Consider the following 53915-nt stretch of genomic DNA (forward strand, 5'->3'; position numbering starts at 1 on the left):
GGTCCGGCAGCAACGGCTCGATCCGTGCCCATTGGGCGTCAGTCAACGACACACATCAACCAACGATCAGATGATCGGTAAGAAACGGCCTAGGCCTACCGCGCCCCGTAGACCGGCAGCGGTGCCTGCGCCGCCGCGAGGAGTTTCCCGGCGGCCTCCCCCGCCTCCGCCGGGGTCCAGCGCGCGCCCCGGTCCGCCGTGGGGCCCGGCCGCCAGCCCTCCATCACCGTGATCCGGCCGCCCTCGGCCTCGAAGACCCGGCCCGTGACCCCCGCCGAGGCCTCCGAGCCCAGCCACACCACCAGCGGGGAGACGTTCTCGGGGGCCATCGCGTCGAAGCCGCCCGCCTCGGGGGCGGCCATGGTCTCGGCGAAGGTCCGCTCCGTCATCCGGGTCCGGGCCGCCGGGGCGATCGCGTTGACCTGGACGCCGTAGGGGCCCATCTCCTGCGCCGCGACCAGGGTGAGGCCGAGGATCCCGGCCTTGGCCGCGCTGTAGTTGCCCTGGCCGACCGAGCCCAGCAGTCCGGCCCCGGAGGAGGTGTTGACCGCCCGGGCCGCCACCGGCCGGCCCGCCTTGGCCTCGGACCGCCACCACGCGGCCGCGGACCGCAGCGGCAGGAAGTGGCCCTTCAGATGGACCCGCATGACCGCGTCCCAGTCGTCCTCGTCCAGGTTGACCAGCATCCGGTCCCGCAGGAACCCCGCGTTGTTGACCAGGGTGTCCAGCCGCCCGAAGGTCTCCACGGCCGCCGCCACCAGCGAGGCCGCGCCCTGCGAGGTGGCGATGTCCCCGCCGTGCGCGCGGGCCTGCCCGCCCAGCGCCTCGATCTCGGCGACCACCCGCGCCGCCGGGCTGTCCGGCCCCGGCAGCCCGTCGAGCCCGACCCCGAGGTCGTTCACGACGACCTTGGCCCCCTCCGCCGCGAAGGCCAGGGCATGGGCGCGCCCCAGCCCCCGTCCCGCGCCCGTCACGATCACGACCCGGCCTTCGCACAGTCCCGCCATCTCAGCTCTCCTTGTTGACAGTTGCCGCATCCAAGAACGCGGGGCGCTCCCCGCCCCCGTGCACGAGCAGGCTCGCCCCGCTCACGTAGGCCGCCCGGTCCGAGGCCAGGAACACCACCGCCTCCCCCACGTCCGAGGGTTCCGCCAGGCGCCCCAGCGGGACGGTGGCGCCGACCGCCGCGACACCGGACTCGTCGCCGTAGTGCAGGTGGGACAGTTCCGTCCGCACCATGCCGAGGACCACCGAGTTGACCCGTACGTCGGGGGCCCATTCGACGGCCATGGACCGGGCCAGGTTCTCCAGCCCCGCCTTGGCGGCGCCGTATGCGGCCGTCCCGGGTGAGGGGCGGGTCCCGCTGACGCTGCCGATCATGACCACCGAGCCCCGGGCCTCGCGCAGCCAGGGGTAGGCCGCGAGGGAGGCGGTGAGCGGGGCGAGCAGGTTGAGTTCGACGACCCGTGCGTGGCGCTGCGCCTCGCCCTCGCCGAGCAGCCGGTACGGGGTGCCGCCCGCGTTGTTGACCAGGCAGTCGAGTCGTCCGTACCGGCCGGCGACCGCGCCGAAGAAGTCCTGGACGGCGGCCGGGTCGCGTAGGTCTACCGGGGTGAAGGTGGCCTTCCGGCCGTCCGCCGACACCGGCTCCTCCGCGGGCCGTCGGGCACAGACGATCACGTCCGCGCCGGCCGCGAGGAACGACCGGGCGATTCCGGCGCCGACGCCCCGGGTTCCTCCGGTGACGACGACAACCCTCCCGTCGAGCTCCATAGGCTGCTACCTTCCTCACCTAACAAATGTTTGGTGGAAAGGTAGCTGATCCGCTCATGGGTGTCTCCACCTCACGCCCCGACAAGGGCATCGCACTCGTCACAGTCGACTTCCCGCCCGTCAACGCGCTCCCGGTGCAGGGCTGGTACGACCTCGCCGACGCCCTGCGGGCGGCCGGCCGCGACCCCGAGATCCGGTGCGTCGTCCTCGCCGCCGAGGGCCGTGGCTTCAACGCCGGCGTCGACATCAAGGAGATGCAGCGCGACACCGGGCACGCCGCCCTCGTCGGCGCCAACCGGGGCTGCTACGAGGCCTTCGCCGCCGTCTACGAGTGCGAGGTGCCGGTGGTGGCGGCCGTGAACGGGTTCTGTCTGGGCGGCGGCATCGGGCTCGTCGGCAACGCGGACGCGATCGTCGCCTCCGAGGACGCCACCTTCGGGCTGCCCGAGCTGGATCGAGGCGCGCTCGGCGCCGCAACCCACCTGGCCCGGCTGGTCCCCCAGCACCTGATGCGCGCGCTGTACTACACCTCGCGCACCGCGACCGCCGCCGAACTGCACACCCACGGCTCGGTCTGGCGGGTGGTGCCGCGGGCGGAGCTGCGCGCGGCCGCCCTGGAGCTGGCCGGCGAGATGGCGAAGAAGGACGGCTACCTGATCCGGCTGGCGAAGGCGGCCATCAACGGGATCGACCCCGTGGACGTGCGCCGCAGCTACCGCTTCGAGCAGGGCTTCACCTTCGAGGCCAACCTCAGCGGGGTGGCCGACCGGGTCCGCGACACCTTCGGGAAGGGAGAGCGCGCATGACCGGCAGGACGGACAAGGTACTGACCCCCGAAGAGGTGGTCGGGCAGTTGCGCAGCGGCATGACCATCGGCATCGGCGGCTGGGGGTCCCGGCGCAAGCCCATGGCCCTGGTGCGAGCGCTGCTCCGCTCCGAGATCACCGATCTGACCGTGATCTCCTACGGTGGCCCCGACGTCGGCCTGTTGGCCGCCGCCGGCCGGATCCGCAGGCTGGTGGCCCCTTTCGCCACCCTCGACTCGATCCCGCTGGAGCCCCACTTCCGGGCCGCCCGCGAGCGCGCCGCCTTCACGCTCACCGAGTTGGACGAGGCCATGTTCATGTGGGGCCTGCACGCCGCCGCGAACCGGCTCCCCTTCCTCCCGGTCCGGGCCGGCCTCGGCTCCGACGTGATGCGCGTCAATCCGGAGCTGCGTACGGTCACCTCCCCCTACGAGGACGGCGAGGAGCTCGTCGCCGTCCCGGCCCTGCGCATGGACGCGGCCCTGGTCCACCTCAACCGCGCCGACCGCTTCGGCAACGCCCAGTACCTGGGCCCGGACCCGTACTTCGACGACCTGTTCTGCGAGGCCGCCGACGCCGCCTACGTCTCCTGCGAGCGGCTCGTCGAGACCGCCGAGCTCGCCAAGGCCGGCCCCCCGCAGTCCCTCCTCGTCAGCCGGCACTCCGTGACCGGGGTCGTGGAGACCCCGAACGGCGCGCACTTCACCTCCTGCGTCCCCGACCACGACCGCGACGAGGCCTTCCAGAAGCTGTACGCGGCCACCCCCTGGGACGAGTTCTCGGCCCGCTTCCTGTCCGGGGCGAGCGAGCACGACTACCAGCTGGCCGTCCGGGCCTGGCACGAGGAGCAGCAGTGACGAGCACCGACACCACCACCGCCCCCCGCACCGCCTCCCGCGCCGAGTACTGCGTGATCGCCTGCGCCGAGGCCTGGCGCGACAACGGTGAGGTGCTGGCCAGTCCGATGGGCCTGATCCCGTCCTTCGGTGCCCGGCTGGCGAAGCGGACCTTCTCCCCCGATCTGCTGCTGACCGACGGCGAGGCGATGCTCGTCGGGCTGGACGGCACGGCCGAGGGCTGGCTCCCGTACCGGCGCCACCTGACGATGGTCACCGGCGGCCGGCGGCACGTGATGATGGGCGCGAGCCAGATCGACCGGTTCGGCAACCAGAACATCTCCTGCATCGGTGACTGGGAGCTGCCGACCCGCCAGCTCCTCGGGGTGCGTGGCGCGCCCGTGAACACGCTGAACAATCCGGTGAGTTACTGGGTGCCCAAGCATTCGAAGCGGGTGTTCGTCGAGCGTGTCGACATGGTCAGCGGGGTCGGCTACGACCGCGCGGAGGCCGCCGGGGTGACCCGCTTCCACCGGCTGCCCCGGGTGGTCAGCGATCTGGGGGTCTTCGACTTCGCCGGACCCGGGCGCTCGATGCGCCTGGCCTCCGTGCATCCGGGCGTCACCGTCGAGGACGTCCTGGCGGCGACGGGCTTCGAGCCGGCGGTCACCGGCGAGGTCCCGTTCACCCGGGAGCCGACCGCCGAGGAGCTGCGGCTGATCCGCGAGGTGATCGACCCCAAGGGGCTGCGCGACCGCGAAGTGCGGGTCTGAGGCGATGGGGAGGGCGATGACGATGCGGACGGCGTTCACCGAGCTGGTGGGGGTCGAGCACCCCCTCGTACAGACGGGCATGGGCTGGGTCGCCGGCCCCCGGCTGGTGTCGGGCGCGGCCAACGCGGGGGCGCTGGGCATCCTTGCCTCGGCCACGATGACCTTGGACCAGTTGCGTTCGGCGGTCCACGAGGTGAAGTCCCGCACGCCGGAAGGGACTCCCTTCGGGGTCAATCTGCGGGCGGACGCGGGGGACGCGGCCGAGCGCGCCCAGTTGATCATCGACGAGGGGGTGCGGGTCGCCTCCTTCGCGCTGGCGCCGTCGAAGGAGCTGATCGGGCGGCTCAAGGACGCGGGTGTGGTCGTCATCCCGTCGATCGGGGCCCGGCGGCACGCGGAGAAGGTGGCCGCCTGGGGGGCCGACGCGGTGATCGTGCAGGGCGGCGAGGGAGGCGGTCACACCGGGGACGTGGCCACGACGGTACTGCTGCCGCAGGTCGTGGACGCCGTGGACATCCCGGTGATCGCGGCGGGCGGCTTCAGCGACGGGCGCGGCCTGGTATCGGCCCTGGCGTACGGCGCCGCGGGCATCGCGATGGGCACCCGATTCCTGCTGACCTCGGACTCGACCGTCCCCGACGCCGTGAAGGCCGAGTACCTGAAGGCCACGGTCAAGGACGTCACCGTGACCACGGCCGTCGACGGACTGCCGCACCGCATGCTCCGTACGGAGCTGGTCGACTCGCTGGAGCGGGCGGGCCGGACGCGGGCGTTGGTGCGGGCGGTGCGGCACGCGGCCGGCTTCCGGAAGCTGTCCGGGCTGAGCTGGTCGCAGATGGTCCGGGACGGCCTCGCCATGAAACACGGCAAGGACCTGTCCTGGAGCCAGGTCCTGCTCGCCGCGAACACTCCGATGCTCCTCAAGGCGTCCATGGTCGAGGGCCGTACGGACCTCGGCGTCATGGCATCGGGCCAGGTCGCGGGGGTGATCGACGATCTTCCGTCCTGTGCGGAGCTCGTCTCCCGCGTGATGGCCGAAGCACAACAGGCACTCGAATCACTCGACGCATTCACCTCGCACGAAGCATTCACACCGCCTGAAGCACCGCACTCGCTCCGCACCCTGCCACCACCAGGGTGATCCCCCTTCTCCGTCACAGGAGTCGCCCCTATGAGCCGTGCCCGCATCCGCCTGGTGATCGCGGCGGCCGCCGCCGCTCTCGCCGTCGGGACCCTGCCCGCCGCCGCGTACGCGGCGGCGGCGCCCGGAGCCGGGGTCAGCGCCCGGCACCACCAGCACCGCTACCAGCCGCAAGCCGAAACGATTCGCCAGATTCCCCTCCAGGGCGCCGTCAACCTCCGGGACATCGGCGGCTACCGCACCTGGACCGGCGGTCAGGTCCGCCAGGGACTGGTCTACCGCTCCGACGCACTGAGCAAGCTGACCGCAGCCGACGTCACCACCGTCGCCGGTCTCGGCCTCAAGAAGGTCGTCGATTTCCGCATTCCGATGGAGCTCCAGTACGACGGCGCCGACCGGCTGCCCGTTGGGCTCTCCCCCACCTCGCGCCCCGTGAGCGACCTCGGCCTCTACGGGACCCTCGTCGGCGCGATCGGCAGCGGCGATCCCGTCGTCCAGGAGCAGATGCTCGGCGGCGGCCGCGCCGAGGCCTACATGCGCGACATCTACCGCACCTTCGTGAGCAACCCCGAGAACCGGGCGCAGTTCGCGGCGACCCTGCGGGAGATCGCCGACGGCCGGCAGGGCCCGGTCCTGTACCACTGCACGTCCGGCAAGGACCGGACGGGCTGGATGAGTTACGTCCTGCTGCGCGCCCTCGCCGTCCCCGAGGACACCGCGGAGCGCGACTACCTGGCGTCGAACACCTTCCGCGCCGGCTACGACGCCCAGGTGCGGGCGGGCCTCAAGCAGTCGGGCCGGATGCAGAACCCGGACCTGCTGATCCCGCTCCAGGAGGTCCGCCAGGACTACCTGGACTCGGCGACGGCGCAGCTGGAGGCCGACTACGGCAGCTTCTACGGCTACCTGACCAAGGGCCTCGGCCTGGACGTGTGGACGCTGGCGAAACTGCAGGACCGGATGGTCCGGTAGGCGCCGGCGGACAGCACGACGCCGGGCGGCGCTTCGCGCGCGGCCCGGCGTCGTCGTGTTCGGGGTGGGTCAGACCGCCCGGCGGCGGCCCTGCCCGCCGGTGCCGACCCGGCTGCGGGCGGACGCCGCGGCGGCGCCGCCACCGCTGCCACCGGTCCCGCGTCGGCCGCGCTCGCCGGAGCCACCGGCCGCCGCGCCGCCGCCCTGGCCGCCGCGCCGGGCCTGGCCCGAACCGGAAGCCGCCGGGGCCTGCCCGGAGGAGGCGCCCCCGCCGGAACGACGGCCCCGACCGCCGGCCGCCGGAGCGCCGCCCGTGGCGGCACCGGTGCGCTGCCCGCCGCCGGAGCGGCGGCGTGCGCCGGAGCCCGTGCCGGAGCCGGAGCGCTGCTTGGGCGCGGTCGGCTGCGGAACCTCCAGCACCACCGGGATGCCCGAGGGCTCCTTGGCGCCGGTGAGGCGGGCCAGTTCCTCGTCGGAGGACTTGATCTGGGCGGTGCGCGGGGAGATCCCGGCGTCCGACATCAGCCGGGTCATGTCCCGCTTCTGGTCGGGCAGGACCAGGGTGACCACGCTGCCGGACTCGCCGGCACGGGCGGTGCGGCCGCCGCGGTGCAGGTAGTCCTTGTGGTCGGTGGGCGGGTCCACGTTGACGACGAGGTCGAGGTCGTCGATGTGGATGCCGCGCGCCGCGACGTTGGTGGCGACCAGCGCGGTGACCTCGCCCGTCTTGAACCAGTCGAGGGTGCGGTTGCGCTGCGGCTGGGAGCGGCCGCCGTGCAGGCCGGAGGCGCGTACGCCGTCGGCGAGGAGCTTCTTGACCATGCGGTCGACCCCGCGCTTGGTGTCGACGAACATGATCACCCGGCCGTCGCGAGCCGCTATACGCGTCGCCACGGCCTTCTTGTCGGTCTCGTCCATGACGTACAGGACGTGGTGCTCCATGGTGGTGACCGCACCGGCCGACGGGTCGACGGAGTGGCCGACCGGGTCGGTCAGGAACATCTTGACGAGCTTGTCGATGTTCTTGTCCAGCGTCGCCGAGAACAGCATCCGCTGGCCGCCGGCCTCGACCTGCTTGAGCAGCGCCGTGACCTGCGGCATGAAGCCCATGTCGGTCATCTGGTCGGCCTCGTCGAGGACGGTGATCGAGACCTGCGAAAGGTCGGCGTCGCCACGGTCGATGAGGTCCTTCAGACGGCCGGGGGTGGCGACGAGCACCTCGGCGCCGCGGCGCAGGGCGCCCGACTGCCGGTTGATCGACATGCCGCCGACGACGGTCGCGATGCGCAGGTTGACGGCGGTGGCGTACGGGGCCAGTGCGTCGGTGACCTGCTGCGCGAGCTCACGGGTCGGTACGAGGACCAGCGCGAGCGGCGCCTTCGGCTGCGCGCGGCGGCCGGCGGTACGGGCCAGCAGCGCCAGGCCGAAGGCCAGCGTCTTGCCGGAGCCGGTACGGCCGCGGCCGAGCAGGTCACGGCCGGCGAGGGAGTTCGGCAGCGTCGCGGCCTGGATCGGGAACGGCTCGGTGACGCCCTGGGCGGCGAGGGTCTTCAGCAGCGCCTCGGGCATGTCCATGTCGCCGAACGACTCGACCGGCGGCAGCGCCGGGGCGATCGGCTCGGGCATGGTGAATTCCTGGGGCCGGGCGACGGGCGCGGACTTCTGCCGTCCCGCGCCAGACTTCGGACGCCCCTGGGCCGCACCTCGACCCCGGGTGGGGCGGCGGCTGGGTCGTGCGGAGCTGGAGCTGGTCATGCGAGAAAGCCCTCCTGAAACCGGCAGGTAAAACAAAGGTCGAGACAGCAGACAAGCCGGGGCCCGCACCTCGCGGTGCGGACCCCGGCATGCTGAAGAACTTAGGCGGGGATGATGTTCTCCGCCTGGGGGCCCTTCTGGCCCTGGGTGACGTCGAAGGACACGCGCTGGCCCTCCTGGAGCTCACGGAAGCCCTGGGTGGCGATGTTCGAGTAGTGGGCGAAGACGTCCGGGCCGCCACCGTCCTGCTCGATGAAGCCGAAGCCCTTTTCCGAGTTGAACCACTTCACGGTGCCAAGTGCCATTTTAAATCTCCTGAATAGGCGGCAAAGGGCCCCATCCGGAGATTCCGGCAAAACAATAAAAGCGCCTGCGGAGCATTCCCGTCAGGCGCACATAAAGTTCATGGGTACCACAACTGCAACGAGCTCTAAGCTAGCACACCTCGCTGCGGGGAGTCTTGGGGCGAAGGGTGTGACCTGCACCCTTCGCCCCGTCGGCGGGTGGCGTCCCGACCTGCCCGGTAGGCCGGTCGGCGGGCCGCAGGCCCGGTCCCCCTTGGGTCGTGGGCGGTCCCGGCCCGGCCGGACACCCGCCCCGCGCGGGGCGAAAAGATTCACCCCTGGGGGTCGGACCCGGCCGGCCGGCAGGGTCCGCCGCGGGCCGCCATGGGCCGCCATGGGCGGCCGCGGGCGACGAAGTCCCTGGCGGCCTCCCGCACCAGCTGGTTGGATCATGGAATGGCAGCGATAAAGGAGCCCTGGGGGCTCAGTGTGCTCGGCGCGGGCAGCGTGTCCGCCGAACCCCGACTCGCCCACGTGGACCTGGCGGTCGATCTTCTCGCCCCGACCCCGAAGGCGGCCTTCGCCGAGGCGGGCGCGGCCGTGACCCGGCTGCGGGCCGTCCTGCGCGAGCACGGCGTACCGGACTCCGACGTGTCCGGCTCCCGGCTGCAGCTCACCTCGCAGTACCGGGGCTACGGCGCCGACCGGACCTTCCACGGCTACGCCTGCGTGGCCACGTACACGGTGCGGACGGAGGCGCTGGCCGGGCTGGAGCTGCTGATCGAGGACGCGGTCACGGCCGGCGCGAACCGGGTCGAGGCCGTGCGGTTCGAGGTGGACGACAAGCCCGCGATGCGCGACGAGGCCCGGCGCCGGGCGGTGGCGGCCGCCCGGCGCAAGGCCGAGGTGTACGCGGAGGCGTGCGGACTACGGCTGGGGCCGGTCATCCACATCGAGGACGTCGACCCGGAGTCGGTGGGCGGCCACAGCCACGGCCGCCGCACGGGCGGGGACCCGGAGGACGACGGCGCCCTCACCCCGGGCTCGGTCCGCGTGGAGGCGGCCGTCCTCCTCGGCTTCTCCCTGCTCCCGCAGTGACCCGTAGGGCGACTACAGCCGCTCGATGATCGTCACGTTCGCCTGGCCGCCGCCCTCGCACATCGTCTGGAGGCCGTAGCGGCCTCCGGTGCGTTCCAGTTCGTGCAGGAGGGTGGTCATCAGCTTCACGCCGGTCGCGCCCAGTGGGTGGCCGAGGGCGATCGCGCCGCCGTTGACGTTGACCCGCTCCGGGTCGGCGCCGGTCTCCTTCAGCCAGGCCAGCACCACCGGGGCGAAGGCCTCGTTGATCTCCACCAGGTCGATGTCGGCCAGGGACATGCCGGTCTTCTTCAGCGCGTACGCCGTGGCGGGGATCGGGGCGGACAGCATGCGGATGGGGTCCTCGCCGCGTACCGAGAGGTGGTGGACGCGGGCGCGCGGCCGCAGGCCGTGTTCCCGTACCGCCCGCTCGGAGGCGATCAGCATGGCCGCCGCGCCGTCGGAGACCTGGGAGGAGACGGCCGCCGTGATGGTGCCGCCCTCGACCACCGGCTTGAGGCCGGCCATCTTCTCCAGGGTCGTGTCCCGGCGGGGACCCTCGTCCACGCCCACCTCCCCGTACGCCACCGTCTCGCGCGCGAAGCGGCCCTCGTCGATGGCCCGGATCGCCCGCCGGTGGGAGCGGAGCGCGAACTCCTCCATGTCCCGCCGGGTGATCCCCCACTTCTTCGCGATCAGCTGCGCGCCGTGGAACTGGTTCACCGGGGCGTCCCCGTACCGGTCCCGCCAGCCCGCCGAGCCCGCGTACGGGCCCTCGGTCAGGCCCAGCGGCTCCGCCGCCTGCCGGGAGGCGAAGGCGATCGGGATCATCGACATGTTCTGCGTGCCGCCCGCGACCACCAGGTCCTGGGTGCCGGACAGGACGCCCTGCGCCGCGAAGTGCACGGCCTGCTGGGAGGAGCCGCACTGCCGGTCGACGGTGACCCCGGGCACCTCCTCGGGCAGGCCGGCCGCCAGCCACGCCGTCCGGGCGATGTCACCGGCCTGCGGCCCGACCGTGTCGAGGCAGCCGAACACCACGTCCTCCACGGCGGCCGGATCCACCCCGGACCGCTCGATCAGTGCCTTCAGGACGTGTGCGCCCAGGTCGGCCGGGTGGACGGCGGCCAGGCCGCCGTTCCGTCGCCCCACGGGGGTGCGTACCGCATCGACTATGTAGGCCTCGGGCATCGGGATCTCCTCGGACGGTCGGTCGGGGATGTCAGGTGGGGCGCAGTGCGATCCCGTCCAGCACCATCGACAGGTACTGGCGGGCGATCTCCTCGGGGCTGTGCTGTCCGCCCGGCCGGTACCAGGAGGCCGCCACCCACACCGTGTCGCGCACGAAGCGGTAGGTGAGGCGGATGTCGAGGTCGGCGCGGAAGACCTTGGCCTCGACCCCTCGCTCCAGCGTCCCCAACCAGGCCTTCTCGAACTTCTGCTGCGAGTCGGACAGGTAGTGGAAGCGGGGCTGGGCGGAGAGGGTGCGGGACTCCTTCTGGTAGATGGCGACGGCGGCGCGGTGCCGGTCGATCTCGCGGAAGGACTCGGTGACGAGGGCCTCGATGGTCTCCCTCGGGCCGAGACCCGCGGCGAGGACGGTGTCGTACCCGTCCCACAGTTCGGTCAGGAAGGCCGAGAGGATCTCGTCGAGCATCGATTCCTTGGAATCGAAGTGGTAGTAGAGGCTGCCGGCGAGCATGCCGGCGGCGTCGGCGATCTTGCGGACGGTGGTGGCGTTGTAGCCCTGCGCGGCGAAGACCTCGGCGGCGGTGTCGAGGAGTTCACGACGCCGTTCGGGGGAGGCCGTCACCTGTGGCTTCTTCGGGGATGTCGGCTTGTTCGTTGGCACGCGTCCATTCTCGGCCTAGGCGTGCTGGCTGCTGACCGACACCGTCTCGCCGGTCATGTACGACGAGTAGGCGCTGGCCAGGAAGACGATGACGTTGGCGACCTCCCAGGGTTCGGCGTAGCGGCCGAAGGCCTCGCGGGCGGTCAGTTCGGCCAACAGTTCCTCGCTGGTGACCTTCACCAGGTGCGGGTGCATGGCCAGGCTCGGGGCGACCGCGTTGACGCGTACGCCGAACTCGGCGGCCTCCAGGGCCGCGCAGCGGGTCAGTGCCATCACTCCGGCCTTGGCGGCGGCGTAGTGGGCCTGGCCGGTCTGGGCGCGCCAGCCGATGACGGAGGCGTTGTTGACGATCACCCCGCCGCTGCCGGAGGCCTGGAACGCGCGGAGGGCGGCGCGGGTGCAGCGGAAGGTGCCGTTCAGGGTGACGTCGAGGACGCGGGACCACTGCTCGTCGGTCATGTCGACGAGGGCGGCGGTGCCGCCGAGGCCGGCGTTGTTGACGACGATGTCGAGGCGGCCGTGGGTGCGTTCGGCGCGGGCGAAGAGGGCCTGGACCTGCTCCTCGTCGGTGACGTCGCAGGGCAGGGAGGTGACGCGGTCCGCGCCGAACTCGGCGGCGAGCGCCTCCTCGGTCTCCTTCAGCCGGCGGGCGTGGGCGTCGCCGATGACGATGCGGGCGCCTTCCTCCAGGAGGCGGCGGGCGGTGGCTCCGCCGATCCCGGCCCCGGCGGCGGCGGTGACGACGGCGGTGCGGTCCTTCAGCAGTCCGTGCCCGGGGACATAGTCGGGGGTGCTCACGCCCGTACCTCCTGGGGAAGGCCGAGGATCCGCTCGGCGATGAGGGTGCGCCGGATCTCGTCCGAGCCCGCGTAGAGGGTGTCGGCGCGGGAGAAGAGGAATTGCCGCTGCCGGTCGTCGAGGTCGTACGGGTCCCCGTGCGCGCCGGTGGCGAGGAGCGAGCGGGCGGCGCGGACGTCCATGGCGAGGGCGCCGTTGGTGCGGGCCGGTGCGGCGAGGGCTTCGAGTTCGCGGCCGGGTCCGCCGGGGCCCTTGAGGGCGGCGAACTCGCCGGTGAGACGGGCCCGTAGCCACCCCCGGACCTCGGTGCGGAACTCCTCGACGCTGCTCATGGCCGTACGTTAACCTACCAAACACTTGTTAGGGAAGCTCCGCTCGTGAAGGATGGACGCCGCATGCCCGACGACCGCCCGCCCGACGACGCCTTCTACCGGGGCGCCGAGGACCCGGAGGTGAAGGTGGTCGGCCGGGTCGTGGCGGAACCGGAGTTGGAGGCCGAGACCGAGCGGTTGGCGCTGCGGATCGCCGGGATGCCCGCCTTCGGACCGGCGCTGACCGAGCGGGCCGTCCACCAGGCCGAGGACCTCCAGGGCCTGCACCCCGGCATGGACGCGGTGTTCGGCCCGCACCACCTGGCGCACCCGCACAACGCGGAGACCGCGGCGGACTCGCTCGGCGGCGTCGACATCGCCGCCCTGAAGGAGGCGAACACCTGATGGAACTCACGCACACGGCCGCTGTGGAGGCCTTCCGGGCCGAGGCCCGGGACTGGCTCCGGGCCCATGTCCCGGCCCGGCCCCTGCCCTCCCTGGAGACGGCCGAGGGCTTCGCGGCGCACCGGGAGTGGGAGGCGCTGCTGCACGCGGACCGCTGGTCGGTGGTGTCGTGGCCCGAGGAGTACGGGGGCCGGGGCGTGGACATCGTCACGTGGCTGGTCTTCGAGGAGGAGTACTGGGCGGCGGGCGCGCCCGGCCGGGTCTCGCAGAACGGCATCAACCTCCTCGCCCCCACCCTCTTCGACCACGCGAGCGCGGAGCAGCGCGCGCGGGTGCTGCCGTCGATGGCGAGCGGCGAGGTGATCTGGGCGCAGGCCTGGTCGGAGCCCGAGGCGGGGTCCGACCTGGCGTCGCTGTCGTCGCGGGCGGTCCGCACGGAGGGCGGCTGGCTGCTGTCGGGGCAGAAGACCTGGTCCTCGCGGGCGGCCTTCGCGGACCGGGCCTTCGGGATCTTCCGTACCGACCCGGACACCCCGAAACCGCACCAGGGGCTGACGTATCTGATGTTCGACCTGCGGGCGCCGGGGGTGACGGTGCGGCCCATCGGCCGGCTCGACGGCAAGCCGGCCTTCGCGGAGCTCTTCCTGGACCAGGTGTTCGTACCGGACGAGGACGTGATCGGGGAGCCGGGGCAGGGCTGGCGGATCGCCATGTCGACGACCGGGAACGAGCGCGGGCTGACCCTGCGCTCCCCCGGCCGTTTCCTGGCGGCGGCGGACCGGCTGGTCGGGCTGTGGCACGCGCACGGGGACCCGTCCGACACCGCGCTGCGCGACCGGGTGGCGGACGCGGTGGTGGGGGCCCGCGCGTACGAGCTGTTCACCTGGGCGAACGCCTCCCGCTTCGCGGCGGGCGGGACGATCGGCGCCGAGTCCAGCCTGAACAAGGTGTTCTGGTCGCAGTACGACATCGCCCTGCACGAGACGGCTCTGGACCTGCTGGGCGCGGACGCGGAGCTGGCGGAGGGTGAGTGGGCCGAGCCGTGGGTGTTCTCCCTGGCCGGGCCGATCTACGCGGGGACGAACGAGATCCAGCGCGACATCATCGCCGAGCGGCTGCTCGGCCTCCCGAAGGGCCGCCGCTGATGCGCTTCCTGCTGACCGACGAGCAGTCGGACTTCGCCCGTACGGTGCGCTCCCTGCTGAGTGCGGCGCAGGTCCCGGCGGCGGTACGGGCCTGGGCGGGCGGCGACGCCGAGCCCGGGCGGGCGCTATGGGCCCGGCTCGCGGAGACGGGTCTGTTCGCGCTGGCCGTGCCGGAGGCCTACGAAGGCGTGGGCCTGCTCCCGCTGGAGCTGTCGCTCGGCTTCGTCGAGCTGGGTCGGGCCGGTGTGCCGGGGCCGCTGGTGGAGAGCGCCGCGGTGTCGGTGCTACTGGCGGAGTCGGCGGACGAGGCGCTCGCCAAGCGGTTCCTGCCGGGGCTGGCGCGGGGCGAGGCCTCGGCCACGCTGACCCTGCCGGGCGGCAGCCCGTACGCACTGGACGCGGACGCGGCGACGTACCGCTTCACGGTGTCCCCGGCCGGCGAACTGCGGCTGGCGGCCGGCCCCGGCGCGCCGATCCGGTCCACGGACCCCGCGCGCCGGCTGTCCCTCCCGCCGGGCGGCGGCGGTGAACTGCTGGCGGCGGGACCGGCGGTGGCCCGGGCGGCCGAGGTGGCCGGACGGTGGGCCCGGCTGCTGACGGCCGCCCAGTGCCTGGGCGTCGGCGAGGCACTGCTGGCCAGGACGGTGGAGTACGCCGAGCAGCGCACGCAGTTCGGGACGGCGATCGGGAGCTTCCAGGCGGTCAAGCACCGGCTGGCGGACACCCTGCTCGACCTGGAGTTCGCGCGCCCGCTGGTGTGGGCGGCGGCCCTGTCGCCGGGCCCGGGCGAGGTGGCGGCGGCGAAGCTGGCGGCCGGCGAGGCGTCGTACCGGGCGGCGATGACGGCGCTCCAGCTCCACGGTGCGGTGGGCTACACCGAGGAGCTGGACCTGTCGCTGTGGCTGCGCAAGGCGCGCCCCCTGCGCGACGCCTGGGGAACCCCGTCGGCCTGTCGGGCCGAGGTGCTGCGCTCCCTCACACCGTCGCGACGTTGAGGCTCACGACGTACTGCTCCTCGACGACGCCGTCCGGGAAGAGCCCGTCCAGGAGTTCCCGCTCCCCCGCGAAGTACGCGCGGGTGCGGGCCTCGCCCAGGACCAGGAAGGCGGAGTGGCTGGCGAGGTTGGCGAGGTGGTCGTCCAGCGTGATGCGCCGGGTCCACGTCACCGAGCGGGTGGTGAACTCGCCGAGCCCCTCGGGCAGGGTGCGGTGGGTCTCCCCCTCGACCTCGAAGAAGACGCGCAGCCGCTCCTCCTGCTCGGCGATCCACGGGACGGTGGGGTCCGAGTCGTTCCACCAGACCGCGAGCGCACCGCCGGGGCGCAGCACCCGCCGGGCCTCGGGCACGGAGCGGACCGGGTCGGTCCAGTGCCAGGCCTGGGCGTAGGTGATCAGGTCGACGGAGTCCGTGGCCAGCGGCAGCCGGTCCCCGTCGCCGCGCACGATCGGGATGTCGGGGTGGGTGCGGCGGAACTCGGCGGCCATCCCGTCCCCGGGCTCGACGGCGACGACCTCGGCCCCGCGCTCGCGCAGGAGCGTGGTGGCGATCCCGGTCCCGGCTCCTACGTCGGCCACCCGGGCTCCGGCGAGCGGCCGACCGATGAGGGTCTCGACGGCGTCGAAGAGGGCCGGAGGGTAGCTGGGGCGGTGGGCGGCGTACGAAGCGGCGGCGGCATCGAAGGAACGGGCACGTGTGGTCATGCGTCCATTGTTTTCGATCAAGCAATCGACAACAAGAACACGGTACTTGCGCCATGCGAAGGGCGATGCGGGCGCGGGCGGGCCCTCTCGGGGAGGGACGCCTTTCAGGTCCGGGGGCGCAGGGAGATCCGGCCGACGAGGGCGGTCTGGAGCAGGATCAGGGCCCCGGTGCCGACCGGCGGCAGGAGCGGGCGGTCCGGGCGCCCGCCCACGGCCCAGGCCGGGCCGTCGGGGTCCACCGTCACGGTCAGCCGGGCGCCGACCGGAAGGTCCGCGGCCACCGGGCCGGGCAGGTTCCGGCCGGCCTCCGTGCGCAGCCGCAGCGACGGGGAGGGGGTCGAGCCGTCCCGCCCCACGGTCCGCTCGGCGACGACCGCCTGTTCCTCTCGGCCGCGGTCATGGAGGGTGTGCCGGTCCCAGGCGATCCCGCCGGCCACCGCGATGCCGACCGCGAGGAGTGCGACGCAGGTGCGGGCGACGAACTCCGCGGCGGTGCCGTGCGGTACGGCCGCGCCGAGGACGAAGACGGCCAGCAGGACCGGGATCCAGGCACCCTCGGGGCCCCGTAGCAGCCAGATCGCACCGAACTCCGCTGCCAGGAGGAGGCAGTTGCGCAAGACCGCGCCCGGCAGCCTCCGTATCACTTCAGCCATGGACACATCATGCCCGGGGAGTCGATAGGATCCGTCACCTGGGCGGGGTCGTAGCACAGAGGCAGTGCGCCTGCTCCACTGCAGGAGGACGCCGGTTCGAGTCCGGCCGCCCCGCCCTTCCCACCCCCGCCACCCAGGCCCCGGCCGCCCGGAGCGCGGCGGCGCCCGCCGGGAGCGGCAGGCCCAGGAAGCCGTGGAAGACCCCCGGGTGGAGCTGGAGCGTGCAGTCGACGCCGGCCGCCGCCAGCCGGCGGGCGTAGTCGAGGCCCTCGTCGCGCAGCACGTCGCAGTCGGCGAGGACGATCAGGGCGGGCGGCAGGCCCGACAGGTCGGGGGCGCGCAGCGGCGAGACGTGCGGGTGCTCCGGGTCGCCGCCGTACCGGTCCCAGTACCAGGCCATGTGGGCGGCGGTGTGGAAGTAGCCCTCCGCGTACCTCTCCACGGAGGCGGATTCCATCCGGGCGTCCAGCGGCGGATAGAACAGCACCTGGCCCGCGACGAGTTCGGGGGCGCGCAGGGCGGTCACGGCCGCGAGGTTGCCGCCGCTGGAGTCCCCCGCCACCACCACCCGGCCGGGGTCGCAGCCGAGCGCGCCGGCCCGCTCCCGCGCCCAGAGCAGGACGGTGAGCGCGTCGTCCGGAGCCGCCGGCCAGGAGTGTTCGGGGGCGAGCCGGTAGTCCGCCGAGACGACCACCGCGCCCGCGGTCCGGGCCAGGGAGCGGCAGGTCGTGTCGTGGGAGTCCAGGCCGCACATGACCCAGCCGCCGCCGTGCAGGTACACGATCAGGGGCCGGTCGGCCGGGCCCGGCGCGGGATCGTAGATCCGGACCGGCACCCCGCCCGCGTCGGTGTCGGTCACCGAGGCCATGGCCGGGCCGGCGCGGCCGGCTCCGGAGGCCGCGGCCGCCCGCAGGGCGTGGACGTCGCCCGGGCCGGGGAAGCCGGCGCTCATCGCGTCGCACAGCGCTCTGGCCTCGGGCGAGAGCGGGTCGGGGGTGCGGGGGCAGGGGGTGTGGGGGTCGGGGGTGCGGGGGTCGGGGGTGCGGGGGTCGGGTGCGTGGAGGTCGCTCATGCCGTCGTCATCCCCCCGTCCACGGTGAACTCGCCGCCCGTCACGTACGAGGACGCGTCCGAGCAGAGGAAGAGGACCAGCTCCCCGACCTCCTCCGGGCGGCCCATCCGCCCCAGCGGTACGTGCGACCAGTCCCGGCCGGCCACCGCCTCGGCCACCATCGGGGTGTCGATGGCCCCCGGGTGCACCGAGTTGACCCGGATCCGGTCCCGGGCGAGGTCGAGCGCCGCCGACCGGGTCAGTCCGCGCAGCCCGAACTTGGTGGATCCGTAGGCGGCATGGCCGGGGATCCCGACGAGTCCGGCGGTGGAGGAGATGTTGACGATCGAGCCGCCGCCGCCCGCGCGCAGCACCGGCGCGACCGCCTGGATGCCGAGGAACGGTCCGAGCAGGTTGACCCGTAGGAGCGCCTCGAAGTCCTCCAGCCGTTGCTGTTCCACGTGGGCGGTGCGCCACAGGGCCGCGTTGTTGACCAGGGCCGAGATCGTGCCGAAGGCGCGGACCGCTTCCTTCACCACCGTCGCCCAGCTCGCCGGGTCGGCCACGTCGTGGCGGACGTACAGCCCTTGGTCGCCGAGGTCGGCGGCCACCGCCCTCCCCTCGTCCTCCCGTACGTCGGTGACGAGGACCCGGGCCCCGGCCGCCGCGCACAGCCGGGCCTCGGCGGCGCCCTGGCCTCGCCCGGCGCCGGTGATCACGACGACCTTGTCGTCGAGCTGCTTCCCCATGGCTCAGCCCTCCAGGGCGCGGAAGTGCGGGATGACCTTCTGGCCCCACTGGCGGATGGTCTCCATGCACGCCTCCTGGGGGACGGTGCCCATCTGGATCAGGCACATCACCTCGTCGACGCCGATCTCGCGGAGCCGCTCGACGTAGGCGATGGCGGTGTCGGCGTCGCCGTACGCGTGCTCGGCGTTGTAGGTGCCGGTGTCGACCGGGCGGGCGGGGATGTTCGCCTCGTGGAGCTTGGCGACGAGTTCCTCCCGACCCCTGGTCAGGGCCGCCACATGGGAGTCGGCGCTCTCGTCGTCCGCGTACCCGGTCGGCTCGGGTCCGTTGCCGTACCAGTGGGCGATGGATTCGGCGAAGAAGCGCTGCCCACGCGTGCCCAGTCGCAGGGCCCGTTCGGCGTCGTCGAGGACGATGGTCGGGCAGAGGGCGGAGAGGTGGTCGTTGACCTCGGTCGAGACGAGGCGCTCGCCGTCGCGCGTGGCGATGGCCTCGTCGTAGACCTTGCGCATGGTGCGTACGTCGTCGGCGCCGGCGAAGCCCATCACCAGGGCCCCGATGCCGAGCTCGGCGGCCAGTTTCAGGGTGTCGTGCTGGGAGCAGGCCATGAACAGCGGCGGGTGCGGGTCCTGGACCGGGCGGGGCAGGATCGCGCCGGGCCCGATGTCGAGGGAGCCGTGCCACTCGAAGGTCTCCTCCTTCCAGGCGGAGGAGAAGATCCGCAGCGCCTCCTCCATCTGCGGGTAGGTGTCCTCGGGCCTGACCCCGTACATGGCCATTTCTTGGCGAGTGGCGCCGCGCCCGGCGCCGATGTCGACGCGGCCGTCGGAGAGCACGTCGAGCATGGCGGCGCGCTCGGCGACCCGCACCGGGTGCTGGTAGCCGAAGGGCATGGTGACGACGCCGTGGCCGATGCGGATCCGGCTCGTGCGGGCGGCCACCCAGGTCAGGAAGATCTCGGAGGCGCTCATGTGCGCGTACCGGGTCAGGGAGTGGTGCTCGACGGCCCAGATCCGATCGAAGCCCATCTCCTCGGCGTACACGGCCTGTTCGACGCATTCGTGGATGACCTGACGCTCGCGTTCGGGGGTGGGGTCGACGAGCTGTGCCTCGAAGATCATCGAGAACTTCACGGTGGGGTCCCTCCATCCGACTCCAGGAGCATTATTTCTAATAGAAATACTTCTAGCAGTCATACGTCACACAGGGAAGGGTGCCGTCGGGACCGGTCGTAGACTGCGCTGCGTGGCAGACGAGACGAACAGGCGCACGCTCCCCGCGACCAGCTGGGCGGTGCTCGGGCTGCTCTCCTTCGGCGAGGAGCTCTCCGGTTACGACCTGAAGAAGTGGTCGGACCGGTCGCTGCGCTTCTTCTACTGGAGCCCGTCGTTCAGCCAGATCTACAGCGAGCTCAAGCGCCTGGAGAAGGCGGGCTACGCCTCCTCGCGACTGGTGTCCCAGGACACCGGGACACGCGACAAGCGGGTCTACCGGATCACGGACGAGGGCATGACGGCCGTCCGGGAGTGGGCCCGCGAGGCCCCCGTCGACCCGCCGGTCCTCAAGCACGGGCCGATGCTGCGACTGTGGCTGGGCCACCTGCTGGAGCCGGAGCAGATGCGCGAAGTCCTGGGCCGGCACCAGGAGTTCGCGGAGGAGATGCGCCGTCGCGCGGTGGCCGACGGGGAGGGCGCGAAGGACGAGAGCGCCTGGGCGTACCCGACGCTCACCCTCAAGTGGGCGGAGCGGTACTACGCCTCCGAGCGCGACCTCGCGGCCGCCATGCTCGACGACATCGACGCGCTGAACGGACCCGACGGGCTCGGCAAGCTGCCGTAGGAGCGCCGGAAGTACAGCAGCGGCGGCCCGTCGCGGTGCACGGTCAGGCGCGGCAGGCGGCCGACCTCGGTTTCACCCTGGCGGGCTGACGGGGCGGCGCGCTGCCGTACCCTCGCCCCATGACGGGCAGTGCGATCAACCTCCGCAAGGTCGAGGAGACGGCTCCGGCGCTCGTGAGCCTCTACAAGAGCGCCGGGGTCTCCCTGCGCAAGTACGGGATGGAGGGCGGACGAGCAGCGGTCTACCTGGTCCTGGACTACTCCGGGTCGATGAAGCCGTACTACGCGGACGGCAGCGTGCAGGCCCTCGCGGACCGGGTGCTCGGGCTGTCCGCGCACCTGGACGACGACGCCCGCGTACCGGTGGTCTTCTTCTCCACCGAGGTCGACGCGGTGGAGGAGATCTCCCTGGCCGGGCACGAGGGCCGGGTCACCGAGATCGCCTCCCGGCTGGGCCACATGGGCAAGACGGCCTACCACGCCGCGATGGACGCGGTCATCGACCACTACCTGGACTCGGGCGCGACGGCTCCGGCCCTGGTCGTCTTCCAGACCGACGGCGGACCGATCAACAAGCTCGCGGCGGAACGGTACCTGTGCAAGGCGGCCCGGCTGCCGCTCTTCTGGCAGTTCGTCGGCTTCGGCAACACGCGCAGCACGCAGTTCGACTTCCTGCGCCGGCTGGACGAGCTGCCGGTACCGGCGCAGCGGGCCGTGGACAACGCCGGCTACTTCCACGCGGGAGCGGACCCCCGCAGGGTGCCGGACGGGGAACTGTACGACCGCCTGGTCGGGGACTTCCCGGCCTGGCTGGCGGCGGCGCGGAGTGCGGGCATCGTGCGCGCCTGACCGGTGACCAGCGGTGCCCGCGCTTTGATGGACGTATGACGCATACCAGCTGGGCAGTCTTCGAGAAGGCGGAACCGGAGTTCGCTGCGGCCGTCCAGGCCCGTTTCGCACAGTACCCGCACCACGTCCTGGCCACCCTGCGCAAGGACGGCTCCCCTCGTGCGACCGGGCTGAATGTCGACATCCGGGGCGGGGAGCTGTGGCTCGGCATGATGTTCGGCTCGATGAAGGCCAGGGACCTCCAGCACGACCCGCGCTTCGCCCTGCACACCAACCCGGGCGCGGGCGAGGAGATGCCGCACGGGGACGTACGGATCTCAGGACGCGCGGTGGAGCTCGTGGACCCGCCGGAACTGCACCGGTACGCGGAGGAGACCGAGATCCCGCACCCGTTCCACCTCTTCCACGCCGATCTGACCGAGGTCGTCCACGTCTGGGTGCAGGGCGAAGACCTGGTGGTGCGCTCGTGGACCCCGGAGCACGGCCTGCGCACCCTGCGCCGGGGCGACGACGACGAACCACCCCGCGAGGACCCGGCCGCATAGTCCCGCTCGCTCCCTCAGGCCGTCGGCTTCTTGTCCTTCCGGGCGAGGACGGTCGGGTCGATGTCCAGCCAACTGCGGTCGATGGTGAGGGTGAGCCCGCCGTAGGTGGCCTTGTGGTCGCCGCGGAACTGGTGGGCCCGGCGCGGGCCGGCCCACTTGGCCGTGCCCTTCCGTAGGCCCATGTCGGCATCTCCGACGGTGGCCGAAAGGTTCCAGCGGGCGGCCCAGAGCACGTCCGGCATGGCCTGGGGGGCCTGGTGGTAGTGGGCGCTCAGCGCCTTGACCCCGGAGCTCACCGAGACGTAGGCGGCGGAGCGGAAGCCCAGTTGGTGCAACCGGTCCGTCCAGGCGGTCAGATAGGCCACGACCGGGGCGTCCCAGGTGGCGCGGTCCGTGTAGCTCTCCACATCGTTGTAGAGCACCGTGCCCTCGGCCAGGCCCAGCGACCGGGCCGCGGCCGCCGCGCCCTCGGCGGCCTCCCGGCCCTGCCCGTCGGCCTCGGAGGGGTCGGTGGACAGGCCGGTGCCGGCGTTGTACCAGGGCTGCGGGCCCACCCAGATCGGCATCAGGTGCCAGCCCTTGGCGGCCTGCCGCTCCACCCAGCGGGCCGTGAGGCGCGGCTGGGCGCAGGCCCGGGCCCGGCCGCCGATGTAGACGCCGATCGCGCCGAAGGGGGAGGCGGCCCGCCAGGTGTCCATGGTCTTCTGGGCGGGAGCGGTGCAGGCGTCGAAGCCCTCCCCCTTGAAGGGTTTCTGGGCGTTGACGGGCCCACCGCCGCCGGCCGGCACCGCCACGACGGGGCTCCCGACGGGCGGCGGCGCCACTCTGCGGGCCCGCTCCAGTACCGTGCGTACGCCGTCGGGCGTCGCACCGTAGGAGACGGTGGCCATGACCCCGGGCCGGTGCAGGGCGTACCGCAGCTCGTTGCTGCCGGACCGTGCCGGGAGCTCACGCAGCGCGCGCCAGGAGTCCACGGCGACGGTGGGGACGTCGGCGCGTTCCGGGGCCCCGTCGAGGGGTTCCAGGTGCAGGGTGTCGGCGCGGCCGGCGACGGCCCGGCCGGTGCACTCGGCCTGGGTGCCGGCGTGGCCGAGGTACAGGGTGGGCAGGTCCAGGCGCACGCAGGCGTCGGGATTCCGGTCGAGGTCGACGACCCGCCAGCCGGCCGGGAGGCCGAGGCGCAGTCCTCGGTAGTCGACGGTCCGACCGTCGTCGGCGGCGGGAGCGACCGGAGCGGCGCCGACGGACGTGCCGGGGATCAGCAGGGCGGCGCCGAGCAGGCCGCTCAGCAGCGTTCGGATGGGGGCCATGATCCAGAGGGGTACCAGACGCCGACCCGGATGAACCGTGCCCACCCGGAGTGCAGTTGGCCCGTCCGGCCCATTCCCGCCCAGCCCGGCCCGCCGACGCGCGTCACCTGCACGAGTGACACGGGCCCGGGCCCGTCACCGCGGGCGGAGTAGGGTCGAGGGGGCGGCCGAAGCCAGTTGCGTTGGCTTCGGCCGCCCTTTCCCCCGTCCCCGGTCAGGCGGCCCGGCGGCGTAGCCACCAGGAGCAGAACCCGGCCAGCAGTCCGGAGAGTGCGAGGAAGATCGCGGTCTCGATCCACTGGAAGGTCCAGTAGCGGTCGGCGGGCTGGTAGTCGACCTCGATGTGCAGGTCCGACGTGGCGAAGCAGTCGAACGGCTCCGTCATGCGCTCCGCGCAGCCGCGGGCACCGCGGACCTCCTGGCCGGACGGGTCGAGCAGTGCGGCCGGGGCCGACACGACCCAGACCCCGGGCCGCAGGACCCCGACCCGGAGGTAGGCGTCATCGCCGGAACCCTTCAGCTGGATGTGGTTCCCGTTCCAGCCTTCCTTCGGCGCACCGGACTCCTCGCCTCCGCCGACCGGCGCCATGACGAGGGACTTGAGCGTCACATCGGTGTGTTCGGGCGTCACGAAGTGCGGGCGGATCGCGAAGGGTACGAAGATCTGGACGGCGACGAAGACGACGAGGGTCGCGGCCATCGCGGGCACGGTACGTCGGATCAGGAGTCCGGCCGTGGCGCCGAGGGTGAAGGCGAACGCCGCGTAGCCGAGGGGGACGATCGCGCGGCCGCTGAACATGAGGGCGGTGAACCGGTCCAGGTTGACCCGGTCGATGGGGGCGGCCCACCAGGTCACCAGGAGGCTGAGCACCCCGGTGACGGCGACGGCGATCAGGCCGACGCCCCCGAGCTTGGCCAGGAGCCAACGACCGCGACCGATGCTCTGGTTCCAGATGAGCCGGTGGGTGCCGGTCTCCAGTTCACGGGCGATCAGCGGGGCGCCCCAGAAGATCCCGATGATGCCGGGCGCGGCGAGCAGCAGGCTCGTGACGTAGTAGGTCAGGGTCTGGTACTCGACGACCAGTGCGTTCTTGGCCGATGCGCAGTCGCCGGCGCAGTTGGCGACGGTGCTGTCGTAGACCTCGCGCATCTGGAGGCCGGTGACCACGAGGAATGTCGCGACCGCGGCCAGGACGGCGAGCGCGGCGAGGGTCTGGACGCGGTATTGGCGCCAGGTCAGCCAGATCATCGCTGGTTCTCCCGGGTGGATCGGGGGCCGGACCCGGCCGTGGCCCGGCTCATGTAGGTGAGGACGAGGTCCTCCAGGTCGAGCGGCTCCAGGACCCAGGAGGGATCCTGGACCGGCTTCTCGGCCCGGACGATGAAGGTGCTCTGCCGCTCGGTGTGGGTCTCCTGGATGACGCGCATGCCCTCGGGCAGCGTGGCGGCGTCGCGGCGCGCGGTGGTGAGCCGGAAGTGGCTCGCGAGCAGGTCGTCGACGTCCCCCGCCACCTGGACCCGCGAGGCGACGAGCGAGACCAGGTGGTCGCAGACCCGCTCCAGGTCGGAGACCAGGTGCGAGGAGAGCACGACGGTGGTGCCGTGTTCGGCCACGACCTCCATCAGGCTCTGCAGGAACTCCCGCCGGGCCAGCGGGTCCAGGGCGGCGACGGGCTCGTCGAGGATGATCAGCTCGGGCCGTTTGGCGACGGCGAGGGTCAGCGCGACCTGGGCGCGCTGGCCGCCGGAGAGCTTCCCGGTCTTCTGCGCGGGTTCCAGTCCGAGCTGTCGGATCCGGTCCTGCGCGAGCTGCGCGTCCCACCCCGGGTTGAGCCGTGCGCCCAGCTTCAGGTGGTCGGCGATGGACAGCCCCGCGTACGTGGGCGTGTCCTGGGCGACGAAACCGACCTTGGCCAGTTGCTCGGGCCCGGACGCGGGCCGGCCGCCGAGCACCTCGATGCTGCCGGAGGTCGGGCCGATCAGTCCGCAGGCCAGCTGCAACAGGGTCGACTTCCCGGCCCCGTTGGGCCCGACCAGCCCGACGACCCGCCCGGACGGCAGGCTCAGGGTGCAGTCACTGAGCGCCTCTTTGCGGCCGTACCGCTTGCCCAACGCGCGGGCTTCCAATATGGCGGTCATTTCTCCTCTTCGTTGTGCGTGCGGATGTGCGGGTGCGGGTGCGGGTCCGTGCCGGTGCGGGCGGCGCGGAAGGTGCTCAGGAACAGGGCCTCGATGCTTTCCTCGTCCAACCCGGCGGCCCGCGCCTTGTCGAGCCACAGCCGCAACTCCCGGCGCAGCGGCTCGTGCTCGGCGATCGAGTCGTCGCCGAGCGTCCCGGAAATGAACGTCCCGACCCCCGGCTTCTTGGCGACCAGCCCCTCGTACTCCAGCTCCCGGTACGCCTTGAGCACGGTGTTCGGGTTGATCGCCACCGAAGCGGCGACGTCCTTGACCGTCGGCAACCGGTCCCCCTCGGCCAGCAGCCCCAACCGCAGGGCCTGCCTCACCTGGTGGATGAGCTGCATGTACGGAGCCACGCCGGACCGGGCATCGAGGTGAAACTCGATCACCGTCCACCTCTATTCATCTAGCTTCCTAGCACTATAGGACTACGCATATCCGATCACTGTCAAGCCAGTGGACGTCAACACGGCCGCGAGCAGCCCGGATTGACGACGGAGCGGACTGAGTACGCGTACTCAGGCAGATGTCGGTACCGCTGGGTAGCGTCGCGACGTGTCCGACGAACGGACGACACGACCACATGGGGGACGACATGAAGAAGCGCACCACCGCCCTGGCGGCCCTGGCCCCGGCTCTCGCACTGGTCCTGGCGGCGAGCCCGGCCCAGGCCGCGTCGACGGGCGAGATCATCGGCTACCCGGGCCCCGACGGCCTGATCTGGATCGCCGACCAGGCCGGCTCCAGCGGCTTCGTCTCGGGCGGTCTCTCCGAGCGACTGGACACGTTCATCACGTTCGGCTGCGCCGACGGCGGGAGCATCGAGGTGTCGTTCCGGCTCGAGGAGCACCCGGACCGCGACCCGGCCCCCTTCACCGTCGACTGCCCCGGCACGGACCCGACGGTCGTCACGGTCCCCCTCGGCACGGGCATCCACGGCGGATTCGTCGCATGGGTGACGGCCTCGACCCCGACCACCCGCTGGGGCGCCACGGTCACCCAGCCCGAGTAGCCCCGAAACACGTCACAGCGCCCGCCACCCCTGGTCGGGGACGTGGCGGGCGCTGCACCGCCCTCCTTCTGACGCACACCGACCAGCCGATCGGCACCCGGGCTCCGTCGCATGGCGGAGGGGGCCAGCAGGTCGATGCCGTATCTGACCGCCCGGCCGCCGGGCGCAGCGGACGCGTGGACGGAGGAGGCCGCGGCAGCAGGGCTGCGGGGCGGTCAGCGCATCCTGCGTGTGGCGTACGGTCGTGACGCGACACAGGCTCATCCAACTCGACGACGAGCGGACGGAGTTGACCGACAGCACTGCCCCCGGGACATCGCCGTCGGCACGGCTCTCGCCGGCGCGGCGAAGATCCGCGGCGGCGCCGTGACGCTGCCGACCGCCCTGGGGCACATCGGCGCGCGGATCCCGCGCGAAGAGGAACGTGAGCGACTGCGTCTCGGGGCGGGTGAACCGGTCCTCCGCCTGACCCGCACCACCTACGACGCCACGGACAGCCCCATCCAGGCAGACGTGATGCTCATGCCGGCCGGACGCCAACAGGTGCGCTACGAGATCAGGCTCGGCCCTTCACAGCCCGGATGAACGGAGCCCATACGGCGGCCGGGAAGACCAGGACCGGGCCGACGCCGGCCAGCTTGCTGTCGCGGACGGGGACGACGCCGGGGAGGTCGTCGGAGACCTCGACGCAACTGCCGCCGTCTCCATTGCTGTACGAGGACTTGCGCCAGGTCAGCCCGTTCACGTCCGCACGCATGTCGCGTACTCCTCCGCCACCGACTCGACCGAGGCCAGGGACGCCTCCGGCGGCAACGCAGCAGCCCTGGCAAGATCGTACGACTTCCAGTGTCGCTGGACCAGGGCCGGATAGTCGAGCAACTGCCCCGCGTAGGGACCCTCGGTGTACGCCACGTCGGGCGCTTCAGCGAACTGCATGATGGTCATCATCGAGCCCACTGCACCGTGGGCCCCGGCAGCGAACGGCACGACCTGCACCATGATCCGGTGGGCACGCGCGTACGAAGCAATGCGCCGCAGCTGAGCCGCCATCACGGCAGGCCCGCCGACCACCGTCCGCAGGACCGCCTCATGCAGGACGACCCACACCTCGGGGGCTTCTGGGTCGCCGAGGAGTCGCGCCCGTTCGGCACGTGCCCCGACCAGGGCATCAACGCGCTCCGCGAGAGCGGTGGGACTCGTCGCGCGGATGACCGCTCGGGCGTAGTCCTCCGTCTGGAGCAACCCCGGGACCAGCGTGGGGGCGTATTCGTAGATGGCGGTCGCCAGCGCCTCCAGCTCGGCCGCATCGGCGAAGTATTCACTGTGCTTGGACTTGAACGCCCTGGCCAGGCGGAAGAAGTAGTCCCCCGTGTTCAGCTCCCTGTCGATGAGCTTGGCGATCTCCGGACGCAGGCGACGCCGCCCGCTCTCCATCATCCCGACGTACGCCCCCGTGGCGAAGATGCGCTCGCCCAGACCTTCCTGGGTCAGCCCCGCCGCCTCGCGCTTCCCCCGCAGTTCCTCTCGGGCGAACTCCTCCGGCGTCTGCGCCCCACCTTCGCCATTCGGCTTGGCCATGAGCCAACTCCCCGCTTCCGCAGTGCCCTCGCTCCGCGAAAAGCGTAGTCCGGGCAACACCCGCGGTTCAGCGGAACGCATTGATACGACTACCCGACGCCACAGCGCCCGCCACCCCTGGTCGGGGACGTGGCGGGCGCTGTGCCGGGTGTTCCGTACGCCGTTGTACGGGCCGTATGAGGGGTCCCGCCCTTCGCGAGGCGGGGGTGCTGCGGGGGCTACACCATCAGCGAGCGGTCCGTCGGCTTGACCGGGTACGGGAGGGCGCTGCTGCCGGTCAGGAAGCGGTCCACGCCGCGGGCGGCCGAGCGGCCTTCCGCGATGGCCCAGACGATCAGCGACTGGCCGCGGCCCGCGTCGCCGGCGACGAAGACGCCGTCCACGTTGGTCGCGTAGGAGGCGTCGCGGTCGATGTTGCCGCGGGCGTCCATCTCCAGGCCGAACTGCTGGGTCAGGCCGTTGGCCTGATCCGTGCCCGTGAAGCCCATCGCCAGGGTGACCAGCTGCGCGGGGAGGACGCGCTCGGTACCGGGCTTCTGGACGAGCTTGCCGTCCTCGAAGGCGACCTCGACCAGGTGGAGGGCCTGGACGTTGCCGTCCTCGTCACCCTCGAAGTGGGTGGTGGAGACGGAGTAGACCCGCTCACCGCCCTCCTCGTGGGCCGAGGTGACCTTGTAGAGCATCGGGAAGGTCGGCCACGGCTGGTTGGCGTTGCGGTCCTCGCCCGGCTTGGGCATGATCTCCAGCTGCGTGACCGAGGCCGCGCCCTGGCGGTGGGCGGTGCCCACGCAGTCCGCGCCGGTGTCGCCACCGCCGATGACGACCACGTGCTTGCCCTCGGCCGTGATGGGGGGCGCCATGAAGTCGCCCTCCTGGACCTTGTTGGCGAGCGGCAGGTACTCCATGGCGAAGTGGATGCCGTTCAGCTCGCGGCCGGGGACCGGCAGGTCGCGGGAGACCGTCGCGCCCGCCGCGATGACCACCGCGTCGAACCGCTTGCGCAGGTCGGTGGCGGTGATGTCGCGGCCGACCTCGATGCCGGTACGGAACTTGGTGCCCTCCGCGCGCATCTGCTCGATGCGGCGGTTGATGTGCACCTTCTCCATCTTGAACTCGGGGATGCCGTAGCGCAGCAGGCCGCCGATGCGGTCCGCGCGCTCGTACACGACCACGGTGTGGCCGGCCCGGGTCAGCTGCTGGGCGGCGGCTAGGCCCGCCGGGCCCGAGCCGATGACGGCCGCGGTCTTGCCGGACAGCCGCTCCGGCGCCTGCGGGGTGACGTCGCCGTTGTCCCACGCCTTGTCGATGATCGAGACTTCGACGTTCTTGATGGTGACGGCGGGCTGGTTGATGCCGAGCACGCACGCCGACTCGCACGGGGCCGGGCACAGCCGACCGGTGAACTCCGGGAAGTTGTTCGTCGCGTGGAGGCGCTCCGACGCGGCGGTCCAGTCCTCGCGGTACGAGAAGTCGTTCCACTCCGGAATCAGGTTCCCGAGCGGGCACCCGTTGTGGCAGAACGGGATGCCGCAGTCCATGCAGCGCCCGGCCTGCTTGCTGATGATCGGGAGCAGCGAGCCCGGAACGTAGACCTCGTTCCAGTCCTTCAGCCGATCGGCGACGGGACGGGTGCAGGCGGTCTCGCGCGGGGTGGTGAGGAAGCCCTTCGGGTCAGCCATGGGTCGCCGCCTCCATCATCTTCTCCGTGGTCTCGGATTCCGAGAGTCCGGCGAGCTCAGCGGCGTCCTTGGCGGCGAGCACTGCCTTGTACGTGGTGGGGATGATCTTGCTGAAGCGGTCCACCGCGACGGACCAGTCAGCCAGGAGCTTCGCGGCCACGGTCGAGCCGGTCTCCTCCTCGTGGCGGCGCACCACATCGTGCAGCCACTGCTTGTCGGTGTCGGACAGGGCCTCGACGGCGCCCGCGTTGCCGACGTTGACGTTGTGCGGGTCGAGGTCGATGACGTACGCGACGCCGCCCGACATACCGGCCGCGAAGTTGCGGCCCGTCTCGCCCAGGACGACGGCCTGGCCGCCGGTCATGTACTCGCAGCCGTGGTCGCCCACGCCCTCCGAGACGACCAGCGCGCCCGAGTTGCGGACGCAGAAGCGCTCGCCGGTGCGGCCGCGCAGGAACATCTCGCCGCCGGTGGCTCCGTAGCCGATCGTGTTGCCGGCGATGGTGGAGTACTCGGCGAGGTGGTCGGCGCCGCGGTCCGGGCGGACCACGATGCGGCCACCGGAGAGGCCCTTGCCGACGTAGTCGTTGGCGTCGCCCTCCAGGCGGAGGGTGATGCCCTTCGGCACGAAGGCGCCGAAGGACTGGCCGGCCGAGCCCGTGAAGGTCAGGTCGATGGTGTTGTCGGGCAGGCCCGCACCGCCGAACTTCTTCGTGACGTGGTGGCCGAGCATCGTGCCGACGGTCCGGTTGATGTTCCGGATGGCGACCTGGGCGCGGACCGGCTGGGCGCTCTCGGCGGACTCCGCGTTCAGGGCGTCGGCGGCGAGCTCGACGAGCTCGTTGTCGAGGGCCTTCTCCAGACCGTGGTCCTGCTCGATCAGGGCGTGGCGGACCGCGCCCTCGGGCAGCTCCGGCACGTAGAAGAGCGGCTCCAGGTCGAGACCCTGCGCCTTCCAGTGCGTGACGGCCGCGGTGGTGTCGAGGAGCTCGGCGTGGCCGACGGCCTCCTCGATCGTGCGGAAGCCCAGCTCGGCGAGGAGCTCGCGCACCTCCTCCGCGATGTACTCGAAGAAGTTGACGACGAACTCGGGCTTGCCGGAGAAGCGGTCGCGCAGGACCGGGTTCTGGGTGGCGATGCCGACCGGGCAGGTGTCCAGGTGGCAGACGCGCATCATGACGCAGCCGGAGACGACGAGCGGCGCGGTCGCGAAACCGAACTCCTCGGCACCGAGCAGCGCGGCGATGACCACGTCGCGGCCGGTCTTGAGCTGGCCGTCCGTCTGGACGACGATCCGGTCGCGCAGCCCGTTGAGCAGCAGGGTCTGCTGGGTCTCCGCGAGGCCGAGCTCCCAGGGGCCGCCCGCGTGCTTGAGCGAGGTGAGCGGGGAGGCGCCCGTTCCGCCGTCGTGGCCGGAGATGAGGACGACGTCCGCGTGTGCCTTGGAGACACCGGCCGCGACCGTACCCACGCCGACCTCGGAGACCAGCTTCACGTGGATGCGGGCGACCGGGTTGGCGTTCTTGAGGTCGTGGATCAGCTGAGCCAGGTCCTCGATGGAGTAGATGTCGTGGTGCGGCGGCGGGGAGATCAGGCCGACACCCGGGGTGGAGTGCCGGGTCTTGGCGACCCACGGGTAGACCTTGTGGCCGGGCAGCTGGCCGCCCTCGCCGGGCTTGGCACCCTGCGCCATCTTGATCTGGATGTCGTCCGCGTTGACCAGGTACTCGCTCGTGACACCGAAGCGGCCGGAGGCGACCTGCTTGATGGAGGAGCGGCGCGCCGGGTCGTACAGGCGGTCCGGGTCCTCGCCGCCCTCACCGGTGTTGGACTTGGCGCCCAACTGGTTCATGGCGATGGCGAGGGTCTCGTGCGCCTCCTTGGAGATGGAGCCGTACGACATGGCGCCGGTGGAGAAGCGCTTGACGATGTCGGCGACCGACTCGACCTCGTCGATGGAGATCGCTTCGCGGTCCGACTTGAAACCGAACAGGCCGCGGAGCGTCATCAGGCGCTCGGACTGCTCGTTCACCCGGGCCGTGTACTGCTTGAAGATGTCGTACCGGCGGTTGCGGGTGGCGTGCTGGAGGCGGAAGACCGTCTCCGGGTCGAACAGGTGCGGCTCGCCCTCGCGACGCCACTGGTACTCGCCGCCGATCTCCAGCGCGCGGTGCGTGGCCGCGATGCCGGAGGCGGGGTACGCCTTGGCGTGGCGCGCGGCCACCTCCTTGGCGACGACGTCCAGGCCGGCGCCGCCGATCTTGGTGGCGGTGCCGTTGAAGTAGGTCCCGACGAACTCGTCGTCGAGGCCGACGGCCTCGAAGACCTGGGCGCCGCGGTAGGAGGCGACGGTGGAGATGCCCATCTTGGACATGACCTTCAGGACGCCCTTGCCGAGCGCGTAGATCAGGTTCTTGATGGCCTGCTCCGGCTCCAGGCCGGACAGGAAGGTACCGGCGCGCAGCAGGTCCTCGACGGACTCCATGGCGAGGTACGGGTTGACCGCGGCCGCGCCGTAGCCGATGAGCAGGGCGACGTGGTGGACCTCGCGGACGTCACCGGCCTCGACCAGCAGACCCACCTGGGTGCGCTGCTTGGTGGCGATGAGGTGGTGGTGCACGGCGGAGGTGAGCAGCAGCGACGGGATCGGCGCGTGCTCGGCGTCCGAGTGACGGTCCGAGAGGACGATCAGGCGGGCGCCGTTGGCGATGGCCGCGTCGGCCTCGGCGCGGATCTGCTCGATGCGGGCGGCCAGGGCCTCGCCGCCGCCGGAGACCCGGTAGAGGCCGGAGAGCGTGGCGGCCTTCATGCCGGGCATGTCGCCGTCGGCGTTGATGTGGATGAGCTTGGCCAGCTCGTCGTTGTCGATCACCGGGAACGGCAGGGTGACGCTGCGGCAGGACGCGGCGGTCGACTCCAGCAGGTTGCCCTGCGGGCCGAGCGAGGACAGCAGCGAGGTGACGAGCTCCTCGCGGATGGCGTCCAGCGGCGGGTTGGTGACCTGCGCGAAGAGCTGGGTGAAGTAGTCGAAGAGCAGCCGGGGGCGCTCGGAGAGGGCCGCGATCGGGGAGTCCGTACCCATGGAGCCGAGCGGCTCGCCGGCGGTACGGGCCATCGGCGCGAGGATGACGCGCAGCTCTTCCTCGGTGTAGCCGAAGGTCTGCTGGCGGCGGGTGACCGAGGCGTGGGTGTGCACGATGTGCTCACGCTCGGGCAGGTCCGACAGCTCGATCTCGCCGGTCTCCAGCCACTCCGCGTAGGGCGCGGCGGCGGCCAGCTCGTTCTTGATCTCGTCGTCCTCGATGATCCGCTTCTGGGCGGTGTCGACGAGGAACATCTTGCCGGGCTGCAGGCGGCCCTTGCGGACGACCTTGGCCGGGTCGATGTCGAGCACGCCGACCTCGGAGCCCAGGACGACGAGGCCGTCGTCGGTGACCCAGTAGCGGCCGGGGCGCAGGCCGTTGCGGTCGAGGACCGCGCCGACCTGGGTGCCGTCGGTGAAGGTGACGCAGGCCGGGCCGTCCCAGGGTTCCATCTGCGTGGAGTGGTACTTGTAGAACGCGCGGCGGGCCGGGTCCATGGAGGTGTGGTTCTCCCACGCCTCCGGGATCATCATCAGCACGCTGTGCGGGAGCGAGCGGCCGCCGAGGTGGAGCAGCTCCAGGACCTCGTCGAAGGAGGCCGAGTCGGAGGCGTCCGGGGTGCAGATCGGGAAGATCCGGTCCAGTGCGCCCTCGCCGAAGGCGGCGGAGGCCAGCTGGGACTCGCGGGCCTTCATCCAGTTCCGGTTGCCCTTGACCGTGTTGATCTCGCCGTTGTGCGCGACGAAGCGGTACGGGTGGGCGAGCGGCCACGACGGGAAGGTGTTCGTGGAGAAGCGCGAGTGGACCAGGGCGACGGCCGAGGCGAAGCGGCGGTCGGAGAGGTCCGGGAAGAAGGGCTCCAGCTGGCCGGTGGTCAGCATGCCCTTGTAGACGATGGTGCGGGCGGAGAGCGACGGGAAGTACACGCCGGCCTCGCGCTCGGCGCGCTTGCGCAGCACGAAGGCCTTGCGGTCCAGCTCGATGCCCGTGCTGCCGTTGCTGACGAACAGCTGCGAGAAGGCCGGCATCGTGGCGCGGGCGCCGTTGCCGAGCAGGTCGGGGGTGACCGGGACCTCGCGCCAGCCGAGGACCGTGAGGTTCTCCTCGGCGGCGATGGCCTCGATCCGCTCCACGGCGACGGCCTGTGCGGTGCCGTCGGCGGGGAGGAAGGCGATACCGACGGCGTAGCCGCCGGCCTCGGGGAGCTCGAAGCCGGCCACCTCGCGCAGGAACGCGTCGGGGACCTGGCTGAGGATTCCGGCGCCGTCGCCCGAGTCCGGCTCGGAGCCGGTCGCGCCGCGGTGCTCGAGGTTCCGCAATACGGTCAGGGCCTGCTCAACGAGTGTGTGGGTGGCCTCGCCGGTGAGGTTCGCCACGAATCCGACGCCACAGGCGTCCTTCTCGTTGCGCGGGTCGTACATGCCCTGCTGGGCGGGGCGACCGTCCATGGGCGACCAGGCGGTGGTGCTGGGGCCGGTCGCGGAGTGCGTGGATGCGGAACGCATCGGCTCTCCCGTCGTCGTCGTGGCATATGTGCATAGCCGAGGGACGACGTTGGCCCTCTGCGAAATTTCGTGCAGATTACATGATGACGACAATCCCGAGAAGCGGATACGTCATTCCAGCATGCGGACTGCACGAGGCAGAAAGAGGGGACTTTCGCGGCGCTCTACGGAGGTATCGCGCGAGGCGGAGGTCCCGGTGCAGGGCGGGCATCGTTGCCCGGAGCCCTGGTGTGATTCCCGGCGGACACGGAATCGAAACCGCCGGGTAACGGACTACTTATGTTGCGTCCTGCATAGTGTCTCACTCCAGCCGCGGTCAGCCTATGGCTCCACCGATCCAGGTTCCCAGGATGTACGTCACACCGGCGGCCGCGCCACCCAGGGCCAGCTGGCGTACGCCGCTGTACCACCAGGACCGGGCGGTGACCCGGGAGACGACCGCGCCGCAGGCGAAGAGCCCGACCAGCGCGAGCAGCACCGCGGGCCACAGAGCCGTGGCACCCAGCAGGTACGGCAGTACGGGGAGCAGCGCGCCCAGCGCGAAGGAGCCGAAGGACGAGACGGCGGCGACCAGCGGCGAGGGCAGGTCGTCGGGGTCGATCCCGAGCTCCTCGCGGGCGTGGATCTCCAGCGCCTGCTCGGGGTCGCGCGACAGCTGCATGGCGACCTCGCGGGCGAGCGGCGGCTCGACCCCGCGTGAGACGTAGAGCTCGGCGAGCTCCTCCATCTCGTCGATCGGGTGCTTGCGCAACTGCTGACGCTCCACGTCCAGTTCGGCGAGGACCAGTTCGCGCTGCGAGGCGACGGAGGTGTACTCGCCGGCCGCCATCGAGAAGGCACCGGCCGCGAGACCCGCCAGCCCCGTGATGACGACGGTCTGCGGGGCGACGGCGCCGCCCGCCACGCCGGTCATCAGGGCGAGGTTGGAGACGAGCCCGTCCATGGCACCGAAGACGGCCGGCCGCAGCCATCCACCGTTGACGTCACGGTGGGTGTGGTTGTCGCGGTGGGCGGTGTGCAGCGGTGCTTCGATGTCGATGATGGACATGCGTGAAATCTCCCCAAATGTGCGAACGGACGCCAAGACGCGCCCCGCTCCCCCTGAACACCTCGAAACTACGCACGATTTCTGTCGCCCGCCAGCAAGGAAGGCCGTACTTACCTGGGCTTTTGCGGGTCGGCGACCGGGTGACGGGGGTGTTCGCGGGGTGTTTCGCGACAGGCGACAAACCACATGCCATGGCACAAATCCCCCAAGGGCTCATGATGAGCCCCATCGAAGGTGGGAGAGGCGCGCCATGGAGCCGATGAAGCTGATTGCATGCAATCCGCAGGTCCTCCTCGAACGGGCCAGGGGCGCTCTTCTCGGACTCGCGGTGGGCGACGCGCTGGGCGCTCCCGCGGAGAACATGAAGCCGTCGGAGATCCGGGCGAAGTGGGGCCGCATCGAGGGGTTCGTGTCGGAGGACCCGGCGGGCACGGACGACACCGAGTACGCGATCTTCTCCGGGCTGCTGTTGGCCCGCCACGGCTCGGCGCTCACCGTCTCCCACGTGGAGCGGGCCTGGCACCACTGGATCGCCGACCTCGACGAAGGCCCGTTCCGGGGCGCCGGGTTCTCCGAGCGCGGCACCCTGGAGAACCTCCGCCGGGGCCTGGCGGCGCCGATCTCGGCCCAGCACCGGCACGCCTGGTCGGACGGCCTGGCCATGCGGGCCGCGCCGTTCGGCGTCTTCGCCGCGGGCCGGCCCGCGGAAGCGGCCCGGCTCGTCGCCATCGACGGCTCGGTCAGCCACGACGGCGAGGGCATCTACGGCGGCCAGGCGGTCGCGGCGGGCGTCGCCGCGGCCATGGCCGGCGGCTCCCCCGCCTCGGTGGTCTCGGCGGCCCTGTCCGTCATCCCGTCCGACTCGTGGACGGCCCGCTCCCTGCGCCGGGCGGTCACCGCCGCCCCGCGCGGCGAACGGGCGGTGCGCTCGGCGGTGGTCATCGGCGGCTACCCGTGGACCGACCTGGCTCCCGAGGCGGTGGGCCTGGCCTTCGGCGCCTTCGCCGCCTGCCGGGGCGACTTCCCGTCCTCCGTCCTCACCGCCGTGAACATGGGCCGCGACGCGGACACCACGGCGGCGGTGGCGGGGTCCCTGGCCGGCGCGCTGTCCGGCGCCGCCGCGATCCCCGCCGCCTGGTCCTCGGCCATCGGGCCGGTCCGCGGCAGCTGCCTCCCCTCGATGCGGGGCTACCACGTCCTGGACATCGCGGACCTCCTCACCCCGGAATGCGAGGCCGCCCGATGACCCTCTCCCCGGACGACGTGACCACCACGCCCCCGGCGCCCCCGACCGAGCCGAGCCCACCCCCGACCGGCCCGGCACGGGCCACCCGAGGCCTCCCGGACCTCCGCCCCGGCACGGATCCGGCTCCCGCCGAAGGGGGCCCGGAGGACCTCCTCCGCCCTGTGACTGATCCGGCTCCCGCCGAACGGGGCCCGGGGGGCTTCCGGCCCGGTACGGGTCCGACTCCCCCCGAACGGGGCCCCGGGGCCCCCCGCCCCGGCACGGATCCGGCTCCCGCCGAACGGGGCCCCGGCGGCTCGCCCCTGGGCCGGCTCGCACCGGCCGAGGCATCGCCGCGCATGCTGCCGGCACGGTCCGTGGCCCCGGCGGAGCCGGAGCCCTGGGGTGCGCCCCCGGCCGAGCGGGGGCCCGTAGGCCTGACCCCGGCCGGTCAGGCCCCGGCCGCGGCGCCGCCGGGCACCCCGCCGACGCGCCCGGCGAACCCGATCCCGGGTGCGGGGCCGGCTCCGACCCCGGCGGGTGGCGTCCTCGCTCCCGTCCCCGGGACGGGGTCCCGGATCGTGGTCCGGGCCGGGGCCGGGATCCTGACCCGGGACCACTCCGCCGAGCTCCCCGCAGGCGGCCCGGCAGGCGGCCCGGCAAGGGGCCCGGCCCGCCCGATCGAGGGCCTCCTCCTCGGGCTCGCCGCAGGCGACGCGGCCGGGTGGCCCGCCGCCCGCCACCGCGCCAGCCGGATGCCCGAGTGGACCCGCCGCCTGACCCGCGAGCTCGACACCTTCGCCGAGCAGAACGCCACCACCACCCTCCCCGTCCCCATCGCCCTCAACCAGCCCCCCGAACCGCTGCGCCTCGGCCCCTCCGACGACGCCGAATGGGCCGCCTTCGTCGCCGAGTCCGTGCTCACCGCCGCCGGCGTCCTCCTCAGCGACCTCAGCAGGTCGCGAAGGATGCGCGCGGCCATCGACCTCGCGTGGAACGCCCTCGCCTCCGAGGTCGCCGCGGCGGCCGAACGCGCCCCCGAGGTCGAGTCCGCCGTCCTCCCCCTGCGCGCCCGGATCTCCGTACGCGCCGGCCTCGGCAACCTCGCCACCGGCCTGCGCCCGCCGGCCACCGGCCACGACAACCCGCACTACTTCGACGACGCCGCCTGCGTCCGCGCCTGCGTCCTCGCCGTCGTCCATCCCGGCGACGCCCGCGCGGCGGCCGACCTCGCCGAGTTCGACGCCCGCTACACCCAGGACGGAGACGGGGTGCACGGCGCCCGCGCCATGGCCGCCGCCATCGCCACCGCCTTGAGCGCCACCGGCGCCGACAACGCCGACGACGCCGTCGACGCCGCCGTGGACGCCGCCCTCGAACAGCTCCCCGAGGCCACCGAGATCGGCCGCAACGCCCGGCACGCCGTCCGCCTCGCCCGTACCCACAAGGACGGCGGCGCCTTCGCCATCGTCCCCACCCTCGAACACGAGATCGTCGACCACGTCTACAGCTACGGGATCGCCGCCGCCGAGACCGTCCCCGTGGCCCTCGCCCTCGCCACCGCCGCCCGCGGCAGGATGACCGAGGCCGTCCCGGCCGCCGCCTGCCTGTCCCGCGTCGCGGACTCCGCCCCCGCCCTGGCCGGCGCACTGACCGGCGCCCTCGGCGGCGGCGACTCGATCCCCACCGCCTGGCGCGAGGCCTGCCGCACCCTCTCCGGCTGCGCGCTCCCCCGCCTCGCCGGCACCGACCTCGTGGAACTCGCCGCGCTCCTCGCGGCCACGGAACTCACCTCACCCAAGGGATGATTCGGACATGACGCTCACGTTGGAGGACCGGGCCCGCGGCGCTCTCGTCGGAGCCGCCGTCGGCGACGCGCTCGGCGGCCCGGTGGAGGGCTGGACCCCGGACCGGATCGTGGAACGACACGGCGGCCGCGTGCACGGCATCGTCGGCCCCTGGCACGAGGACTGGCGTACGGCCCGCCCCATCGCGCCGTACCACAAGGGTGACGGGCACGTCACGGACGACACCCTGATGACGCACGCGCTGGTACGGGTCTACGAGGCGGTACGGGACCACCTCGACGCCTACGCCGTCGCCGAGCACCTGGTCCCGGACCTGATGTCCAACCCGCGCTGGATCCCCGAACTCGAAGCCGAGGCCCTCCCGCTCCAGCGCATCTTCCTCGCCGAGAAGTGGATCGTGGCCCGGCTGCACTACGCGCACGTCGACCCCCGTGAGGCCGGCAGCGGCAACATCGTCAACTGCGGCGCGGCGATGTACATGGCCCCGGTGGGCATCGCCAACGCGGGCAACCCGGCGGGTGCGTACGCGGAGGCGCTGGACATCGCCGGCGCGCACCAGTCCTCGTACGGGCGGGAGGCCGCGGGCGTGTTCGCTGCGGCGGTGGCGGCCGCGTGCGTGCCGGGGGCGACCGCCACCTCGGTGGTGGACACGGCCCTGTCCCTGGCCAAGGACGGTACGCACGCCGCGATCGCCGCCGTGCGCGAAGTGGCTTTGCTTCACCGGGACTTCGAGTCGGCGCTGGCGCCGCTGCGGGCGGCGGTCGCCCCGTACGACTCGGTCGGCCCGGACTACCGGGCGCCCTCCCTGGACGCCCGCCGGCCATCGCGCCTGCACGCGATCGAGGAGCTCCCGATCGCGCTGGGCATGCTGCTCGTCGCGGACGGACGGTACGAGAGCGCCGTGCTCGGGGCGGTCAACTACGGCCGGGACTGCGACTCCATCGCCACCATGGCGGGGGCGATCGCCGGAGCCCTGGGCGGCGAGGCCGTGGTCCCGGCCACCTGGGCCAAGCAGGTCGCCGAGGCCAGCCGCCTCGACCTGCACGCCCCGGCCGAGGCGCTGGCCGCGGTGGCCCGGGAGATCTTCGCGCTCGACCGGTCCCGCCGCCGGTGCCACGAGTCGGCCTTCACCGCGATCGCGGACCTCCGGTGACCACCGTCCGGCTGACCTGGGCCCAGCCCGAGGACCTCGTCGGGCACGAACTGCGCCAAGCCGCGGAGGACGGGCGGGACCCTGCCGCCGCCCTCCGCGCCTGGCTCGCGGCGGGCGGCCACCCGGCCCCGGACCGCGCCGGCGCCTCCCCCACCCCGGCCCCACCGGAACTCCGCGCCCTGGCCGGCCGACTGCTCGACGACCTGGCGGCGTTGCCGCTCCACTCGCCGGCCGACGAACCCCGGTCCTGGCCGGACATCACCGCGTCCTGCCGAACCGGCCCGGACCCGGGAGCCGGCAGGCCGGAACGGACGTCGGGTCCGGCCGACCACCGGGCCGCGCACCCGGGCGACGGCCGGGAACCCGGCGCCGACGGCCACGAGGAACGCCTACGGACCAGGCTGGAGGCCGCCTGGGTGGGGCGGGCCGTCGGGTGTCTGCTCGGGAAGCCCGTCGAGAAGCTGCCGCTCGCCGGGATCCGCGCCCTCGCCCGCGCCGCGGGCAACTGGCCGCTGGACGACTGGTTCACCGCCCGCGGCGTCCCCCCGGACGTGCTGGCCGCCCACCCCTGGAACCGCCGCTCCGCCCCGACCTCCCTCGCCGAGAACATCGACGGCATGCCCGAGGACGACGACCTCAACTACCCCCTCCTCGGGCTGCTCCTGCTCCAGCGGCACGGCAAGGGCTTCACCACCGCCGACGTGGCCCGTCTCTGGCTCGACGAGCTGCCGGCCGGGCGGACCTTCACCGCCGAACGCATCGCCTACCGCAATCTCCTCCTCGGCCTGGAGCCCCCCGCCACCGCCACCCACCACAACCCCTTCCGCGAGTGGATCGGCGCCCTCATCCGCGCCGACGTCCACGGCTGGACCAACCCGGGCGACCCGGCCGCCGCCGCGGCCCAGGCCTATCGGGACGCCGCCCTGACCCACACCGGCAACGGCGTGTACGCCGCCCTCTTCGTCGCGGCCGCCACCGCCACCGCCGCCACCGGCCGCTCCGACGTCCACACCGCGCTCCGGACCGGGCTGGCCTTCGTACCGCCCCGCTCGCGCCTCGCCGAAGCCGTCCGGTTCGGGATCCGGGCGGCCGGCCGGGAGGCGGACTTCGACCTCGTCGTCGACCGGCTGCACGCGCGCTACGGGCACTACCACTGGGTCCACGCCGTCCCCAACACCGCGCTGATCGCCGCCGCCCTCACCCACGCCGACGGGGACTTCACCCGCTCCGTCTGCCGCGCCGTGTCCGGCGGCTGGGACACCGACTCCAACGGGGCCACCGCCGGCGCCCTCGCCGGACTGCTCACCGGCTCCCCGGACGGCATCCCGCACCGCTGGACCGCTCCCCTCAAGAACCGCCTCGCCACCACCGTCCCCGGCTTCGACGGCATCGGCTTCGACGCCCTCGCCCACCTCACCGCACAGGAGGCAACACGCTCATGACGGCCATCGCCGTGCTCGGCAGTACGAACATGGACCTCGTCGCCTACGTCCCCAAGGCCCCCCGGCTCGGGGAGACCGTCACCGGCCGGGCCTTCCGCACCGTCCCCGGCGGCAAGGGCGCCAACCAGGCGGTCGCCGCCGCCCGCTCCGGCGGGGAGGTGGTGATGATCGGCGCGGTCGGCGCCGACGAGTTCGGCGTACGGCTGCGCTCCGCGCTCACCGCGGCCCGCGTCGACACGGCGGCCCTGCGCACCGTCGAGGGCGCCAGCGGCACCGCCCACATCACCGTCGACGACGAGGGCGGCAACAGCATCATCGTCATCCCCGGCGCGAACGCCGCCGTCACCGGCCTGGAGGCGGGGGACGAGGCCCGGATCGCCGCCGCCGGCTCCCTCCTCCTCCAACTCGAACTGCCCCTGACCGCCGTCCTCGCCGGAGCCCGCGCGGCCCGCGCGCACGGCGTCCGTACGGTGCTCACCCCGGCCCCCGCCCAGGCCCTGCCCGCCGATCTCCTCGCCGCGACCGACCTCCTCGTCCCGAACGAACACGAGGCGGCCGCCCTGACCGGGCTCACCGATCCCCTCCAGGCCGCCGAGGCCCTGCTGTCCCAGGTGCCGGAGGTGGTGATCACCCTCGGCGCGGCCGGGGCGCTGTACGCCGCCCGGGGCGCGGAACCGCTGACCGTGCCCGCGCCCCGGGTGCGGGCCATGGACACGACCGCCGCCGGGGACACCTTCGTCGGCGCCCTCGCGGTGGCCCTGGGCGAGGCCCGGCCGATGCCCGCGGCCCTGCGCTGGGCCTCCGCGGCGGCCGCGCTCTCCGTCCAGCGCCCGGGAGCCCAGGACTCGATGCCGACCCGAGCCGAAACGGACGCCTTCGCCCTGGCCGGGCGGGCCGCGGAAGCCCGGCCGAACCGTACCGGCGGCAACCAGGCCGGAGCCGCGTCGTGACCCCCACCGGGCTCCGGCCCCCGGACACCGGCGCCGCGCCGACCGGCACCGCCGGGGCCGGGAGCGTGTCGGGGCGATCCCCGCAGGGCGCCGAACGCACCGCCGCCGCACCGTCCGACCCCGAGCCCCGTTCGGCGCCCGAGGAGACGCCCCGGCGCGCGCCCGGCCCCACCGAAGCGGACGCCACCGGCAAAACCCCCCGCGGCCCCCTGGAAGGGCTCCGCGTGCTCGACCTGGCCACCCTCTTCGCCGGGCCGCTGACCGCCACCCTCCTGGGCGACTTCGGCGCCGAGGTCATCAAGGTCGAGCACCCCGGCCGCCCCGACCCCTCGCGCGGCCACGGCCCCGCCAAGGACGGCATCGGCCTGTGGTGGAAGCTCCTCGGCCGGAACAAGCGGACGATGACCCTCGACCTGTCCACCCCGGGCGGCCGGGACACCCTGCTGCGCCTCGCCGGCACCGCCGACGTGATCGTCGAGAACTTCCGCCCCGGCACCCTGGAGAAGTGGGGGCTGGGCTGGCCCGAGCTGTCCGCCGCCAACCCGCGCCTGGTCCTGGCCCGCGTCACGGCCTTCGGCCAGCACGGCCCGTACGCCCACCGCCCGGGCTTCGGCACGCTCGCCGAGGCGATGAGCGGTTTCGCCGCGATCACCGGGGAGCCGGACGGGCCGCCGACCCTGCCGCCCTTCGGGCTCGCCGACTCGATCGCCGCGTTGACCTGCGCCTACGCCGTGATGACCGCCCTCGCCGGCCGCGACCGTACCGGGCACGGGCAGGTGGTGGACCTGGCGATCGTCGAGCCGATGCTCACCGTCCTCGGCCCGCACCCGCTCTGGTACGACCAACTCGGCTACGTCCAGCCGCGCACCGGAAACCGTTCCACGAACAACGCCCCGCGCAACACCTACCGCAGTGCCGACGGGCGCTGGCTGGCGGTCTCCGCCTCGGCCCAGTCCATCGCCGAGCGGGTCGTGCGGCTGGTCGGTCGGCCCGAGCTGATCGCCGAGCCCTGGTTCGCGACGGGCACCGGGCGGGCCCGGCACGCGGACGTGCTGGACGAGGCGGTCGGCGGCTGGATCGCCTCGCGCAAGGCCGAGGAGGTGGTCGCCGCGTTCGAGGACGCCGAGGCGGCCGTGGCCCAGGTCTACGACGTCCGGGACGTGATGGCCGACCCGCAGTTCGCGGCCCTCGAGACGGTCACCGAGGTCCAGGACCCGGAGCTGGGTCCCCTCCGGATGCAGAACGTCCTCTTCCGGCTCTCCGAGACCCCAGGCGGGATCCGCTGGGCGGGCCGCCCCCACGGCGCGGACACCGAGGAGGTGCTGGCCGAGCTCGGGCTGACCGAGGCCGAGATCACCACACTGCGGACCGAAGGAGCCCTGTGATCCTGACCTGGCTGTACGCGCCCGGCGACCGCCCGGAGGTGGTCGCCAAGGCCCTCGGCTGCGGGGCGGACGCCGTCATCGTCGACCTGGAGGACGCGGTACCGGCCTCGCGGAAGGAGTACGCGCGGGCGGCGACCGCCGAACTGCTCACCGAGCGGCCCGCGATGCCCGTCCACGTCCGCGTCAACGCCCTGGGCTCCCCCTGGGGCGGCGCCGACCTCACCGCGCTCGGCGGATTGCACGGCCTCGCGGGGCTGCGGCTGCCCAAGATCAATGCCCCGGCGCAGATCGCCGCCGTCGCCGACCGCACCGGCGGGGTGAGCCTGCACGCCCTGCTCGAATCGGCGGTGGGCGTGGAGCGCGCCTACGAGATCGCCCGCGCGCACCCCGCCCTGCGCGGGCTCTCCCTCGGTGAGGCGGACCTGCGGGCCGATCTGGCCGTCAGTGCGGAGACGGGCCTGGACTGGTGCCGCTCCCGGGTGGTGGTCGCGGCCCGGGCCGCGGGGCTGGCTCCGCCGGCGCAGTCGGTGTTCCCCGACATCCGGGACCTGGAGTCGCTGGCCGTCTCGTGCGCCCGGGGCCGCTCCCTGGGGTTCCTCGGCCGGGCGGCGATCCACCCGCGCCAGCTCCCGGTGATCGAGCGGGCCTACCTGCCGGCGCCCGAGGAGGTCGACGCCGCCGTGGAGGTGCTGAGCGCGGCCCGGGCCACCCCGGGCGCGCTGGCCCTGCCCGACGGTCGGTTCGTGGATCCGGCGGTGGTCGCGGCGGCGCACCGCACCCTCGCACTCGCCGCTCGCACGGCCGCCCACTGACCGGGCCGTCCGCCGCTCGAGCCCCCGGCCCGGGGCTCCGCCCGAAACCCATCCGGCTGCGCGACGGGGCCGCGCGCGGCGCCGTGTCCCGGGGCTCCGCCCCGGACCCCGCGCCTCAAACGCCGGCGGGGCTGGATCGGCTCGCGCGAAGGGGGCGCCGCGAGCTCGCGGCGCCCCCTCATGGACCGTCGCGGTCAGCGCTTGCCGGCCTCCGGAGCCTCGGCCTCGGCGGGCGCGTCCTTCGTGAGGACCGGCGTCTTGGCCTCGGCCGGCTCGGGCTTCGCCTCGGCGGTGGCGTCGGCCGGAGCCGCGTCGTCGCCCTCCTTGCCGTCGGAGGCGTCACGGTCGGGTTCGACGACCGACTCGCGGCCCGGCCGCAGCTTCGCCGACAGCACCAGGTACACGACGGCCAGGACGAAGACGACGATCGAGGTCCAGACGTTCAGCCGGACGCCCAGGATGTGGTGCGCCTCGTCGACGCGCATGTACTCGATCCAGCCGCGGCCGACGCAGTACGCGGCGACGTACAGGGCGAAGGCCCGTCCGTGACCGAGCTTGAAGCGGCGGTCGGCCCAGATGACGAGCAGTGCGACGCCGACGCACCAGAGCGACTCGTACAGGAAGGTCGGGTGGTAGGTCCCGGCGTCCCGGTTCGGGCCCGCGGTGATCTGCACCGCCCACGGCAGGTCGGTGGCCCGGCCGTACAGCTCCTGGTTGAACCAGTTGCCCCAGCGGCCGCAGGCCTGGGCCAGCGCGATGCCGGGGGCGAGGGCGTCCGCCCAGGCAGGCAGCGGGATCCCGCGCAGGCGACAGCCGATCCAGGCACCCACCGCGCCGAGCGCGATGGCGCCCCAGATGCCGAGTCCGCCCTCCCAGATCTTGAAGGCGTCGACCCAGTTGCGGCCCTCGCCGAAGTAGAGCTGGTAGTCGGTGATCACGTGGTAGAGGCGACCACCGACCAGGCCGAAGGGCACGGCCCACACGGCGATGTCCGCGACCGTGCCCGGCTTTCCGCCGCGCGCGATCCATCGCCTGTTGCCGAGCCAGACGGCGACGAAGACGCCGATGATGATGCAGAACGCGTAGCCGCGGAGCGGGATCGGTCCGAGATGGATCACGCCGGTCGACGGACTGGGGATGTAAGCAATGTCCATGGCAGACATGACGCTACCCTGCCGGGCGGTGCGTACGGCAACCCGCCCGGCAGACGAAACCAAATCCAGACCTGGAACGGGGCTTCGGTCAGTTCCCCGAAGACTCGCCGGAGGAGCCGCCGGACGAGCTGCCGGAGGTCCCACCGGTGGATCGGTTCGAGGACCCGGCGGACGACCCGACGGACGACCCGCCCGACGCGGACGACCCGGTGCGCGAGGCCGACGGCGAGGCCTTCGCCCCGCCCTTGGTCCCGGATCCGGGGGTGGAGCTCGTCGACGGTGAGGCCTTCCCGCCCTCGGCTCCGGCGTCCGCGCCTCCCGAACTCTTCGCGGCGGCCTCCACCTGTTCCTTCAACTTCTGCGGTGTCACCTGGTTCGCCTCGTCGGAGAGGATGTCCTTGCCGTTGAGCAGCACGGTGGGGGTGCCCCGGAACTGTCCGGTGGTGAAGGCGCCGTCCGACTTGGCCACCCAGCTGTTGTACGTGCCGTCCTCGACACACTGACGGAACTCGGGGGTGTCCAGCCCGTCGACCTTGCCCGCCAGTTCCAGCAGCTTGGCGTTCTTGCCGAAGGCGTCGTCGATCTCCTGCGGCTGGTTCTGGAAGAGGAGGTCGTGATACGCGGTGAACTTGCCGGCGTCCTGCGCGCAGGCGGCCGCGTTGGCCGCCTTCAGTGAGCCGGTGCCGCCCATCCTCCGGTCGATCAGCGTGACCAGGTGGTAGTCGACCTTGAGCAGCCCCTTGGCCTCCAGGTCGTGGATGACGTCGCGGTACTTGCCTTCGAAAAACTGGCAGGAGGGACAGCGGAAGTCCTCCCACACGGTGAGGGTGGACTTCGCCTCGGGCTTACCGGCTTGGATGGCGAGGGCGTCCTTGCCGGTGGCCCCGGAGGGCGCGACCACCGGGCCCGCCTTGGTGGAGCCGCTCTTGCCGGTGTTGGCCGCGATCACGCCCACGACGGTCGCCAGGCCGAGGACGCCGACCACCGCCGACGCCACGATCAGGGTCCGCCGGCGCTTGTCCCGGGTCTTCTGCCGCTCGCGCTCCACGAGGAGTCGTTCCCGGGCAGATCGTTTCGTCGCATCGCGGTTCGCACCGTCGTTCTTCTCGCTCACGTTCCGCCAAACGAAGCAGGGAGGCACTCGCGTGCCTCCCTGCCCGCACTTCCACCCGATCGGGCTACAGAACCCGATCAGACATCCGTGCCCGTGCTCGAACGCGCGTCAGCTCCGGCGTACGCCTTCCGCGAGCTCGCCGGCGAGCGCCCGTACGGCGTCCAGGCCGGCCGGCAGGTCCGGCGCGTCCAGGAGCAGCTTCACGAAGGCCGAGCCGACGATGACTCCGTCGGCGAAGCCCGCGACCTCCTTGGCCTGGACGGCGTTGGAGACGCCGAGCCCGACGCAGACCGGCAGGTCGCTGGTGGCGCGGGTGCGGCGCACCAGATCGGCGGCCTGGTTGCCGACGGACTCGCGGGTGCCGGTGACTCCCATGAGGGAGGCGGCGTAGACGAAGCCGGAGCCGGCCGCCGTGATGGTGGCCAGGCGCGCGTCCTTGCTGCTGGGAGCCACGACGAAGACGGTCGCCAGACCGTGCTTCTCCGCGTGCTCGCGCCACAGCGCGGACTCCTGCACCGGCAGGTCGGGCAGGATGCAGCCGGCGCCGCCGGCCGCCGCCAGCTCGGTCGTGAACCGCTCGACGCCGTAGCGGTCGATGGGGTTCCAGTAGGTCATCACCAGGATCGGGGCGCCGGTCGCCTCGTGGGCCTCGCGGACCGTGCGGAGCACGTCGGCGATCTTGACGCCGCCGCGCAGGGCGATGTCGTCGGCGGTCTGGATGACCGGCCCGTCGAGGACCGGGTCGCTGTGGGGCAGGCCGATCTCGACGACATCCGCGCCTCCGGCGAGGACGGCCTTGACCGCCTCGATGCCGCCGTCGACGGTCGGGAAGCCGGCGGGGAGGTAGGCGACGAGGGCCGCGCGGTCCTCGGACTTCGCCTTGGCGAGAGTGGCGCTCAGCAGCTCGATGTTGCCGCGCCCGTGCGTGGAGCTCACTTGTCGTCCCCCTCGGAGAACTCGTCGGCGGCGACTTCACCGTCGGTGTCGTACAGGCCGAAGTACCGGGCGGCCGTGTCCATGTCCTTGTCGCCGCGACCGGACAGGTTGACGACGATCAGGCCGTCCTTGCCCAGCTCACGGCCCAGGTCGAGGGCGCCCGCGAGGGCGTGCGCCGACTCGATCGCCGGGATGATCCCCTCGGTGCGCGAGAGCAGGCGCAGGGCCTGCATCGCCGCGTCGTCGGTGACCGCGCGGTACTCGCCCCGGCCGGAGTCCTTGAGGTAGGAGTGCTCCGGGCCGATGCCGGGGTAGTCCAGGCCCGCCGAGATGGAGTACGGCTCGGTGATCTGGCCCTCCTCGTCCTGGAGGACGTAGGAGCGGGAGCCGTGCAGGATCCCGGGCTCGCCGGCGGTCAGCGTGGCCGCGTGCTCGCCCGTCTCGACGCCGTGCCCGGCGGGCTCGAAGCCGACCAGGCGGACGTCGGTGTCCGGGATGAAGGCGTGGAAGAGGCCGATGGCGTTGGAGCCGCCGCCGACGCAGGCCGCGACGGCGTCGGGCAGCCGGCCGGCGCGCTCCAGGATCTGGCGGCGGGCCTCGACGCCGATGACCCGGTGGAAGTCCCGGACCATGGCCGGGAAGGGGTGGGGGCCGGCGACCGTACCGAAGAGGTAGTGGGTCCGGTCCACGTTGGCGACCCAGTCGCGGAACGCCTCGTTGATGGCGTCCTTGAGCGTCCGGGAGCCGGACTTCACGGCGATGACCTCGGCGCCCAGCATGCGCATGCGGGCCACGTTGAGGGCCTGGCGCTGGGTGTCGATCTCGCCCATGTAGATGGTGCATTCGAGGCCGAAGAGCGCGCAGGCGGTGGCGGTGGCCACGCCGTGCTGGCCGGCGCCGGTCTCGGCGATGACGCGGGTCTTGCCCATGCGCTTGGTGAGCAGCGCCTGACCCAGCACGTTGTTGATCTTGTGCGAGCCGGTGTGGTTCAGGTCCTCGCGCTTGAGGAAGATCCGCGCGCCGCCGGCGTGCTCGGCGAAGCGGGGCACCTCGGTGAGGGAGCTCGGCCGGCCGGTGTAGTTGACCATGAGGTCGTTGAGCTCGGCCGCGAAGGCCGGGTCGCCCTTGGCCTTCTCGTACTCGACGGCGACCTCGTCCACGGCGGCGACGAGCGCCTCCGGGATGAACTTGCCGCCGAAGTCGCCGAAGTAGCCCTCGGCGTTGGGAACGTGACCCTCCGGGTCCGGGATGAAGAACTCGCTGGACATGTCCAGTGCTCCTACGGGTGCGAGATGCGGCGGGGTGGATTCACCGTATTGCGCCGCCCGCCCGTGCCGCGTACACCCCGCTGGGGGATGCCGTGGGTACGGTGCGGAGCGGCCCGCGTCCGGAGCCGGCGGCTCGGGACGTCAGGCCGTACGGGAGCCGCGCACGGCCGGTACGTCTCGCGTACCGGGCCGTGGTCGCCCTCGTTACAGCGCGCCTCCGCGGCGCCATCGCATGCCGTTGACCTGACCGGGCTCGGAGCCGATCACGTACCGGACCCGCCGCCCGTGCACACGCCGGGCCGGGGCGCGGCAGCCGCGGGGGCGGCAGCCGCGCGCCAGGGGCGCGTGCGCCGTCGGCACGCCGACCGGGCGCGAGCCCGGACGGTTGCGGACGGAGGAGCGGTCGTGGGTCATGGGTAGGGGTCAGCTCCGCCCGTGGCGCAGGGCGGGGTGGGCGCCGGCGGCGACGAGGTCGGCCACGGCCGCCTTCGGGTCGCGTCCGGTCACCAGGGACTCCCCGACGAGGACGGCGTCCGCGCCCTCGTTGGCGTAGGCGATCAGGTCGTGCGGGCCACGGATGCCGGATTCGGCGATCTTGACGATGTGGTCCGGGATCTCGCCGACGACGCGCTCGAAAGTGGAGCGGTCGACCTTGAGGTCCTTGAGGTTGCGGGCGTTGACGCCGATGATCTTGGCGCCCGCGGCGACCGCGCGCTCCACCTCCTCCTCGTCGTGGACCTCGACGAGCGGGGTGAGACCGATGGACTCGGCCCGCTCGATGAGGGAGACGAGGGCCTCCTGCTCCAGGGCCGCGACGATCAGCAGGACGAGGTCGGCGCCGTAGGCGCGGGCCTCCCAGAGCTGGTACGCCGTGACGATGAAGTCCTTGCGCAGGATCGGGATGTCCACGCGGGCGCGGACGGCCTCCAGGTCGGCCAGCGAGCCGCCGAATCGGCGCTGCTCGGTGAGGACGGAGATGACCGCCGCCCCGCCGGCCTCGTAATCAGCGGCGAGCCCGGCCGGATCGGCGATGGCGGCCAGCGCGCCCTTGGAGGGGCTGGATCGCTTGACCTCGCAGATCACCTTGACGCTGTCGCCGCGCAGGGCAGCGACGCCGTCCTTGGCCTGGGGCGCCTTGGCGGCACGCTCCTTGAGCTCGTCGAGGCTCACGCGGGCCTGCCGTTCGGCAAGGTCTTCGCGGACCCCTTCGATGATCTCGTCGAGCACACTCACGCGAGCGGCCCCCTTCCGGGTCGATGACGGTCGGTCGCCTTGCGGACACGTACAACAGCAAGGTCGACCCTCAAATGGTATCCGCAGGAGGCGTTGCCCTCCGCACGCGGTTGACGACGTCCCAGTAACTGGACATTCGGAATCCGTGCTTCATAGGGCCTGCCCAGGGGGCTCAGGGTGCCAGTGCGGAGCCGAAAGAGAGATTTCGGACAATGACGAAAACCAGTGTCAGGGCGCCGAGCGCCCACCAGTACGCGGGACGCAGCACGATCCTCGGGGTCGGCCCGCCGCGGAAGGCGCGGACCAGCCACAGGGCCATGAACCCCGCGAAGACGAAGTAGCCCACGACCGCGAACGCGTTCGCCCCGAGGGCGGCGACCAGGTCGCCGTGCGCGAAGGCGTGCGCGCTGCGCAGGCCGCCGCAGCCCGGGCACAGCACACCCGTCAGCCGGAACAACGGGCACACCGGGTAGTGGCCGGGCTCGTTGGGATCCACGGCCCCCACGTACGCGAAGGCGGCGGTGACCCCGGCCACGTAGAACGCCGGGACGGCGAGGCGCCGGGCCCGGGACTGCCGCTCGGCGGACCGCGCCGGCTCCACGGGTACGGGCGCCGGCGACGGCGGGGCATCGGGGGTGCGAGAGGCGTCCACCTGCTGATTCTCTCCGCTCATGACAAAAGGCGCAGCCCGGCGGGGCCGCGCCTTTCGGCCGCGTCGCTACGGACGGCTTCGCGACGGACCGCGTCGCTACGGACCCGTCGCTCGCGCGCTCAGACCTTGGCGGGAACCTTGGACGCGGCGATGACCTCGGCGAGGTCCTTGTGCGCGGCCTTCGGCGCGCCCATGCCCGCGGCCTTCATCCCCAGGCCGACGACACCGCCGAGCACGACGACGACGAGACCGGCCCAGAAGCCGAGCGGGTTCGCGAGCACCATGAAGGCGCCGGAGATGCAGAAACCGATGAAGGCGATGATGACACCGGTCCAGGCGGCCGGGGTGTGTCCGTGGCTAGTGCCCGCCATGAGTTGCTCCTCGTTGCTCTGTCGCGCTGCTGTGTCGAACGTGCGGTCCGTGCCGGACGCCCGGCGACCATTGTCCCGTACCGGGCGGCTTCGCCGGCCAGGGGGGTCGGGTCAGTGGGCCCGGCCGGCGCCCGGGTCCTCGGTCGGGTCCTCGCCGCGGTCCAGAGCCTTCCACAGATCTTCCGGCCGGTCCGGATCAACCGCCGCGACAGTCCGGGCGCGGGGGCTGCCGTCACGCTCGTAGCGGCCTCCCATCGCGGGCCAGGTCCGGCCGAAGCGCAGGGCCAGCAGACCGGCCGCCAGGATCAGGACCGCGCCGGCGGCCGTGACGTAGGGCCAGGTCGTCTGGGTCAGCCCGGCCACGTGCGCGGCACTGTCGGCGGTCGTCCGGGCGGCCTTCGCGTCCAGGACCTGGCGGCCGTCGCTGCCGAGGACCGCGGCCAGCGCGGCCCCCAGGCCGCTGAGCGCGAGCAGCCCCGACACCAGCAGCCGGCTCCTGCCGCGTACGGCGAAGACGGCGACCAGCGCGGCGAGTCCCACGATGGCCAGCGCCGCGGGCAGGCCGGTGACGGCCCGCCCGTCGGCGGCCAGCTGGAGCGAGTCGCTGCCGATGGCGGCGGTGCCCCGGGCCCAGGTCCGACCGGAGGCGAGCAGGACGACGGTGGCACCGAGGGCGCCGAGCAGCAGGGCGACGGCCACACTGCGGCGGCCGCCGCGGCTGTCGGGAGCCTCGGGCTCGGACTGGGCGTCGGCGTCGTTTCGGGGCGGGGGTACGGCACTCACGTACCCCACTATCCCCTACGCCCTCAGGAGCCGTGGAGGCGGTTCGCCGCTCCGACCGCGCGCAGCACGGCGGCCGCCTTGTTGCGGCACTCGTTGTCCTCCAGTTCGGGTACCGAGTCCGCGACGACACCCGCCCCGGCCTGCACGTACGCCGTGCCGTCGCGCAGCAGCGCGGTGCGGATGGCGATGGCGGTGTCGGAGTCCCCGGCGAAGTCCAGGTAACCGACGCAGCCGCCGTAGAGGCCGCGGCGGGAGGGCTCCAGCTCCTCGATGATCTGCATGGCGCGCGGCTTGGGCGCGCCGGAGAGGGTGCCGGCCGGGAAGCAGGCCGTGAGCACGTCGAAGGCGGTCTTCCCCTCGGCGACGCGCCCCGTCACGGTGGAGACGATGTGCATCACGTGGGAGTAGCGCTCGATCGACATGAAGTCGACGACCTCCACCGAGCCCGGCTCGCAGACCCGGCCGAGGTCGTTGCGGCCCAGGTCGACGAGCATCAGGTGCTCGGCGCGCTCCTTGGGGTCGGCCATCAGCTCGTCGGCGAGGTCGTTGTCCTCCTGCGGGGTCGTGCCGCGGTGGCGGGTGCCCGCGATGGGGTGGACCATGGCCCGCCCGTCCTCGACCTTGACCAGCGCCTCGGGGCTGGAGCCGACCACGTCGAAGCCGTTCTCGAAGCGGAAGAGGTACATGTACGGGGACGGGTTCGTGGCCCGCAGCACCCGGTAGACGTCCAGCGCGGACGCCTGGCAGGCGGTCTCGAACCGCTGCGAGGGCACCACCTGGAAGGCCTCGCCGGCCCGGATCCGCTCCTTGATGTCCTCGACGGCCTCCTGGTACTTCTCGCCGCCCCACAGGGCCGAGAACTCGGGCAGCTCGGAGGCGGGCAGCGGCGTGGGGGTGTACGGGGCGGGCCGCGCGAGGTCGGCCTCCATCGCGTCGAGCCGGGCCACCGCGTCCGCGTACGCCTCGTCCACGCCGGTGTCGAGGTCGTTGTGGTTGATGGCGTTGGCGATGAGCTGGACGGTGCCGTCCCAGTGGTCCATGACCGCCAGGTCGGACGTGAGCAGCATCGTCAGCTCGGGCAGCTCCAGGTCGTCGGCGGTGTGCTCGCCGATGCGCTCCAGGCGGCGCACGATGTCGTAGCCGAGGTAGCCGACCATGCCGCCGGTGAAGGGGGGCATCCCGGCGGCGAGGTCGCGGGGGGTGTGCAGGGCCTCGACGGTGGCGCGCAGGGCGTCGAGGGGGTCGCCGTCGGTGGGTACGCCGACGGGCGGGGTGCCGATCCAGTGCGCGCGGCCGTCCCGCGCGGTCAGGGTGGCGTCGCTGCGGACCCCGATGAAGGAGTACCGGGACCAGGAGCGGCCGTTCTCGGCGGACTCCAGGAGGAAGGTGCCGGGGCGTTCGGCTGCGAGCTTGCGGTAGAGCCCGACGGGGGTGTCCCCGTCGGCCAGCAGCTTGCGGCTCACGGGGATGACGCGGCGGTCGGCCGCGAGCTTGCGGAACGTCTCAAGATCCATTTCGGGGACCCTACCTAGTCGGCTTCGCGGAGGAGGACATCTTCGTCGAAACAGGTGCGTGCCCCGGTGTGGCAGGCCGCTCCGACCTGGTCGACCCTGACGAGCACGGTGTCGGCGTCGCAGTCGAGCGCGACGGATTTCACGTGCTGGAAGTGACCGGAGGTGTCCCCCTTCACCCAGTACTCCTGGCGGCTGCGGGACCAGTAGGTGCAGCGGCCGGTGGTCAGGGTGCGGTGCAGGGCCTCGTCGTCCATCCAACCGAGCATGAGCACCTCACCGGTGTCGTACTGCTGGGCGATGGCCGGGACCAGCCCGTCCGCGGAACGCTTGAGGCGCTCGGCGATGGCGGGGTCGAGATTGCCGGGGCGGGGGGACGTACTCATGGGGCCATTGTGCCGGGCCGGGGCGGGGGTGATGATCCCCGTCCGCCTGATGAGCGGGTGTTCGGCGGGTTCCCGCCGTAGGCTGGCCCGCATGTCTACCCATGCGAAGCGTGAACGCCTGCTCCTGGCGGACCTGTTGGAGGCGGCCGGTCCGGAGGCCCCCACGCTGTGCGCCGGCTGGACCTGCCGCGACCTGGCCGCGCACGTGGTGGTGCGCGAACGGCGGCCCGACGCGGCGGGCGGTCTGCTGCTGAACGTACTGAAGGCCCGGCTGGACAAGGCGATGGAGGAGTACACGGCCAAGCCGTACGAGGAACTGATCCAGTTGATCAGGACCGGTCCGCCGAGGCTGTCGGTGTACGCGCTCAAGCAGATCGACGAGGCGGCGAACGCGGTCGAGTTCTACGTCCACGCGGAGGACGTCCGCCGGGCGCAGCCGGACTGGTCCCCGCGGGAACTGGACCCGGTCTTCTCCGACGCGTTGTGGTCCCGGCTGGAGAGGCTGGCACGTCTGACGGGCCGGCGCTCGCCGGTGGGCCTGGTACTGAGGCGTCCCGACGGGCGGACGGTGGTGGCGCACAAGGGCGCGCCGGTGGTGACCGTGACCGGCGAGCCGGGGGAGCTGACGCTGTTCTGCTTCGGCCGGCAGGCGGCGGCGTCGGTGTCGCTCGACGGCGAGAGCACGGCCGTGGCGAAGCTGACGGTGGCGGAGCTCGGCCTCTGACCTGGCCGGGCCCTTGTTTTCCGGGTGCGGTCCCGTGGCCGCGCCCTTGCCCTGGCCGGGCGGTGCGGGTTCGTTTCCGGGTGCGGCCCGGTGGTCGCGCCCTTGCCCTGGCCGGGCCCTTGTTTTCCGGGTGCGGCCCGGTGGCCGCGCCCTTGCCCTGGCCGGGCGGTGCGGGTTCGTTTCCCGGGTGCGGTCCGGTGGCCGCGCCCTTGCCCTGGCCGGGCCCTTGTTTTCCGGGTGCGGCCCGGTGGCCGCGCCCTTGCCCTGGCCGGGCGGTGCGGGTTCGTTTCCCGGGTG

Annotated in this window: 53 protein-coding genes, 1 tRNA gene and 2 pseudogenes; 23 read left to right on the forward strand and 33 right to left on the reverse strand. The window is 72.7% G+C overall.

What is annotated here, in order from left to right; genetic code table 11:
- Nucleotides 1-95: 95 nt before the first annotated feature.
- Nucleotides 96-1007: an SDR family oxidoreductase gene (locus ACGFYY_RS36935; protein ID WP_393716334.1), complete on the reverse strand. Its 912-nt coding sequence runs from the start codon at nucleotides 1005-1007 to the stop codon at nucleotides 96-98.
- A 1-nt stretch (nucleotide 1008) separates the two neighbouring features.
- Nucleotides 1009-1773 carry an SDR family oxidoreductase gene (locus tag ACGFYY_RS36940; protein WP_393716336.1) on the reverse strand — a complete coding sequence of 255 codons (765 nt, stop codon included), beginning with the start codon at nucleotides 1771-1773 and terminating at the stop codon, nucleotides 1009-1011.
- Between the two features lie 56 nt (nucleotides 1774-1829).
- On the opposite strand from ACGFYY_RS36940, the gene ACGFYY_RS36945 reads away from it, so the two are divergent.
- The 5 genes from ACGFYY_RS36945 to ACGFYY_RS36965 are packed head-to-tail and all read left to right on the forward strand — an operon-like array spanning nucleotide 1830 to nucleotide 6301.
- The gene (locus ACGFYY_RS36945; protein ID WP_393716338.1) at nucleotides 1830-2579 is read left to right on the forward strand and encodes an enoyl-CoA hydratase family protein; all 750 of its coding nucleotides are present in this window, start codon (nucleotides 1830-1832) and stop codon (nucleotides 2577-2579) included.
- Nucleotides 2576-3436 (forward strand): CoA transferase subunit A, encoded by an 861-nt coding sequence (locus tag ACGFYY_RS36950; RefSeq protein ID WP_393716340.1) that lies wholly within the window; start codon nucleotides 2576-2578, stop codon nucleotides 3434-3436. The genes ACGFYY_RS36945 and ACGFYY_RS36950 overlap by 4 nt, the downstream gene beginning before the upstream one ends.
- Entirely contained in the window at nucleotides 3433-4188 is a 756-nt protein-coding gene (locus ACGFYY_RS36955; protein WP_393716342.1) for a CoA-transferase subunit beta, read from the forward strand. Before ACGFYY_RS36950 ends, ACGFYY_RS36955 begins: the two co-directional genes overlap by 4 nt.
- Before the next feature lie 22 nt (nucleotides 4189-4210).
- Complete coding sequence (locus ACGFYY_RS36960) at nucleotides 4211-5329, forward strand: NAD(P)H-dependent flavin oxidoreductase (protein WP_393716407.1); 1119 nt, start codon at nucleotides 4211-4213, stop codon at nucleotides 5327-5329.
- Nucleotides 5330-5359: 30 nt separating this feature from the next.
- Nucleotides 5360-6301 carry a tyrosine-protein phosphatase gene (locus ACGFYY_RS36965; RefSeq protein WP_393716344.1) on the forward strand — a complete coding sequence of 314 codons (942 nt, stop codon included), beginning with the start codon at nucleotides 5360-5362 and terminating at the stop codon, nucleotides 6299-6301.
- A 69-nt stretch (nucleotides 6302-6370) separates the two neighbouring features.
- On the opposite strand, the gene ACGFYY_RS36970 is transcribed toward ACGFYY_RS36965, so the two are convergent.
- On the reverse strand, nucleotides 6371-8056 hold the full coding sequence (locus ACGFYY_RS36970; RefSeq protein ID WP_393716346.1) for a DEAD/DEAH box helicase: 1686 nt from the start codon (nucleotides 8054-8056) through the stop codon (nucleotides 6371-6373).
- A gap of 101 nt (nucleotides 8057-8157) precedes the next feature.
- Nucleotides 8158-8361, reverse strand: coding sequence for a cold-shock protein (locus tag ACGFYY_RS36975; RefSeq protein WP_030010141.1), 204 nt, complete (start codon nucleotides 8359-8361; stop codon nucleotides 8158-8160).
- Nucleotides 8362-8796: 435 nt separating this feature from the next.
- On the opposite strand from ACGFYY_RS36975, the gene ACGFYY_RS36980 reads away from it, so the two are divergent.
- A complete protein-coding gene (locus tag ACGFYY_RS36980) occupies nucleotides 8797-9438 on the forward strand; it encodes an SIMPL domain-containing protein (RefSeq protein WP_365275146.1) in 642 nt (213 codons plus the stop codon).
- Between the two features lie 12 nt (nucleotides 9439-9450).
- Here the strand turns inward: ACGFYY_RS36980 and ACGFYY_RS36985 are convergent, their stop codons facing one another.
- From ACGFYY_RS36985 to ACGFYY_RS37000, 4 genes are read right to left on the reverse strand one after another with little or no spacing between them, the layout of a single operon-like run.
- Complete coding sequence (locus tag ACGFYY_RS36985) at nucleotides 9451-10608, reverse strand: acetyl-CoA C-acetyltransferase (RefSeq protein ID WP_393716349.1); 1158 nt, start codon at nucleotides 10606-10608, stop codon at nucleotides 9451-9453.
- Nucleotides 10609-10639: 31 nt separating this feature from the next.
- Nucleotides 10640-11269 (reverse strand): TetR/AcrR family transcriptional regulator, encoded by a 630-nt coding sequence (locus ACGFYY_RS36990; RefSeq protein ID WP_030731529.1) that lies wholly within the window; start codon nucleotides 11267-11269, stop codon nucleotides 10640-10642.
- A gap of 15 nt (nucleotides 11270-11284) precedes the next feature.
- Nucleotides 11285-12067 (reverse strand): SDR family oxidoreductase, encoded by a 783-nt coding sequence (locus tag ACGFYY_RS36995; protein WP_393716352.1) that lies wholly within the window; start codon nucleotides 12065-12067, stop codon nucleotides 11285-11287.
- The gene (locus ACGFYY_RS37000; protein WP_393716354.1) at nucleotides 12064-12399 is read right to left on the reverse strand and encodes a hypothetical protein; all 336 of its coding nucleotides are present in this window, start codon (nucleotides 12397-12399) and stop codon (nucleotides 12064-12066) included. Before ACGFYY_RS37000 ends, ACGFYY_RS36995 begins: the two co-directional genes overlap by 4 nt.
- 63 nt (nucleotides 12400-12462) lie before the next feature.
- Here ACGFYY_RS37000 and ACGFYY_RS37005 point away from each other — a divergent pair, with 63 nt between their 5' ends.
- The 3 genes from ACGFYY_RS37005 to ACGFYY_RS37015 are packed head-to-tail and all read left to right on the forward strand — an operon-like array spanning nucleotide 12463 to nucleotide 14923.
- Nucleotides 12463-12783 carry a hypothetical protein gene (locus tag ACGFYY_RS37005; protein ID WP_393716356.1) on the forward strand — a complete coding sequence of 107 codons (321 nt, stop codon included), beginning with the start codon at nucleotides 12463-12465 and terminating at the stop codon, nucleotides 12781-12783.
- Nucleotides 12783-13928 (forward strand): acyl-CoA dehydrogenase family protein, encoded by a 1146-nt coding sequence (locus ACGFYY_RS37010; protein WP_365275132.1) that lies wholly within the window; start codon nucleotides 12783-12785, stop codon nucleotides 13926-13928. The genes ACGFYY_RS37005 and ACGFYY_RS37010 overlap by 1 nt, the downstream gene beginning before the upstream one ends.
- The gene (locus ACGFYY_RS37015; protein WP_393716358.1) at nucleotides 13928-14923 is read left to right on the forward strand and encodes an acyl-CoA dehydrogenase family protein; all 996 of its coding nucleotides are present in this window, start codon (nucleotides 13928-13930) and stop codon (nucleotides 14921-14923) included. The genes ACGFYY_RS37010 and ACGFYY_RS37015 overlap by 1 nt, the downstream gene beginning before the upstream one ends.
- On the opposite strand, the gene ACGFYY_RS37020 is transcribed toward ACGFYY_RS37015, so the two are convergent.
- Both ACGFYY_RS37020 and ACGFYY_RS37025 read right to left on the reverse strand, forming a co-directional pair.
- Nucleotides 14904-15629 (reverse strand): class I SAM-dependent methyltransferase, encoded by a 726-nt coding sequence (locus ACGFYY_RS37020; protein WP_393716360.1) that lies wholly within the window; start codon nucleotides 15627-15629, stop codon nucleotides 14904-14906. The genes ACGFYY_RS37015 and ACGFYY_RS37020 overlap by 20 nt on opposite strands.
- Before the next feature lie 104 nt (nucleotides 15630-15733).
- On the reverse strand, nucleotides 15734-16282 hold the full coding sequence (locus ACGFYY_RS37025; RefSeq protein ID WP_393716362.1) for a hypothetical protein: 549 nt from the start codon (nucleotides 16280-16282) through the stop codon (nucleotides 15734-15736).
- 42 nt (nucleotides 16283-16324) lie between these two features.
- Here ACGFYY_RS37025 and ACGFYY_RS37030 point away from each other — a divergent pair.
- Nucleotides 16325-16398 (forward strand) — tRNA-Trp (locus ACGFYY_RS37030).
- 80 nt (nucleotides 16399-16478) lie between these two features.
- Here ACGFYY_RS37030 and ACGFYY_RS37035 read toward each other — a convergent pair.
- The 3 genes and pseudogenes from ACGFYY_RS37035 to ACGFYY_RS37045 form a co-directional block, all read right to left on the reverse strand.
- Nucleotides 16479-17354 (reverse strand): annotated as a pseudogene (locus tag ACGFYY_RS37035) (alpha/beta hydrolase); the annotation flags it as partial.
- Nucleotides 17351-18082, reverse strand: a complete 732-nt coding sequence (locus tag ACGFYY_RS37040; RefSeq protein ID WP_365275120.1) for a glucose 1-dehydrogenase — start codon at nucleotides 18080-18082, stop codon at nucleotides 17351-17353. The gene ACGFYY_RS37040 and the pseudogene ACGFYY_RS37035, both read right to left, overlap by 4 nt.
- Nucleotides 18083-18085: 3 nt before the next feature.
- Complete coding sequence (locus ACGFYY_RS37045; RefSeq protein WP_393716364.1) at nucleotides 18086-19216, reverse strand: LLM class flavin-dependent oxidoreductase; 1131 nt, start codon at nucleotides 19214-19216, stop codon at nucleotides 18086-18088.
- 112 nt (nucleotides 19217-19328) lie between these two features.
- Here ACGFYY_RS37045 and ACGFYY_RS37050 point away from each other — a divergent pair, with 112 nt between their 5' ends.
- The 3 genes from ACGFYY_RS37050 to ACGFYY_RS37060 all read left to right on the forward strand — a co-directional run bounded on the left by ACGFYY_RS37050 (nucleotide 19329) and on the right by ACGFYY_RS37060 (nucleotide 21315).
- On the forward strand, nucleotides 19329-19922 hold the full coding sequence (locus ACGFYY_RS37050) for a helix-turn-helix transcriptional regulator (RefSeq protein WP_393716366.1): 594 nt from the start codon (nucleotides 19329-19331) through the stop codon (nucleotides 19920-19922).
- A gap of 119 nt (nucleotides 19923-20041) precedes the next feature.
- Nucleotides 20042-20770 carry a VWA domain-containing protein gene (locus tag ACGFYY_RS37055; protein ID WP_365275111.1) on the forward strand — a complete coding sequence of 243 codons (729 nt, stop codon included), beginning with the start codon at nucleotides 20042-20044 and terminating at the stop codon, nucleotides 20768-20770.
- 35 nt (nucleotides 20771-20805) lie between these two features.
- Nucleotides 20806-21315, forward strand: a complete 510-nt coding sequence (locus tag ACGFYY_RS37060; protein ID WP_393716369.1) for a pyridoxamine 5'-phosphate oxidase family protein — start codon at nucleotides 20806-20808, stop codon at nucleotides 21313-21315.
- Between the two features lie 14 nt (nucleotides 21316-21329).
- Here the strand turns inward: ACGFYY_RS37060 and ACGFYY_RS37065 are convergent, their stop codons facing one another.
- The 4 genes from ACGFYY_RS37065 to ACGFYY_RS37080 all read right to left on the reverse strand — a co-directional run bounded on the left by ACGFYY_RS37065 (nucleotide 21330) and on the right by ACGFYY_RS37080 (nucleotide 25195).
- The gene (locus tag ACGFYY_RS37065) at nucleotides 21330-22625 is read right to left on the reverse strand and encodes a DUF1906 domain-containing protein (RefSeq protein WP_393716371.1); all 1296 of its coding nucleotides are present in this window, start codon (nucleotides 22623-22625) and stop codon (nucleotides 21330-21332) included.
- Between the two features lie 214 nt (nucleotides 22626-22839).
- On the reverse strand, nucleotides 22840-23874 hold the full coding sequence (locus ACGFYY_RS37070) for an ABC transporter permease (protein ID WP_393716373.1): 1035 nt from the start codon (nucleotides 23872-23874) through the stop codon (nucleotides 22840-22842).
- Nucleotides 23871-24764 carry an ABC transporter ATP-binding protein gene (locus ACGFYY_RS37075; protein ID WP_393716375.1) on the reverse strand — a complete coding sequence of 298 codons (894 nt, stop codon included), beginning with the start codon at nucleotides 24762-24764 and terminating at the stop codon, nucleotides 23871-23873. Before ACGFYY_RS37075 ends, ACGFYY_RS37070 begins: the two co-directional genes overlap by 4 nt.
- A complete protein-coding gene (locus ACGFYY_RS37080) occupies nucleotides 24761-25195 on the reverse strand; it encodes a GntR family transcriptional regulator (protein WP_393716377.1) in 435 nt (144 codons plus the stop codon). Before ACGFYY_RS37080 ends, ACGFYY_RS37075 begins: the two co-directional genes overlap by 4 nt.
- 206 nt (nucleotides 25196-25401) lie before the next feature.
- Between ACGFYY_RS37080 and ACGFYY_RS37085 the strand changes: the two genes are divergently transcribed.
- Together ACGFYY_RS37085 and ACGFYY_RS37090 are read left to right on the forward strand one after the other, a co-directional pair.
- A complete protein-coding gene (locus ACGFYY_RS37085; RefSeq protein WP_393716379.1) occupies nucleotides 25402-25818 on the forward strand; it encodes a hypothetical protein in 417 nt (138 codons plus the stop codon).
- Nucleotides 25819-25953: 135 nt separating this feature from the next.
- Entirely contained in the window at nucleotides 25954-26403 is a 450-nt protein-coding gene (locus ACGFYY_RS37090) for a UTRA domain-containing protein (RefSeq protein ID WP_393716381.1), read from the forward strand.
- On the opposite strand, the gene ACGFYY_RS37095 is transcribed toward ACGFYY_RS37090, so the two are convergent.
- From ACGFYY_RS37095 to ACGFYY_RS37115, 5 genes are all read right to left on the reverse strand, one after another.
- Nucleotides 26375-26575 (reverse strand): DUF397 domain-containing protein, encoded by a 201-nt coding sequence (locus tag ACGFYY_RS37095; protein ID WP_393716383.1) that lies wholly within the window; start codon nucleotides 26573-26575, stop codon nucleotides 26375-26377. The two genes, ACGFYY_RS37090 and ACGFYY_RS37095, sit on opposite strands and share 29 nt — an antisense overlap.
- Nucleotides 26560-27396 (reverse strand): helix-turn-helix transcriptional regulator, encoded by an 837-nt coding sequence (locus ACGFYY_RS37100; protein ID WP_393716385.1) that lies wholly within the window; start codon nucleotides 27394-27396, stop codon nucleotides 26560-26562. The genes ACGFYY_RS37095 and ACGFYY_RS37100 overlap by 16 nt, the downstream gene beginning before the upstream one ends.
- A gap of 218 nt (nucleotides 27397-27614) precedes the next feature.
- Complete coding sequence (locus ACGFYY_RS37105; RefSeq protein WP_365275084.1) at nucleotides 27615-29075, reverse strand: glutamate synthase subunit beta; 1461 nt, start codon at nucleotides 29073-29075, stop codon at nucleotides 27615-27617.
- Nucleotides 29068-33606, reverse strand: coding sequence for a glutamate synthase large subunit (gene gltB / locus ACGFYY_RS37110; protein ID WP_393716409.1), 4539 nt, complete (start codon nucleotides 33604-33606; stop codon nucleotides 29068-29070). The genes ACGFYY_RS37105 and gltB overlap by 8 nt, the downstream gene beginning before the upstream one ends.
- A 373-nt stretch (nucleotides 33607-33979) precedes the next feature.
- Nucleotides 33980-34711, reverse strand: coding sequence for a VIT1/CCC1 transporter family protein (locus ACGFYY_RS37115; protein WP_365275081.1), 732 nt, complete (start codon nucleotides 34709-34711; stop codon nucleotides 33980-33982).
- Between the two features lie 259 nt (nucleotides 34712-34970).
- On the opposite strand from ACGFYY_RS37115, the gene ACGFYY_RS37120 reads away from it, so the two are divergent.
- The 7 genes from ACGFYY_RS37120 to ACGFYY_RS37150 all read left to right on the forward strand — a co-directional run bounded on the left by ACGFYY_RS37120 (nucleotide 34971) and on the right by ACGFYY_RS37150 (nucleotide 43486).
- Nucleotides 34971-35957, forward strand: coding sequence for an ADP-ribosylglycohydrolase family protein (locus tag ACGFYY_RS37120; protein WP_393716388.1), 987 nt, complete (start codon nucleotides 34971-34973; stop codon nucleotides 35955-35957).
- A 338-nt stretch (nucleotides 35958-36295) separates the two neighbouring features.
- The gene (locus tag ACGFYY_RS37125) at nucleotides 36296-37744 is read left to right on the forward strand and encodes an ADP-ribosylglycohydrolase family protein (protein ID WP_393716390.1); all 1449 of its coding nucleotides are present in this window, start codon (nucleotides 36296-36298) and stop codon (nucleotides 37742-37744) included.
- Nucleotides 37745-37751: 7 nt separating this feature from the next.
- Nucleotides 37752-38897, forward strand: coding sequence for an ADP-ribosylglycohydrolase family protein (locus ACGFYY_RS37130; RefSeq protein ID WP_393716392.1), 1146 nt, complete (start codon nucleotides 37752-37754; stop codon nucleotides 38895-38897).
- Nucleotides 38894-40339, forward strand: coding sequence for an ADP-ribosylglycohydrolase family protein (locus ACGFYY_RS37135; protein WP_393716394.1), 1446 nt, complete (start codon nucleotides 38894-38896; stop codon nucleotides 40337-40339). The genes ACGFYY_RS37130 and ACGFYY_RS37135 overlap by 4 nt, the downstream gene beginning before the upstream one ends.
- The gene (gene rbsK, locus ACGFYY_RS37140; RefSeq protein ID WP_393716396.1) at nucleotides 40336-41289 is read left to right on the forward strand and encodes a ribokinase; all 954 of its coding nucleotides are present in this window, start codon (nucleotides 40336-40338) and stop codon (nucleotides 41287-41289) included. Before ACGFYY_RS37135 ends, rbsK begins: the two co-directional genes overlap by 4 nt.
- A 209-nt stretch (nucleotides 41290-41498) precedes the next feature.
- Nucleotides 41499-42674 (forward strand): CaiB/BaiF CoA transferase family protein, encoded by a 1176-nt coding sequence (locus ACGFYY_RS37145; RefSeq protein ID WP_393716411.1) that lies wholly within the window; start codon nucleotides 41499-41501, stop codon nucleotides 42672-42674.
- A complete protein-coding gene (locus ACGFYY_RS37150) occupies nucleotides 42671-43486 on the forward strand; it encodes a CoA ester lyase (protein WP_365275234.1) in 816 nt (271 codons plus the stop codon). The genes ACGFYY_RS37145 and ACGFYY_RS37150 overlap by 4 nt, the downstream gene beginning before the upstream one ends.
- Nucleotides 43487-43680: 194 nt before the next feature.
- Here ACGFYY_RS37150 and lgt read toward each other — a convergent pair whose 3' ends face one another.
- The 11 genes and pseudogenes from lgt to hisI form a co-directional block, all read right to left on the reverse strand.
- Complete coding sequence (lgt, locus tag ACGFYY_RS37155; RefSeq protein WP_393716413.1) at nucleotides 43681-44640, reverse strand: prolipoprotein diacylglyceryl transferase; 960 nt, start codon at nucleotides 44638-44640, stop codon at nucleotides 43681-43683.
- 322 nt (nucleotides 44641-44962) lie between these two features.
- Nucleotides 44963-45754 (reverse strand): annotated as a pseudogene (locus ACGFYY_RS37160) (DsbA family protein); the annotation flags it as partial.
- A 108-nt stretch (nucleotides 45755-45862) separates the two neighbouring features.
- Nucleotides 45863-46690 carry a tryptophan synthase subunit alpha gene (gene trpA / locus ACGFYY_RS37165; RefSeq protein WP_365275243.1) on the reverse strand — a complete coding sequence of 276 codons (828 nt, stop codon included), beginning with the start codon at nucleotides 46688-46690 and terminating at the stop codon, nucleotides 45863-45865.
- Nucleotides 46687-47958 (reverse strand): tryptophan synthase subunit beta, encoded by a 1272-nt coding sequence (trpB, locus tag ACGFYY_RS37170; protein WP_393716398.1) that lies wholly within the window; start codon nucleotides 47956-47958, stop codon nucleotides 46687-46689. The genes trpA and trpB overlap by 4 nt, the downstream gene beginning before the upstream one ends.
- A 204-nt stretch (nucleotides 47959-48162) precedes the next feature.
- Nucleotides 48163-48372 carry a tryptophan biosynthesis modulator TrpM gene (gene trpM / locus ACGFYY_RS37175; protein WP_030724550.1) on the reverse strand — a complete coding sequence of 70 codons (210 nt, stop codon included), beginning with the start codon at nucleotides 48370-48372 and terminating at the stop codon, nucleotides 48163-48165.
- A 9-nt stretch (nucleotides 48373-48381) separates the two neighbouring features.
- Nucleotides 48382-49191 (reverse strand): indole-3-glycerol phosphate synthase TrpC, encoded by an 810-nt coding sequence (gene trpC, locus ACGFYY_RS37180; RefSeq protein WP_030012837.1) that lies wholly within the window; start codon nucleotides 49189-49191, stop codon nucleotides 48382-48384.
- A gap of 172 nt (nucleotides 49192-49363) precedes the next feature.
- Nucleotides 49364-49864 (reverse strand): DUF2752 domain-containing protein, encoded by a 501-nt coding sequence (locus ACGFYY_RS37185; RefSeq protein ID WP_393716401.1) that lies wholly within the window; start codon nucleotides 49862-49864, stop codon nucleotides 49364-49366.
- 98 nt (nucleotides 49865-49962) lie between these two features.
- Entirely contained in the window at nucleotides 49963-50214 is a 252-nt protein-coding gene (locus ACGFYY_RS37190) for an HGxxPAAW family protein (protein WP_365275254.1), read from the reverse strand.
- A 111-nt stretch (nucleotides 50215-50325) separates the two neighbouring features.
- Nucleotides 50326-51006, reverse strand: coding sequence for a TIGR02234 family membrane protein (locus tag ACGFYY_RS37195; RefSeq protein ID WP_365275257.1), 681 nt, complete (start codon nucleotides 51004-51006; stop codon nucleotides 50326-50328).
- A 14-nt stretch (nucleotides 51007-51020) separates the two neighbouring features.
- Nucleotides 51021-52511 (reverse strand): anthranilate synthase component I, encoded by a 1491-nt coding sequence (locus ACGFYY_RS37200; protein WP_393716404.1) that lies wholly within the window; start codon nucleotides 52509-52511, stop codon nucleotides 51021-51023.
- 14 nt (nucleotides 52512-52525) lie between these two features.
- Complete coding sequence (hisI, locus tag ACGFYY_RS37205; RefSeq protein WP_365275263.1) at nucleotides 52526-52894, reverse strand: phosphoribosyl-AMP cyclohydrolase; 369 nt, start codon at nucleotides 52892-52894, stop codon at nucleotides 52526-52528.
- 91 nt (nucleotides 52895-52985) lie between these two features.
- Between hisI and ACGFYY_RS37210 the strand changes: the two genes are divergently transcribed.
- Nucleotides 52986-53618, forward strand: a complete 633-nt coding sequence (locus ACGFYY_RS37210; protein ID WP_365275266.1) for a TIGR03085 family metal-binding protein — start codon at nucleotides 52986-52988, stop codon at nucleotides 53616-53618.
- Nucleotides 53619-53915: the final 297 nt, after the last annotated feature.

It is taken from the genome of Streptomyces sp. NPDC048331, assembly GCF_043201215.1.
Lineage (GTDB): Bacteria > Actinomycetota > Actinomycetes > Streptomycetales > Streptomycetaceae > Streptomyces.

Excerpts from the sequence above, each read along its gene's own strand:
- ACGFYY_RS37185 (WP_393716401.1), bottom strand. The coding sequence starts at position 49,864 with ATGAGCGGAGAGAATCAGCAGGTGGACGCCTCTCGCACCCCCGATGCC.
- ACGFYY_RS36935 (WP_393716334.1), bottom strand. The coding sequence starts at position 1,007 with ATGGCGGGACTGTGCGAAGGCCGGGTCGTGATCGTGACGGGCGCGGGA.
- ACGFYY_RS36950 (WP_393716340.1), top strand. The coding sequence starts at position 2,576 with ATGACCGGCAGGACGGACAAGGTACTGACCCCCGAAGAGGTGGTCGGG.
- ACGFYY_RS37015 (WP_393716358.1), top strand. The coding sequence starts at position 13,928 with ATGCGCTTCCTGCTGACCGACGAGCAGTCGGACTTCGCCCGTACGGTG.
- ACGFYY_RS37130 (WP_393716392.1), top strand. The coding sequence starts at position 37,752 with ATGACGCTCACGTTGGAGGACCGGGCCCGCGGCGCTCTCGTCGGAGCC.
- ACGFYY_RS37025 (WP_393716362.1), bottom strand. The coding sequence starts at position 16,282 with ATGGCTGAAGTGATACGGAGGCTGCCGGGCGCGGTCTTGCGCAACTGC.
- ACGFYY_RS36945 (WP_393716338.1), top strand. The coding sequence starts at position 1,830 with ATGGGTGTCTCCACCTCACGCCCCGACAAGGGCATCGCACTCGTCACA.
- ACGFYY_RS37020 (WP_393716360.1), bottom strand. The coding sequence starts at position 15,629 with ATGACCACACGTGCCCGTTCCTTCGATGCCGCCGCCGCTTCGTACGCC.
- ACGFYY_RS37040 (WP_365275120.1), bottom strand. The coding sequence starts at position 18,082 with ATGGGGAAGCAGCTCGACGACAAGGTCGTCGTGATCACCGGCGCCGGG.
- lgt (WP_393716413.1), bottom strand. The coding sequence starts at position 44,640 with ATGGACATTGCTTACATCCCCAGTCCGTCGACCGGCGTGATCCATCTC.
- ACGFYY_RS37190 (WP_365275254.1), bottom strand. The coding sequence starts at position 50,214 with ATGGCGGGCACTAGCCACGGACACACCCCGGCCGCCTGGACCGGTGTC.
- ACGFYY_RS37125 (WP_393716390.1), top strand. The coding sequence starts at position 36,296 with ATGCTGCCGGCACGGTCCGTGGCCCCGGCGGAGCCGGAGCCCTGGGGT.
- ACGFYY_RS37000 (WP_393716354.1), bottom strand. The coding sequence starts at position 12,399 with ATGAGCAGCGTCGAGGAGTTCCGCACCGAGGTCCGGGGGTGGCTACGG.
- ACGFYY_RS37055 (WP_365275111.1), top strand. The coding sequence starts at position 20,042 with ATGACGGGCAGTGCGATCAACCTCCGCAAGGTCGAGGAGACGGCTCCG.
- ACGFYY_RS37075 (WP_393716375.1), bottom strand. The coding sequence starts at position 24,764 with ATGACCGCCATATTGGAAGCCCGCGCGTTGGGCAAGCGGTACGGCCGC.
- ACGFYY_RS37115 (WP_365275081.1), bottom strand. The coding sequence starts at position 34,711 with ATGTCCATCATCGACATCGAAGCACCGCTGCACACCGCCCACCGCGAC.
- ACGFYY_RS37210 (WP_365275266.1), top strand. The coding sequence starts at position 52,986 with ATGTCTACCCATGCGAAGCGTGAACGCCTGCTCCTGGCGGACCTGTTG.
- ACGFYY_RS36970 (WP_393716346.1), bottom strand. The coding sequence starts at position 8,056 with ATGACCAGCTCCAGCTCCGCACGACCCAGCCGCCGCCCCACCCGGGGT.
- ACGFYY_RS36985 (WP_393716349.1), bottom strand. The coding sequence starts at position 10,608 with ATGCCCGAGGCCTACATAGTCGATGCGGTACGCACCCCCGTGGGGCGA.
- ACGFYY_RS37060 (WP_393716369.1), top strand. The coding sequence starts at position 20,806 with ATGACGCATACCAGCTGGGCAGTCTTCGAGAAGGCGGAACCGGAGTTC.
- ACGFYY_RS37090 (WP_393716381.1), top strand. The coding sequence starts at position 25,954 with ATGCCGTATCTGACCGCCCGGCCGCCGGGCGCAGCGGACGCGTGGACG.
- ACGFYY_RS36940 (WP_393716336.1), bottom strand. The coding sequence starts at position 1,773 with ATGGAGCTCGACGGGAGGGTTGTCGTCGTCACCGGAGGAACCCGGGGC.
- ACGFYY_RS37120 (WP_393716388.1), top strand. The coding sequence starts at position 34,971 with ATGAAGCTGATTGCATGCAATCCGCAGGTCCTCCTCGAACGGGCCAGG.
- ACGFYY_RS37105 (WP_365275084.1), bottom strand. The coding sequence starts at position 29,075 with ATGGCTGACCCGAAGGGCTTCCTCACCACCCCGCGCGAGACCGCCTGC.
- ACGFYY_RS37010 (WP_365275132.1), top strand. The coding sequence starts at position 12,783 with ATGGAACTCACGCACACGGCCGCTGTGGAGGCCTTCCGGGCCGAGGCC.
- ACGFYY_RS37200 (WP_393716404.1), bottom strand. The coding sequence starts at position 52,511 with ATGGATCTTGAGACGTTCCGCAAGCTCGCGGCCGACCGCCGCGTCATC.
- rbsK (WP_393716396.1), top strand. The coding sequence starts at position 40,336 with ATGACGGCCATCGCCGTGCTCGGCAGTACGAACATGGACCTCGTCGCC.
- ACGFYY_RS37100 (WP_393716385.1), bottom strand. The coding sequence starts at position 27,396 with ATGGCCAAGCCGAATGGCGAAGGTGGGGCGCAGACGCCGGAGGAGTTC.
- ACGFYY_RS37005 (WP_393716356.1), top strand. The coding sequence starts at position 12,463 with ATGCCCGACGACCGCCCGCCCGACGACGCCTTCTACCGGGGCGCCGAG.
- ACGFYY_RS37095 (WP_393716383.1), bottom strand. The coding sequence starts at position 26,575 with ATGCGTGCGGACGTGAACGGGCTGACCTGGCGCAAGTCCTCGTACAGC.
- ACGFYY_RS36980 (WP_365275146.1), top strand. The coding sequence starts at position 8,797 with ATGGCAGCGATAAAGGAGCCCTGGGGGCTCAGTGTGCTCGGCGCGGGC.
- ACGFYY_RS37065 (WP_393716371.1), bottom strand. The coding sequence starts at position 22,625 with ATGGCCCCCATCCGAACGCTGCTGAGCGGCCTGCTCGGCGCCGCCCTG.
- ACGFYY_RS36965 (WP_393716344.1), top strand. The coding sequence starts at position 5,360 with ATGAGCCGTGCCCGCATCCGCCTGGTGATCGCGGCGGCCGCCGCCGCT.
- gltB (WP_393716409.1), bottom strand. The coding sequence starts at position 33,606 with ATGGACGGTCGCCCCGCCCAGCAGGGCATGTACGACCCGCGCAACGAG.
- ACGFYY_RS36960 (WP_393716407.1), top strand. The coding sequence starts at position 4,211 with ATGCGGACGGCGTTCACCGAGCTGGTGGGGGTCGAGCACCCCCTCGTA.
- trpM (WP_030724550.1), bottom strand. The coding sequence starts at position 48,372 with ATGACCCACGACCGCTCCTCCGTCCGCAACCGTCCGGGCTCGCGCCCG.
- ACGFYY_RS37085 (WP_393716379.1), top strand. The coding sequence starts at position 25,402 with ATGAAGAAGCGCACCACCGCCCTGGCGGCCCTGGCCCCGGCTCTCGCA.
- ACGFYY_RS36975 (WP_030010141.1), bottom strand. The coding sequence starts at position 8,361 with ATGGCACTTGGCACCGTGAAGTGGTTCAACTCGGAAAAGGGCTTCGGC.
- trpB (WP_393716398.1), bottom strand. The coding sequence starts at position 47,958 with ATGTCCAGCGAGTTCTTCATCCCGGACCCGGAGGGTCACGTTCCCAAC.
- hisI (WP_365275263.1), bottom strand. The coding sequence starts at position 52,894 with ATGAGTACGTCCCCCCGCCCCGGCAATCTCGACCCCGCCATCGCCGAG.
- ACGFYY_RS37070 (WP_393716373.1), bottom strand. The coding sequence starts at position 23,874 with ATGATCTGGCTGACCTGGCGCCAATACCGCGTCCAGACCCTCGCCGCG.